Consider the following 55940-nt stretch of genomic DNA (forward strand, 5'->3'; position numbering starts at 1 on the left):
CTGCCGACCGGCACTGCTCTGGACCGTCCAGCCGCCGACACTGCAGGCCTCCCGCTCGGTGAAGACGAACTCGGTCTCCGAATCGATTTTCGAGCCCCCAGCGACCGACTCGACACGGAGGTCGACATCCATCGCGCTGCCACAGCACCCGACCCCGACGAACTCCGACCAGTGATCACCGACGGTTGCCCGGTCGTGTGCCTTGGTCAGGTAGTTCCGAAACGGGCGGTCCTCGACGATCTCTCGTCCCCAGACCGAGAGGTCAGCCGGGTACGAGACTGTGATTTTCGTCGCCGTCTCCATACTTCATTCTACGCGCTTGCGGGTAATAGGTTGCCCGACGCCAGCAGAGAGAAACACCCGACAGCAGCCGCAAATACCACCTGAGGACCGATAGGTCGTAGAAGAAAGGCTTATTCAATGGGCTCTCGGAGGCAAGTTACATGGGACGTATCGACGTCGAAAAAATGCCCTACCAGGAGTATACGAACCGCCAGTTGCTACTGATTCCGCTGGTGGTTCTCGGTGTCGCACTCCTCATCTTAGTCGGGGCATACTTCCTGACAGGAACACCCGTCGAACTCGGAATGGAGTTTACCGGCGGGACAGAGATCAGGTTAGATGCACAGGGCGCCTCAGGTGACGAAGTGCGGGCGACGTTTTCCTCACTGGAGACGGAAAGTATCCAGGGGGTCGGAAGTGACAGTTCCTATCTCCTCTCGACGCAGGAAACTGATACGAATCAGTTCGAACAGTTAGCCGAAGATGCAGGGTACGAGGTCCAGTCGGTGGAGAGTACCTCTGCTTCCTTCGGATCCGACTCACAGCGTGAGGCGTTGATCGGGATGGTCGCAGCCTTCGTCGGGATGAGCCTGCTCGTGGCGCTGGCTTTCCGGACGTTCATTCCGAGTCTGGCCGTCGTCGCATCGGCATTCTCTGACATCGTTATTCCAGTTGCCCTCATGAACCTGTTCGGGATCGAACTCGGACTCGGGGCAGTTGCGGCCTTGCTGATGATTATCGGTTACAGCGTGGACTCGGACATTTTGCTGAACAACCACATCCTGCGCCGGCACGGCTCGTTCTACGAGAGTACCTACCGTGCGATGCGGACCGGTGTCTCGATGACGCTGACCTCGATCGCAGCGATGACCACGATGTTCGTCGTGGCCACGCTGCTCGGGATTCCGCTGCTGGATAGTATCGCACTCATACTGGTCTTCGGACTCACAGCAGATCTGATGAACACCTACCTGCTGAACGTGAGTCTGCTTCGCTGGTACAAATACGAGGGTGTAAAATAATGATCGACGTACGCGACAACTGGCGGATTCTGATGCTCGTCGTGCTCTGTCTCGTCGCCGCGCTGGCCCTATTCGGCCCGCTCGGTGCCGGCGACGGCGAGACAGGACTGGCCGACAACCAGACGATCAGCGATCCAACCAACCTGGAGTACGGTCTCCAGCTGTCCGGCGGTGCCCGCATCCGCGGCTCACTGGTCGGACAGACGGCCGAAGGTATCGAATTCACGACCGGTGACACCGGGAGCATCGAACGGACGGTTGCCGACGAACTCGGCGTCGACGCGATCGATGTTACGGCGAGAGCTGGAGATGGACAGACGGGAACGATCGAACTGTTCGCAAGCAGTGACAACGTCTCACAAGCAGAGTTTGCATCCGCCCTGAGCAGCGCCGGACTCGATGCATCGGCAGACGATATTCGCGATGGTGTGACGGACGCGACGCGGGACCGGGCGACGGATATTCTCCAGAGCCGAGTCGACCAAACCGGGCTGTCCGGAGCCAGTGTGACGACAGTCAGTGCAGCGACTGGCGGGAGCTTCATCATCGTCGAAGCACCCGGCGAGGACCGCGAGTCGCTCAGAGAGTTGATCGGCTCGGCCGGCCGTGTCCAGGTCATCGCCAGCTATCCCGATCCGAACAACGACACTGCCCCGCAGATGGACCCGATCCTCAACCAGGAGGACTTCGCGAGCATCCAGGGAGCGACGCAGACTGATGATGGTGGATCTGTCGGCGTCACACTAACCGAAGAAGCCGCGGAACCGTTCGCCGAGAAGATGATCGACGCCGGCTTCACACGGGAGGGGGTCGGAAACTGTAATTACGACGCCGAAACCGACGACGACCCCTCGCCCAACCAGCACTGCCTGTTGACAGTCGTCGACGGTGAGATCGTCTACGGCGCGTCGATGGGTAACCTCGCGGACACGATCGACCCCGGCCAGTCCGGCGATTACTCCGGCTTCGTCGCGGATCCGGGTTTCCGGCTCAACACGAACAGCTACGAGGAGGCCCAGCGCCTCTCGATCAACCTCGAAGCAGGCTCACTCCCGACCCGACTGGAGATCGAATCCTCCGAGTTCCTCTCACCGAGTTACGCGCAGGCGTTCAAGCCACTCGCACTGGTGACGGGGCTGCTCGCGTGGCTCGCTGTCTCGGCAGTCGTCTACTTCTGGTACCGTGACGTTCGCGTCGCGATTCCGATGCTCGTGACGGCGACCAGCGAGGTGTTCCTCCTGCTTGGCTTCGCCGCTGCAGTCGGCCTCGCACTCGATCTCTCTCACATCGCCGGGCTGATCGCCGTCATCGGGACCGGGTTAGACGACCTGATAATCATGGCCGACGAGATCTTACAACGGAAAGAGGAGGTGAAAACTGGACGCGTCTTCCAGAGCCGCTTCAGGAAGGCGTTCTGGGTCATCGGGATCGCCGCCGCGACGACGATCATCGCGATGAGCCCGCTCGCTGTGTTGAGCCTCGGTGATCTCCAGGGCTTCGCCATCATCACGATCGTCGGTGTGATCATCGGCGTGGCCGTCACACGACCGGCCTACGGTGACGTCCTCCGGAAGCTGATGCTCGACGACGTCAAACGGAAATAATCGCGCCAGTCTCGTTTTTCTACATGTACATCCGATCCGCGTAGAACTCCCGTTCTGCCCGTGCTTCGTCACTTTCTGACACTGCCTGCATCCGTTCGGCGAGCGCCTCGTAGTGCTTTTTGATGTTCTCCGAGAGCTCTTCGAGTTCCTTCCGGTCGACAGTAAGTTCGTATGCCTCCTCGATCGCATCGAGAAAGAGCAACGCGCCGTCGACATCCGGTCCTGGTGGATGCGCGGGTGTGACGAACACACCGGCGGGAGTGCCATCGCCGTCGAGTCCTCTGGTGACGATTTCGGCCGGCAGCCCGTCGAGAAAGCCGCCACTGAGTGTCGGCATCTCGGTCCCTTTCAGGCGCGTCTCACGGTACTCCTCCGTTGCGACGTAGAAGACGTCGTGTTCCTCCGGTCCGTGTGGGTAGGGCACACTGTGAAACATCGCGATCTCCTCGATGTCGACTTTCTCGACCCACGCGGTGAGATGGTCCGCGAACGACCGTGCCGCCCAGACCGGGAGCAGTAGTTCGCTGACGAGGACGATAAAATCAGACTCTGTGAGGTTGTACAGTCGGGTGTGATGGCGTGGGACACCATTTTCGAAGGGTGTCACGGTCGGCAGGTCCGCCGGCGAGATGTGTCCGATCTGTTCGGACTCCTGCTGGCGGACGAGATGGTCGACGACAGTGAGCGCCCCCATACCGGGTGAGGCCAGCCCGACCAGCAGCGTCTGGTCGGGGGCAACCGCAGTGCTGAGTTCGATCTCGAAACTAGTCTCGGGTGACATGTCTAGAGTGTCGGTCGGTATGTATATCAACTGTGGGCCTGACTCGTGGCACGCTTCTTGCAGGATGGCAGAACAGCACAGTCTCCCTCGCTCTTTTGCCGCCCGGTGCCCTACAGGCAGACGTGTGTACGATAACGCTCGCCTGGCAACTCTTCGAAGCTGCCCCGGTCATCGTCGCGGCCAACCGTGACGAGGCGCTTGGCCGTCCCTCGGAGCCACCCGCGAAACGGGAGTGGGAGCAGACGGTTGTCGCGCCGAAAGACGCCGAGGCAGCGGGAACCTGGATCGGTTACAACGAACACGGCGTACTCGTTGCGCTCACGAACCGCTGGACCGGCGAAAAGAAAGATGGCGATCGATCACGGGGACTGCTAGTTCGGGACGCACTCGGCTACGAGAGCGCAGAGGACGCAATCAGATACGTCGAGCGGGATCTCGATACTCGAACCTACGAGGGGTTCAATCTCCTGGCTGTCGATCGAACCAGTGCGTTGCTCGTCGAGTACGACGGTATCCAACGGGTGCGCAATCTCGACCCCGGCGTCCACGTGATCGTCAACGTCGGCGCTGATGGCAACTACGAGATCCCTGCCCGACGTGAGGATGCCGGAATCGAACAGGCCGAGAACGCCTCACGACTGCGAGAAGCACTCACCCCCGAGCCCGGAGAGACAGGGACGGAGTGGCTGGATCGGGCGAGTGCGGCGATCTCCGACCACGAGTACGGCGTCTGTCTGCACCGTGACGGCTTCGGGACGCGTTCCTCCTCTCTACTGTTTCTGGGTGACGACGACGTCTCCTACCAGTACGCCGACGGCCCGCCGTGTCGAACGCCCTACGAACCGGTTCACGCCGATCTAGTTCTGGATCGCCAGTAACCGAGGGAGCCGCCGAAAGTCAGATTTATCCGGGATACACTCCCCAGTCTATGTATGAGCACGACAGCTGCCGAAGAGGAACTCTCCGAGGACGAGCTGCGGGGGCTGGAACTTATCCGCGAGACTGGTGGGATCCACCAGAGCAACTTCTGGAAGGAACTCGACGTCTCCTCCCGAAAGGGGAGCCGGATCGTCGAGAAACTGGCCGATAAAGAGCTAATCAACCGGGAGGAGACGGTCTACGACGGACACAACACCTACCTGCTGTCGCCGACTGCAGCGGATCTGGACTTCTCGCTGCTAATGGCCGGCGACCAGCTCTCGCCGTTTATCGGCGACGAGGAGGTCGACCCACAGAGCGACGCCTTCTCGCAGTTCGTGATGAATCTCGCCTACGAGGAATAAGTAAAAAAACGCCGTTCTTTTCTATTCGTCTTCGAGAGCGTCGGCGATACGATCCAGCGTGCGCCGGACATCGTGGACCTCGTCGCGGAGTTTGCGGACCTCGCGGACGAGTTCCTCGTTGCCTGCGTCGCTTTCTTCACCGCGTGGACCGCCCGGGCCGCCACCCATGCCGCCAGGGCCGCCGCCCATCATCCCGCCCATCATCTGTGCGAACGGGTTGCCACCGCCGCCCATGCCACCACCGCCGCCCATGCCGCCCATCATCTCTTCGGGTGGGCCGCGCTCGCCTTCCTCACCTTCGCCTTCCTCGGCGCGGCGCTGGCGGATCTCCTCGACTCGCTCGCGGAACGATTTCTCCTCTCCCTCCTCGCTGTCTGCCTCTGCCTCTGTCTCTGCCTCTTCTTCAGGTTCGTCGGACATACAGATCCTTTCTGCTGCGTGCCAGAAAAGGGTTCCGTCACCCGGAACAGAACAGTTCAGGGCCACCCGACCGGGTTCGACGCATCGAACTGTTTTTGTCCGCCCCCGGGTTAGCAACGCCCGATGGAGACACTCGTCGTCGGTGCCGGCGCGATGGGGCGCTGGTTCGGCACAGTTTTGCAGGAAAACGGCCCGGAGTCCGCTCATCTCTCCTTCTGTGACACCGAGCGGGCCAGGGCAGTCGCGGCGGCCGACGCTGTCGGCGGGGAGGCTGTCACACCCGAGACAGCCACTGCCGCCGATCTCGTCTGTATTGCAGTCCCGATTCCGGCGGCACCAGACGCAATCGAGAGCTACGCGGAGTGTGCAACGCAGGCAATTGTCGATCTCACAGGCACGATGGAACAGCCACTCGCGGCGATGCAGTCGGCCACGCCGGCGTGTGAACGTGCGAGTTTCCACCCACTCTTTGCCCCCGAAAACGAACCGGGCAACATCCCAACGGTCGTCGACGAAGGCGGCCCGACAGTAGACGCGGTGCTGACTGCGCTCCGGGACCGGGGAAACGACGTCTTCGAGACGACGGCGAGTCGCCACGACGAACTGATGGAGACCGTCCAGGCCCGGACACACACCGCAGTGCTCGCCTTCGCGCTGACTGGCGAGGCGGTCCCCGAGCAGTACCACACCCCGATTTCGGCCGGGCTGGCCGATCTCGCCGATCAGGTGGTCGACGGGGAGGGCCGCGTCTACGCCGATATTCAGACGGCATTCGAGGGAGCCGACGACATCGCAGACGCGGCAGCGGAGATCGCAGCTGCTGACAGAGCGACGTTCGAACAGCTGTACGATCAGGCGAAAACGGCCCGCACTGGGGGAGACGAGGAGTCGTAATCTGATGAAAAAAACACAACGCAACCAGGTCGTCGACAACGCGAGGTATCTCAGAGAGGTCAGACCGATCGATCCCGAGGAGATCCACGAGTACATCGAGGGACAGCCACACCCGGCTGCTGTCCGACAGGTGCTCCGTGAGCAGGCGGCCGATCTGGGGCTGATCGAACGCGAGGATGGGCGGTTCGAACCCGCGAATGACGATCCCGTGTCGGTCGCGTTCGACGGCGTCGAGCGACTCCCCGAACCGATCGCCCACGCGCTCGAAGCACAGCTCGTCGACAGACTGGGGCCGGGTTGGCCGGATGGCACTTCGGGCGATCGACTCCGGGCGAAGATCCGGGATTTCAAGCGGCGGTATCTTCGCGGGGAGACAGTTACCTACGACGAGGTAACCGCGCTCGGCTACGCGATCTATCACCTCCCGTCGTACTTCGCTGCGACACAGTACGTCCTCGCGGAACTGATCGAGGACGAACTGCTCGGGGGACATCTCCGCGTGCTCGATGTCGGTGCCGGCGTCGGTGGGCCGGCGCTCGCTGTCGACGACTTGCTCGGAGCAGAGACACTCGTCGATTATCACGCGGTCGAGCCGAGCGCGGCAGCCGATATACTGTCGGGGATGCTCGACGAGACTGGTCGGAACTTCCACCCGACCGTTCACCGCGAGCCGATCGAAGCTGTCGACTTCGACGGCCAGTTCGATCTGATCGTCTGTGCGAACGTCTTCTCGGAACTGGACGACCCCACCTCGGTGCTCACATCGTTGCTCGATACGCTGGCCGACGATGGAACGGTCTGTGCGCTCGCGCCGGCAGACCGCAACACTGCGATAGGGCTCCGGCAGATCGAGCGTGCAGTCGAGCGCGAGGCGGGCGCGAACGTCTACAGCCCGACCGTCAGGCTCTGGCCGAATGCACAGCCCGAAAGTACCTCCTGGTCGTTCGACCGTAAACCGGATCTCGAAGTACCGGCTTTTCAGCGCCGACTCGACGAGGGCGAGCGGAGCGGGGATAGCTACAGAGCCACGGAAGACGAGGACCGTGCGCCGGGTGACGACGAGTTCGTAAACGTCGACGTCCAGTACGCCTACTCACTCCTGCGAACGGATGGCAAGCGTGCGATCGAGTTCCAGCCCGACAGAGGCCGGGTGGCGAAGATGGCCGAGACGGAGAAACACGTCACCGACCGGATCGACTACGTGGCGATCAAACTGAGCAACGACCTCTCCGAGGACGGAAACCCGCTCTTTCTGGTCGGGGACGGCAGCGAGCTCGTCGATCACTTCGCCGTCCTCACGAAGGAATCGACGCTCAACCGCGACCTGACCGACGCGGCGTACGGCGACCTGCTGCAGTTCGAGAACGTGCTCGTGCTGTGGAACGACGACGAAGGGGCGTACAACCTCGTCGTCGACGGCGAGACCATCGTCGACCGATTCGCGCTGTGAGAAGCGGCACCTTCTTGCTGCTACCAGTTCGAAAAGAGGCATGGACGGGCTGGATATCCTGGTCACCAACGACGACGGGGTCGACGCTGTCGGATTTCAGGCGCTCTACGAGGAGCTCTCGACGATCGGAAACGTGACGGCCGTCGCGCCGGACGACGATCAAAGCGCAGTCGGACGCACCGTCTCGGAGTCGGTGTCTGCCCACAGTCACGAACTCGGCTACGTCGTCGAGGGCACGCCGGCCGACTGTGTGATCGCGGGCCTTTCCTCGCTGTTACCGGAGACAGATCTCGTCGTCGCTGGCTGTAACCACGGTGCGAACCTCGGGGCTGGTGTGCTAGGACGGTCGGGGACAGTAAGTGCGGCAGTCGAAGCTGCCTTTCTCGGGGTGCCTGCACTGTCGACCTCGATGTACGTTCCGAACCCACACTGGGAGAAAACCGACGGGCTCTCGATCGAGCAGTTCGACACTGCAGTTCGGGCGACAGCCTATCTCGCCGAGCGGGCGCTACAGGACGACGTCTTCCAGACTATCGACTATCTGAACGTCAATTCCCCACTTGCCGACCGGGCCACCGGGGAGATGCGTCTCACCTACCCCTCCGAGGTGTACGAACTGTACTCCGAACAGGACGAATCGGAGATACGAATCCAGAACTCGATCTGGGAGAAGCTGGATCGTGGATCCATCCCCGATCCGGAAGGGACCGACCGACGGGCGATCCTCGAAAACTGTATCAGTGTCTCTCCACTGACCGTCACACAGGCAATCGAAGAGAATTCGGCTCTCGACGGTCTCGTCGCGGAATTTTCGAACCTGAGCCACCAGTGACATCCGACGCGTCACTCATAGCGATTCTTGCCAGTCTGTACTGCCGGGTATAGAGATACTTACGCTTTCAGGGTCGAAGCAGCCTGGTCGGGGCCGTATCGAAAATTATTGCGATAATCACTATCACAGATCCCGGGATCTCCCGAGATTGAGCAGTTCCCCTCCACAGGCGGTACACAGCTGCGTCTCTGGCTCACTGACGCGCTCGCCACAGCTAAAACATTCGTACAGTTCTGTCTGTTGTTCAGTTACATGTGGTCTCATATATCATAATAGGTGCCAGCTCTATATCATCTCTCCCCTAGGAGTCCTAGTATTGTTCAAAGATATATCGATCCTACGGTGGACAAACGTCCAGAAACGGAAGAACTTGTGCCAGCGGCTCTTCCGTGTCGACCTCCCAGCTCGCCCGGTGTTTTCACAACGAGAAGTCAATGGTTGGTTTTTATACTAAATTCCTGCATAGCAGTGAGTGGAGGGCGAAACGGTCGGTCAGAGACAGGGTGGCCTCAGACCCTCCAGAGGCAGACCGGGACAGACGAAGCGGACAATTCGGGACGAGGGATCCACAGACGGCTGGTTTTCACCACCAAGTGGATTAGTGTTACACCTGTCAGAGGCGCCCGGCCACGTGGGCCCCACGTCCCAGCTTTCTCGTATACCCTAATACTGGTGGCTGTAAGAAATGAACGAATTTCGACCCGACGTGGTGTTGAATATTTTGACGAATTTACAGCCACCAGTATAAACAATATTTCATGGATTGATCAATAAAGAATAAGCTCTGTCGTGGTGTATGTTCACGTATGTCGACACAGAGTCAGCGAAAACGGTGTCACGGCTGTCAGTTCGAAGCAGCCGCCGGCGACGACGAGTGGGAACGGATCGCCCACCCGTCTCTGGGGGAACTCACGCAGTGTCCGGAGTGTGGGAGTACAGACATCAGAAATTTCGGGTGACCCGTCGGCCTGACGTCACAACCGACCAGTCGCAGCCGTCAGCGTCGCCGCGAGGCCGACCAGTACCAGAGCGCCCGACGCGATGGCGTTGATTAGAGTATCGGAGTGCAGGGTGGGGACCGAGCTGATATCGGCCGCAAAACCGAAAACGACGCCGACAGCGACGAGCGCAGCGCCGATTAGCCCGAGTGCGACACCGCCGGCGATGCTCAGGGGGGTCGTCTCCTCCTGATTTTCGAAGGCCGTCGAGACCTCGGTCTGGATGTTGTCGGCCACCTCGTCTTCGAGTGCGGCGATCCGGTCGCCGACGACTCTCTCGATCCGGTCGATTCGGCCATCGAGCGATTCGCCGACCCGATCGTCGACGTAGTTTTCCAGAATTGCTTCGTGCTCGTCGAGTTTCTCGGCACGTTCGGCGAGTGTCTGTTCCTGCGCCTCGATGGCAGCCTCACGTTCGTCGAACTCCGTGGTCCGCTCCTCGAGAGTGGCCTCCCAGTCGTCTAGCTCGGCTTCGCGGGAGTTGAGTTCCTGACGTTTTGCCCGGATCTGCTCGTCGCGTTCGTCCAACTCCTCCGCACGACTGTCGAGTTCGGCACGGATCTGCTGGAGCCCGCGTTCGCGCTCGTCGAGTGTCTGTTCCCACTCGTCGAGTTCTTCCTCGCGGCTCATACCTTCGGTATCCGGTCGCCCCGTTTCTTCGTCCTCGACTGTTTTGTCTTCCCAGGAGTCGTCAGAGCCCTGATGCTCCGTTTCACCTGCGTCATCGGGATCAGCTGTCTCGACGGTTTCCGATGTGTCTCCTGGCTCCGAGTCGGTTTGCGTCCCAGTTTCGGCGACTTCTCTGGTTGGTTCCGCTATATCAACAGGGCCTGTTTCCGGCGAGTCGGACGCTGTCTCGTCTGTTTGCTCCTCGTCCGACGACTCCGTCTCTGTCGGATCGTCAGCTGGAGGGTCAGGGTCGTTACTCATCGTTGCTCATCATGTTCGCACCCCGTCACCTAACCCTTTGTGCTTACCGGCAGGACGAACTAATTTAAAAGGCCGTCGTACCGCGGGACAGTTCTCATACGACCCGTTCCCCAATTATCTAGTACCGGGCGAATACTAGGGGACGCCCGGTATGCTGGGGACTCACGTCTGGCCACTTGCCACCAACCGTCTGGGTTCCGCGCATCCGCGCGGCTGTATACCCTCTTTCCTGCTTCATACTGGTGGCGATACGAAACTGAAGAATTTCGACCCGAAGAACCGTCAGTACTCCCTATTGTCGCCCGAATAGTCGCTTGAGAAGCGGCCGGCGGTACGGCGTCTCGGCGAGGAGAACACAGCAGTCGACTGTGTTCACCACGTCGAGATGAAGCGAGTTCGAGGCGAGGCGAGCGAGCATTCCACGCTCGGAAGCGCCGATCATCACGAGCGTACGGTTGGCGGCCTCACGTCCGATTACCCTCTCGACGTCACCGGAATCGTCGACGATGATTTCAGCATCTTCGAGTCCGTGTTCGGCCGCCCACTCTGTGAGGAACTGCTCACCATCGTCGCGCTCTTCGGGTCCGTCGACGACGTGCAGGAGACTGATGTTCGAATCGGCAGCGTCACGGAGCGCGCGTGCGACGTCGGCGCTGAGATCGGAGTCCGGACCGCCCGCTGTTGCAAGCAGCACGTCCGAGACGTCGAGACCACGATCTTTGAGGACCAGGAATTTGCACGGAAGCGTTCCGGTGAGCTCCTCGATCGGGTGTGCGCGTTTGACCGTATCCCACGGTTTGCCCTCGTCCCAACCCATCACGACGAGATCTGCCGCGTCGCGTTTGCCCTGATGGAAGATCTCTTCGAATGCGTCGTGGGTCACCACTGTCGAAATTTCCGGCTCGATATCGAAGGCTCTTGCCTGTCTGCGATACCGTTCCATCTGGCGTTCAGACGACTGGATGATCCGCTCACGGCTGTCTGCGTTGGACTGGAAGCCCTTGTTTGTGGGTTGCTGGACGATGTGGACGAGATGGACCGACGCGTTGTCCTGCTGTGCTGCGTAGGTGTAGGCTAGTTCGACGAGTCCGCTCTCGGTTCGTGGATTCGAGATCGGAACCAGAATCCGTTCACCCTCTGCTTCCCGGTTGATTTCGGCCTCGTGGGTATCCAGCAGCGGGACGTACGACCGACCAACCCATCGGCCGAACAGCCACTCGGGTGCCGTGAGTCGGCTAATTCGCCTGGGGCCGCCCACCTGACCGAGCCGGTGTTCACTGGTCTGGTAGTAGTTGACGACAGTCACCAGGATCACGCCGCCGGCTGTATTCCCCAGAAACACGGGCACGACGAAATCGAACAGACCCACAGCCAACCCCACGTTGCCGTGCAGATACAGGTAGACCATCTCGGTAAAGGAGACGACGGAGTGGTACAGATTTCCGAGTGGGATACAGAGAAAGGCCAGATAGATCACGGCCAGCCGGGAGATCGTATCGCGTGCGGCGTACTCGACCCAGACGACGCCCGCGACGATCAGCCCGGCGAAAGCACCCTTCACGAAGAGGTTCCAGAACGTCTCGTCGACACCCTTCTGTGAGATGGTGATCGCCGCGTCAGCGGCTTCGGGGGAGAGCACGCCCGTGTAGGCGAGGGCGACAGCACCGAGTGCGCCACCGGTGAAATTCCCCAGTGCGACGACTCCCCAGTTGCGAAAGAGTGCCGGGATGCTGGCGAGTCGTTCGAGGGTGAGTGCGACCGGAGGAAGTGTGTTCTCGGTGTACAGCTGGTAGCCACCGAGAATGATGTAGATAAATCCGATCGGGTAGAGGATAGACGAGAGGATCGGATCGCCGCCGGTCGTCCCGTACAGCGAGGCGTAGACCAGAAACGTGATGGTAATCGCCATACCACCTGCCAGCGCACTGAAAAACAGTTCTCGGCGGCCCTCCCGGATCTCCTCTTCGGCAGCGGCGATTATCCGCTGGAAGATCTCGTCCGAAGAGAACCGATCGCTGACGACTGCACCCTCGGACGGGACGCCGTGTTCGGATCGGTCGGCCGCTCTCTGGGGTCGCTGTCCGGACTCGTGATCGTCACCATTGTCGGTCTCTGTCCCGTTCACTGGGGCATCTGGCTTGGCCATTCAACTGATCGAAGATAATACGGGTCAGGTAAAAACCTCTTTTGAATACCCGTCGCTCTCTGAGCCAGAGTCGCACGGGTCTCCGCATCGGAGTGAGACCGCGCGAACGCACGATTCGTGCCCGGCACAGACCGAACTCGTCCGGTCAGGGATCGATATCGGTCACGGTTCCGACACCTTTGCTCTGGCCTTCTCGGAAGACGAAGCGCTGTCCGTCTTCGATCAGATAGGATCGGAATTTGAACCGGACGCGTGCGCTGCCACCGTCCCCGGGGAGCAGATGGCCATCGTCGGGATGAATCGTGGCCGCCTCACTGATCGTTTCGAGGTGGATCACCGGTTCGTAGCCATCTCCGATGTGTGTCGGATGGTTGAGCACCATGATTTCGGCCTCGAACTCCCGGACTGGTCGGGGATCGCTGGCTCGCGGGACCAGTACCATCCCACGGTCGATCTCGCTCTCGTCGACGCCTTTCAGTGCGATACCGACGATCCGACCAGCCTGGGCAGATTCGACGCGATGGTAGTGCATCTCGATACTCCGGACCTCGACCGCCCGGAACCGACCGTCTGGCATCGGCCCGAGCAGGAGTTCGTCACCCTGTTCGACCGTCCCCGACCGGATCGTCCCCGAGGCGACAGCACCGACACCCGTGACGTTGTACGTCCGGTCGATGTACATCTGGAAGGACTCCTGACTGTCCGTCCGTCCGGTCTTGGGGAGTCGCTCGAACAGCGTATCCAGCGTGTCGAGTCCTTTCTCTGCGACGGCGCTCGTGGTTACGATCGGCACCACCGTTTCGCTGATCTCGTCGAGTGCGGCCTCGACGCCGTGTCGTTCGATCCGTAGCGGCGAGCGCTCGGCATCCCGGAGTAGCCGTTCGATCTCGCGTTCGACCTCGGCGATGCGCTCCTCGTCCACGATATCGGCTTTCGTGATCGCGACGATCGTCGGCAGTTCGGTCGCGAGCAAGATTCCCAGATGCTCCCGTGTCGTCTGTGTCGGCCCGTCGTCGGCCGCGACTGTCAGGAGTCCGTAATCTAGTTTCTGGCCGACGAGTCCCCGGATCGTCGTCCGTAGCCAGGGCTCGTGGCCGACGGTATCGACGAAGGAGACCAGCCGGTCTGCCTCCTCGACGATGCTCGCCCGGTCACCTTTCCGGTGGGGGTTGTCCATCCGGATCGCCCCGTCCTCGTCGAAGCCGTAGACGCCGTAGGAGAGATCGGCGGAGAGCCCCCGCTCGATTTCGTGGGGCCGGACGTCCAGATAGCTCCGCGTGCCACCCTGTCCGTCGTCGGCTTTGCCAGTCACGAGCGAACCCACGAGCGTGGATTTCCCGTGATCGACGTGGCCAGCCGTACCGACGACGATGTGGTCGTCGTCCTGCATGACGGGACCTTCCTTGACCGTCGCCAGCCCGACGAGATTACCCTCCACGTCGGCGTCGCGCCAGTCGACACCCCAGGTCTCGACGTCAGCGATGTGGGCATCCGCTTCCTCTGCCAGAAGCGAGAGCACGTCCATCGACTCCGAGAACTCCTCCTGTGGGATGCCCGTGATCTGGCCGTCGTCGGTCACACCGATCACGTAGGTTGCGGTGCCATCACCGGAGAGCACTCTGTGGCGAAGCTGTGCAACCAGGCTTTCGAGGCGTTCGTCCGCCAGATGGAGATCTTTCGTGAGCCGTTCTTTGAATTCGACACTGCCACCCTCCTGTTCACCGTGTTCGACGGCACGTTCCAGGGCGGCTGGTTCCGGGCCCATGGCGTGGGGTTACATGCCACTGCCAATAAGCGTTCCCCGGCCGTGTTAATCGATAGCACACTAACTTCTCCCGAATTATTAGAACACGGACGCCTATCAGGCCCGCTTCTGGATCTCCTCTCGCAGCACGTCACTGACGACGTCGCCGTCTGCCTTCCCGCGCAGCGCACCCATACACTCGCCCATCAGCGCGGAGAAGGCACCCATCCCCTCCGCTTCGACCTGCCCTTCGTTCCGTTCGACGACCTCGACGATCGCCTCCCGGACCTCGTCTTCGCCGGCACTGCCGAGTCCTTCCTGCTCTGCTGCCTCCGCGACAGAGAGTTCTGGATGTTCGGCAACGGCCGTCAGAAGGTCCGGAACCCCCTCTTTTGCCAGTTCACCGTCTGCGAGCAATTCGAACAGCTCCTCGAAGTGGCTGTCTGTGAGCTGGTCGACGGGGACATCTTCACGGCGCAGTTCCGTGACGGTCGATTCGAGTGTCTGTGCAGCGAGCGTGGCATCGACGCCCATCGCCACCGCCTGCTCGAAGAGATCCATTCTGCGCCCGTAGGCGACCTGCTCGGCCAGTGACTCGCCGAGACCGAACTCCTCCTGATACCGGGTGACGCGCTCGGTCAGCAGTTCGGGCGTGTCGACCTCGGTCGGGTCGGGTTCGACCGGTGGTACGTCCGTCTCGGGGTACATCCGTGCTGCGCCGGGGAGCGGACGGAGATACCGCGTCGTCCCGTCCTCGTTCGCACCGCGGGTCTCCTCTGGCACGCCGTCGAGCGCTGTCTCGGCACGCTCCTGGACGGCCTCGATCGCGAGCTGTGCGGTCTCCGGATCGTCCGCGACGAGCGCGACAGCATCATCCGGCCCGGCACCCACAGCCTCCCGCAGTGTCTCGACTTCGTCCTCGGTGACGCCGTATGCGGGTAGTTCGTCGGTGTGGAAGATCCCGCCGGCACCGTGTCGTTTCGCGTGATCGGCGAACTCGGTGCCGAGTCGTCGGTCGGGCTGGATCTCCCGGCCGACGATGTCATCGAACCCGAACAGTGGGACGGCCATCGCCGTCCCACCGCCGGAGAGGGCACCGCCGATAACGCCGCTGTCGGTCCCTTCGAAGACCCCGGAGACGTCCTGGATTTCGCCGACACTGCCCTCGCGCTCGGCGAGGTCGTCGGCGATCGTGAGCAGTTCGTCCTGGCGTCGGACCTCGTTGCGGACGATGTCGTCGATATCGTCGAGGCTCTGGACACCTTTGATTTCCACGCGCGCTCCGTTTGCAATCGAGACGTTGACGTCCTGCCGGATCGTTCCCAGTCCGCGTTTGACCTGGCCCGTCGAGCGCAGCAGCATCCCGATCTGTTCGGCGGCCTCGTAGGCCTGTTGGGGTGTCGAGATATCCGGCCGCGTTCCGATCTCGACGAGCGGAATTCCCAGTCGGTCGAGGCTGTACCGGACGCCACTGTCGGTCTCCTCGACTCGCTGGGCGCTCTCCTCTTCTAACATCAGATCCTCGATGCCAACAGGGCCATTTTCGGTTTCGATAACGCCGTCGGTCGCGGCGAGCATCGTGCGCTGGAAGCCGGTCGTATTCGAGCCGTCGACGACGATCTTGCGCATGACGTGTGCCTGGTCGACGGGGTCCATATCCAGCAGCTGTGCGATTTCGAGTGTGACCTCCATCGCTTCTTCGTCGACGCGCGCGGGCGGTTCGTCGTCCTCTTCGACGAGACAGGTCGAATCGTAGGCGAGATACTCGAACTCGCGGTCGACACGACTCTCCTCGACGGCAGCCTGGTCGAGTTCGCCGAGTTCGCTTTTCGTCGGATGCAGATACCGCGTAAACGACCGTGTCGACGCCTCCGGGTCACGGAGTTTCGTCGGACACGCACAGAACAGCTTCGTCTCGGTGTCGAGTTGCTGGTGGATCTCCAGCCCCGCGACGAGACCGAGTTCTTCGTAGTCGTACTCGCTCATTAACTTGCGGTGGGTGACCCAGCGCCAAAAAACGTACTATACCGCCGGCTGATCCGAAACGACGCCCATAATGACAGAATACTATAACGAACGGCCAGAGAGGGGGAAACCACGGTACATCGGTAGAATTCCACCAAACAGAGCAGATTTTCGGTGACGTACATTTATAAGCATCATTCTTAGCACTGAGAACAACCAGACGGATTTACAAGTCCCGAGTTTATTGTGGAGAGCATGGGAGCGGTGGAGCAATCGAGCGGGGTAGTGGAGTCGTACCTGTCGACACTCGAGGAGTCTTACGGCTCGTTTTCGATCAACCAGCGGACTGTCGCTCTCTCGGCCGAACAGTACACCGAGGAAGACGATCGGGAGGCGACCGTCGAGCTACAGATACAAGTCGAGAACGAAGACGCGGAGGTGTTATACGTCGAAGAAGGCGGAACGCTCACGTTGCCGTCGACGACAGTGTCGATGGACGAGTCACTCGAGCCGACAGTGAAATCGACGGTCGCAGAGAAAGCCGGGATCGAATGCCGGATCCAGGAACTAGACACTGTCACGATTCTCGGCTTGCACAATGCGGACGATGGCGAGTCTGAGACACTGTATCGCCTCGCAGTGATCTTCGAAGCGACACACGAGAGCGGGGCAGTAGACGAACAGGCGATCTGGAAGGAGGAGAACACCGAGCGCAATCCTGTCTTTGTCTGATAGTGTTTGTTGCGGTAATTTTTGTGACCACGTCACAGATATCGGTGTTTCACGCCGTGTAACCGATATCTTGTTGCACCGTCGCGGTAAAGACTCGCAACAAGCACTATGAGAGGCAGCTGCCTGGATCACTAGATGACGCCAGTGCGGACAGCAGCCTCGCGTGCGGCTGCTTCCCTGATGCCATCACCGAGGATCGTGTACCGATCCCGGATCTCGTGGGCGGTGGTCAGTGCTTCGATCACGGTCTCTTCGTCGATACCGAGCCCCTCCGCAGTCGTCGGTGCACCGATCCCCTCGAGTGCGTCCCGGACGTCACGCCAGTCCTTCTGATCGCTACCCTGGAGATAGGCCGTGATGATAGAGCCGACGCCGACCTGATGGCCGTGCAGGGCGGTATCGGGCGCGAGCTGATCGAGTTTGTGGCTGAAGAGGTGCTCGGCGCCGCTTGCTGGCCGCGACGAGCCAGCGATGCTCATCGCCACCCCGGAGGAGACCAGCGCCTTCACGACGATCCAGGCGGACTCTTCGAGCCCGGGTCTGATCGAATCGGAGTTCTCGACGAGCATCTCTGCGGTCATCTGTGAGAGCGCTCCGGAGTATTCGGAGTACTCGACGTTTTTCAGGCGGTGGGCGAGTTTCCAGTCACGGACGGCCGTATAGTTGGAGATAATATCGGCACAGCCTGCGGTGGTCAACCGCCAGGGTGAGTCTGCGAGAATCTCCGTATCGGCGATGACGGCGAGTGGCGGGTCGGCGGCGACGCTGTGGCGGGTGTCGCCCTCGGGGACAGAGCCACGGCCGGAGACGATGCCGTCGTGGCTGGCCGCCGTCGGGACCGAGACGAAGCCGAGTTCGCCGTCTGCGGCCGCCATCTTGGCAATATCGATCGCTTTCCCGCCGCCGACGCCGACGAGATAGCCGGGTTCGACTTCCCGCGCGCGATTCCGGACTTTCTCGATCGCGTCGAAACTCGCCTTCTCGACGACGACCACTTCGGGTTCGGGCCCGATCTGAGCCAGCTGGTCGACAACCTGGTCGCCAGCGACCTTCTTCGGGGTTGGACTGGTGACTACCAGCGGTTGCCCCGTCAGGTGGCTCCGCGAGACGACGTCGGCTGTCTGTGCCAGCACACCGTGGCCGACGACGACGCTGCGGGGCAGCCGGATCCACTTCGATTTTTCGAACATAGCTGGATATCTGGGGCGACGAACATAAGAACTGAGGATTGTCGCTTTTCGGACCACCGGCATGCATCGGTGGGTTCAACTCGCTCGGGCTCTTGAGATAGCGTAACAGAGTCGTCGACAGGTATACGGAATGGACTCGACCCCGCCACAGCCCGACCTCGACTGGTGTCACGACGCGGTCCAGGGAGTCTCGCGTACGTTTGCCGTCACCGTCGACGTACTGGAAGAGCCCATGTCCTCCCAGATCTGTCTGGGGTATCTCCTCTGCCGTGTCGCCGACACCGTGGAGGACGCCGGCCACATTCCACCACCTGCGCAGGTAGAGTTGCTGGAGCAGTACGACGCCGCACTCGATCCAGAACGTGCCAGGACGATGGCTGATTTCCGCGAGGCGGTCGACGAGTGGTTGCCAGCGCCGGACAGCCGTAGCGACGACTGGCAGGTCGTTGGAAACGCCGAAACCGTCTGGGCCACCTTTCGGGAACAGCCCGAGCCGGTACAGACGGCGATACTCCCGCCGGTCAGGGAGATGATCGACGGGATGGCGTTGTTCATCGACCGGTACGCGACACGGGGCGGGCTCAGAATCCAGGATCGTGCGGAACTCGACGAGTACTGCTACTATGCCGCGGGGACGGTCGGAATCCTCATCACGAACCTGCTGACACGCGGTGAAATTTCCGAAGCCCGCGAAAAAACCCTGTACAACTCGGCCGAAGAGTTCGGGCTTCTCTTGCAGCTCGTCAACGTCTCGAAGGACGTCTACGACGATTTCACCGAAGAGAACAACGTCTACCTCCCGGCAGCGTGGCTCACCGAGGAGGGTGTCGAACAGAACGCCGTGATCGCGCAACGAAACAGGGGGGCAGTGGCGAAAGTCATCCGTCGGACGGCAGCCCACGCCCGGAGCTATCTCGACGAGGCAGGGCGGTATCTGGAGGCGATGCCGCTCGTCCACGGAAACACGGTCGCGGCCTGGCTGGTTCCGTATCTTCTCTGTGTCGGGACCCTCCGGGAGGTCGAGCAGCGACCGGCAGATGCAGTCACAGACAGGGACCTCAAGGTGTCGAGAGCCGAGGTCTTCGCCGTGATAGATGCCGCCAGGGGCGCGAATCAGGACTCCATCTCGGAGCTGCGCCAGCGGATCGCACAGGAGCCGTATCACAAGGTCGTCCAGCAGTAGCAGCCCCAACCAACGGCATCGAAAAGCCGTTACGCTCAAGCCTGCAGACTGGTAAAAGCCGGATATGTCTGTCACAGTCGAACTCGTCGGTGAGGAGAGCCACGAGGTCGATGTCAGTGGCAAGACGTATGCGGATCTCCTCGCGCCGTTCGAGGTGAGCAAACACGAGGTATCGATGCTGGTCGACGGACGACCGGTACCGGAGGATCAGCCAGTCGACACCGGGGTCGAACGGGTCCGGATCATCCGGCTCATCCAGGGCGGCTAGATGGAGATCCACAACGCCGATGCTGCCGATCTATCCGAGATTGCGGGTATTCTCGACGCGGCCTATCTCCAGATCGATATCGACTCACTCCGGGATCGCATCTCTGTCGGGACTGTACTCGTCGCAGAAGCGACTCGAAACAGTGCCGCCGACGCTGAACACACAGGGGCGGTACTCGGTGTGCTCGTCCTCGACGGCGAGACGATCACTGCAATCGCCGTACGTCCGGGTCGACGTGGACAGGGGATCGGCTCGGCGCTCGTCGGCGAAGCGAAAACACGTCAGGAGCGCCTGATCGCCGAGTTCGATCCGACGGTTCGGCCATTCTGGAAATCGGTCGGATTCGTGGTGAGCGAACAATCCGGTTCGGAGCGACTCCGAGGTATCAGTCGCTGACGGACACTGTTCGTCGAAAAAGGCGAAGGGGGATTGGGGCCGCACCTCGCGAGGGATTGGCGCCGTAGAGTTCCCGTATCGGGTTGCGGGATCAGCCAGGAGTAGGGGTCCGCGGAATTGATACGGAGACTGCTCGTGGACCACCGGCATAGCGTCGGCGGTTACGGTGACTCCGCATGCAGTCTATCAGACTTCCTGTGCGCGCTGTTTCGCGACTTCGGCGATGCCCGCGTTCGCAGAACAGCCCGGGCACGCGCGGATGCGCCCGTACTCGTCTGCGAAGACGCGAGCAAACCGGTCTGAAACGTGCGCGCCGCAATGGTTACACTGTGGCATCGTATATTGACCGGCCTCACTCTGCCGGCGATATACTGTAGTGGCTGTACATAAATAGGAGTGGTACCTTACATGGAAGGTAGTTTCTGCGGCCGCCAGAACAGTCACCGAGATTCACTCACAGCGCCGTCAGCGCGGGCCGAATCGAGTTGCCGGGCGATCAGTCCGGCCTGTGCGCCGGCCGTGAAGCCAGCATCGACGTTGACGACTGTGAGTGCAGTACAGGACTGTAGCATACCGCTCAGCGCTGCCTCACCCTCGCCACCGTGGCCGTATCCCGTCGAAACCGGAACGGCGATGATCGGAACGTCGACGAGACCAGCGAGCACCGTCGGGAGCGCGCCCTCACGGCCGGCTGCAACGACCAGCACGTCTTGCTCGCGGAGGCGTGGCAGTTGATCCAGCATCCGGTCGAGTGACGCGACGCCGATGTCGTCCACACGCTGGACCTCGGCCCCCATCTCGACGGCGATGGCGGCTGCCTCGCCTGCCGGAACAGCGTCGGAGGTTCCCGCAGTCACGATCCCGACCGATGCATCGAGATCCGGCTGCTCGAAGGACGGTCCGTGCACGATCAACGTCCCCGAACGGTCGTCGAACTGGAGACTCGCGTCCGGGTGTGAGTCAGCCAACTGCTGGCGGATGGCGCTAGCTGCCTGCTGGTCGACTCGCGTTGCAATCGCCCGATCCGTCGTCTCGACACTCGCCTCGACGAGTGTTACCAACTCCTCGATTGTCTTGCCACTCGCGAGTATTGCCTCGGGGACGCCACTTCGCTGTGTCCGGGCAGCATCGAACCGTCCGGCGTCGCTGGTCACGTAGCCACGGAGTTTCGCTTCCGCGGCCGCGGGTGAGAGTTCCCCGTCTGCGAGGGCTTCGAGCACGTCGCGCATAGTGGATTCTCGGCTGGCAGCCACTCCTGTGTGTCGATCCAGGGCCGAAATCTGTCCGTTTTCGCGAACAGCCGGCAGAAACCGCCGGCGAAACCCCGTCAGACCGCCTCAGACCGGGTATGAACGGGAAAGCTTATAAACGATCCTCGAAAAGGGGCGCCTGTATGGCAGACCTAATTGTCAAAGCCGCCGTCAAAGAAGAGCTCGACGACATGAACGTTGCATCCGACTTCTACGCCGCTCTCGACGAAGAAGTCCAGGAGCTGCTCGAAGACGCTGCAGCACGAGCAGACGCAAACGACCGAAAGACCGTCCAGCCGCGCGACCTCTAAGGCTGACGGCTTCTCCACGCGATATTTTTTATGGTGTGACGACACGAACTCCGTTAGCTGTGCCGACGTGAATCTCGGCTGCGAGTCCGACGAACAGGCCGTGCTCGACGACACCGGGGATCTGTGAGAGGGTGGTCGCCAGTTCCGCGGGCACATCGATCGTTCCGAAGTCACAGTCTACGACGAGGTTGCCGTTGTCGGTCACCACAGGACCGTCTTTGTGGGCTGCAGCGCGCAGCGTTGGCTCGCCACCGGCGGCTTCGAGCGCGTCCGTGACGGGCTGGCGCGCAGCGGGGAGCAGTTCGATCGGGACGGGATGTTCGAGTGTCTCCGCTTCTTTCGTGGGATCTACGACGACGAGCAGGCGGTCTGCTGCGCTGTCGACGATTTTCTCGCGGGCGTGGGCTGCGCCGCCGCCTTTGATCAGGTTTCCGTCGGCAAACTGATCAGCGCCGTCGATCGCGATGTCGGGCGTGGCCTCGTCGAGTGTCGTGAGCGGGATGCCGGCTTCGCGGGCGTTCGCCCGCGCCTGGAAGGATGTCGGGATGCCCTGGATATCGAGCCCGGCGTCGACCTGCTGGCCGAGTTTGTCGATGGCGTGTGCTGCCGTGCTCCCAGTCCCGAGGCCCACGATCATGCCATCCTCGACCTGCTCGGCTGCGCTTTCACCAGCACGTCGTTTCGCTTCGTCGGAGCCGCCGCGTTTCATACCTGGTTGCTCTCGGTGGATCTTCAAAAGGGTTCCCACGTAGTCGGCGACGCCTGTCGGGTGAGTTCGAAACGTATATTTGTACCACTGGGCAAGCAAAGAATGCGTGTCCGGGCTGGGGTAATGGTATCCTTTGGGCTTGTGGTGCCCAAGACGCGGGTTCGATTCCCGCGCCTGGACCTTCTGACGACGAGTGTATACGAGGAGTCGAAGGTCCACCGCAAGGGAAGCGAACCCTGGAAGTCGCAGCTCGCGCAGTGAGCAAAGCGAACGAGCAAGACCGTCTTCGAACGGTTCGATTCCCGCGCCTGGACTTTCTGGCGAGGAACGGACGTGACGAGCCGAAAGTCCAGCGTAAGCGGATCGAACCCCGAGAGTCACAGCCCGCGCAGGGAGTGAAACGATCGAGCAGGAATGTCTCTCTCCGGTTCGATTCCCGCGCCTGGACCTTCTTGCGAAGAACGAATGTGATGAGCAGAAGGTCCACCGCAAGGGGAGCGAACTCTGGAAGTCGCAGCTCGCGCAGTGAGCGAAGCGAACGAGCAATACCGTCTTCGAACGGCTCGATTCCCGCGCCTGGACTTTTTCCGAGGAGCAAAGCGACGAGCGGGAGCTCCACCGTGAGAGAGTGATGTCCCAGAGTCGTAGTGGATCGAAAACCTCTCAGAGTCCGTTTAGCAGCACGGTAGTCGCGACGGGACGGTTACACTGTGATTATCGTATAGTATTCAGTGTATACCTTTGCCCATACCGCAGAGCCGTATGCTACATGTCCAGTAGCGATTATACCGTCTGCGTGACCGGCGGTGCAGGGTTTATCGGCTCACATATCTCCGAGGCATTGCTCGAAGACGGCCACGAGGTCGTGGTCATCGATCCGCTCGATCCGTACTACGATCCACGGATCAAAGAACACAATCTGTCCATCTGCCGGGACGCTGGCGGTGATCGGTTCACCCACATCGAGGATACGATCACGGACGAGGAACTCGTCGATCGCGTGTTCGGGGAACACGAGTTCGATTTCGTCTATCACCAGGCAGCGCAGGCTGGTGTGCGAACGAGCGTCGAGAACCCGAAAAAGCCCCACGAAATCAACACGACGGGGTTGCTTAACGTGTTGCTGGCTGCTGATGAACACGACGTCGAACGTGTTATCAACGCCTCCTCGTCCTCCGTGTACGGGAAACCAGATTATCTCCCCTACGACGAAGAGCATCCGAACTACCCCCAGAGCCCGTACGGTGTGACGAAACTCACAGCCGAACACTACTGCAAAGTCTGGAACAACGTCTACGATGTGCCGACGGTGAGTCTCCGGTATTTCACCGTCTACGGGCCCCGGATGCGCCCCAATATGGCAATTTCGAATTTTGTTTCTCGCTGTGTAAATGGTGAGCCGCCGATCATCTACGGCGACGGCGAGCAAACGCGAGACTTCACGTATATCGACAATGTTGTCGAGGCCAACCTGGCACTGTTGGAGACCGATGTGGCCGATGGTGAAATTCTGAATATCGGGTCGACGGACAATATTACGATCAACGAGCTCGCCGATCATATTATCGAGGAGACTGGTGCTGATGTCGAACGCGTCCACGAGAGCGGTCGCCAGGCGGACGCTCGGCACACGCACGCTGACGTCTCGAAGAGCAGGGAATTGTTGGAGTATGAACCAACTGTTTCGATCCGGGATGGTGTGTCAGATTTCCTGGACTGGTATGAAGCGAATCGGGACTGGTACGAGCCGTTAGTGCGATCCTCCTGAGAGTAGCTACGACTATCAGACGAGCGATGCCCACGAATTTAGCCGATCTGTACCAGATTATGTGATATGGATGCTGTAGTGCTCGCTGCAGGCGAAGGGACCAGATGACGCCCGCTGACCGAATACAAACCGAAAGGAATGGTCGAAGTCGCAGGGAAACCGATTCTTCCACGCTGTTTCGAACAACTGGTCGAATTAGGTGCGGAACAGATAGTTGTTGTCGTTGGCTATCTAAAAAAATAATCCAGTACTACGGTGATGAATTCGAGGGAATACCAAATACGTACACTCATCAGGGTGAACAAAACGGGTTAGCACACGCGCTCTTGACGGCTGAAGAGCAGATCGACGACGATTTCATGTTCATGTTTGGAGACAATATCTTTCAGGCAAATCTCGAAGATGTTGTTCGTCGCCATCGTGAGGCCCGTGCCGACGCAGCCTTCCTCGTCAAGGAAGTTCCCTGTGAGGAAGCAAGTCAATACGGTGTGCGTAAACCCAAGTACGGTAAAATAACAGATGTTATGCAAAAGCCGGAAGAGCCACCCTCGAATCTCGTGATGATCGGATTCTACACATTGACGACTGCGATTTTCCACGCCTATTATCTGGTCCCACCGTCCAATCGTGGGGAGTACGAGATCAGCGAGGCAATCGATCTATTGATCCAGAGCGGTCGAACGATCGATACAATCGGACTGGACGGCTGGCGCATTGGCGTCGGTTATCCGGAAGTTCGTGATGAAGCCGAACGGCGGCTGGAATCGGGTGTCGAAGCAGAGAGTGGCAACTCGAGTAGTTGAAATCGAGAACCTCGACAGCTCATTCTCATACGCAGGAGTACAATGGGATGAGTCCTATCAGCCCCCCGTTCTCCAGATAGCAGTTGATGTTGTACTTCTTTGCTGGTATCTGTCAGCAAACCACACCGCAGGAGGTGGTTCGCTAAAGAAACAGTATAAATATATGTTCTAAAGTCTCCAAGCCAGTTCCGATACGTACCACCTTTTCCGTACCCTTTTGAACTATCGCACGTAATCCCGATTCGATGAAAGTCTCGGTGGTGGTATGCACCTACTCCGAGGATCGTTACGAAGACTTCGTTGGAGCAGTAGATAGTATACGGCGCCAAACGTACGATGATATCGAGATTGTCATCGTAGTAGACGGAAATAAAATTGTGTACGAACGCGTCCAAACTAACTATGACGCCGAAGGTGTTCTCACCCACTGCAACGACAACAATATCGGGTTGCTGGAAAGTCGAAACAAAGGGGCCGAACTTGCAAATGGTGATATCGTTGCGTTCATTGACGATGATGCAATCGCAAATAAACAGTGGGTCGAGAAACTGGTATCCGTCTATGAGCAACGAAATGTCGAAGCTGTCGGTGGAAGAATGACACCCATATGGGTCGCCGGGAAACCCTCCTATCTCCCGGAAGAATTCTACTGGCTCGTCGGTGTGACACACCGAGGATTCGGCGATGAAGGCGAGGTTCGAAATACTTTCGGTTCGAACATCTCGTTTCGTCGAAATGTGTTTCTTGATCTTGGAGGATTCGATCCACATATCGGTGGCCGACAGGGCGACAAAAACCTGCAAGGCGGCGAAACAGAACTTGCCGCACGGCTGCGAACAGAACTAAACGGGACACTCTACTACAAACCGGGTGCAGAAGTAGGCCACAAGGTATTCGAGTATCGAACCGAGCTCGGATGGCTCCTTCGCAGGGCCTTCTGGCAAGGATATTCAAAGCGAGGTATGGAAGTGCTCGTTCCAGACTCCGGTGATGAAGAGACAGCATTTCTCCGTGATTTACTGTTGAAATTCATACCAGATCGTCTCGAAAAAACCCTAACAGGTCCTTCATTCACTGAAGCACAGAAGTGCGTGATGCTCGTCGTTTTTACTGGATGTGTGGGGCTTGGGTACCTGTATGGGTGCACAAAATGGCGGTAAGACTGTCCCATTTCAAGATTCTTCGTTCACAGTGTCGTTATGATATGGAACCTACTTGTACAAGTCGTATAGTACGAGCGAACCGGAAAGCTGATAACCCGTTCACTCTATGAATTATGACCACAAAAGCCCAACTATAGAGCTAAAACACAACCGTGGGCGTACCGGTCAGCCGTCAATTTAAAACAATACTACAACTGGGGTCTGCTCGCGAGGTCAGTTAGATCTAGCAACGGCTTCCTTCACCTCCATTTTTCGTTTTGAATTACTTAGTATACGCCTGAGAGTGCCATAGAACTCTTTACACACCATAGTCCGACTGATTACAATTATAATAGACTATTAGCTCAAAAGTACGTGCACTCGGTGTACGGTGTTTAAAATCAATTAGAGAGTGCCCTTTCGTTTCCGAATAATGATTTCTCGCACCTGTTCAACGTGGTTCGTCTCGAATTGAATGAATGCTGTGAGGATGGCTTCGATGATCTCGGAGCGGTTGACTCCGAGATCGTCACACTCAGCGAACAATTCATTCGCCTGTCGCACGATTTCCTGGTCAACAGCGATTCCGAATCTCTCTTTCGCCATAGCTAAAGTAAGCTGAGAACAGTGTGCACTAAGTACACGACGATTCCAATTTGTCTGAGCTGATTCAGCTATCCATATGAACTCTTCTACGACACGCTGATACTCCTTGTAAAGTACTGCATTTTTATGTGATGATAGCCCTACCAACGCCTTGATTACGATCGGACAGAGAAATCTGGTATGACGAAACGTAACGTGAGTGTCGCAGAACCGATTCTCGGCAAACAAGAGTACGAAAACATCGAGCAAGTTCTCGATTCTGGACGTTTTCTCCAGGGACCAATGGTCGAGAAGTTTGAACAGAAGTGGGCTGAATTCGTAGATGTCGAGCACGCAGTAGCTGTCAGCAATGGTACGGTCGCGATCCAACTCGCACTCAACGCCATTGGTTTAGAACCCGGGGACGAGGTGATCGTCCCCTCACTCACGTTTGGATCGACCGCCACGGCCGTCGTCCATCAAGCGGGTGTCCCAGTCTTTGCCGACATTGATCGAGACCTGTACACGCTCGACCACACCGACCTAGAGCGGTGTCTCACCGACCGAACCGAAGCGATCATGCCTGTTCACTTGTATGGACATCCTGCCGAGATGGACGAAATTTGCGCGTTCGCCGATGAGCATGACCTCGCAGTAATTGAGGATGCCGCACAGGCACACGGTGCACGATACCGGGGAGAACAGGTCGGTTCAATCGGTGACGTGGGGTGTTTCTCCTTCTACGCGACAAAAAATATCACCTCCGGTGAGGGTGGAATGGTAACTACTGATCATGACGATATCGCAGAACAGATCCGCCTACTCCGGAGTCACGCCATGCCTGACCGCGACAATCACGTCGACCTCGGGTACAACTACCGGATGTCCGAACTCCAGGGTGCGATCGGGTCGGCCCAAGTCGATCGACTTGCCGAGTTCAACGACCGCCGACGCGAGATATCCGAACGTCTTCTCAAGGAACTTTCGGATATCGACTGGCTCGAACCCGCTACCGTCCGTGACTACGTCGATCACGCGTATTTCTGGGCACCGATCGAAGTGGATCCAGACGTCGCTGGTATGACCGGCAAGGAAATCTGGGAAGAACTACAGGAGCGTGGTGTCGAGACTCGCCACCGCTACGTTGATCCGTTGTACGAGCAGCCGGTTTTTCGGGAACACCGCGGATTCAACTCCGAGTTCCCATGGAGCGTGAACGAAAACGACCACGACTACGATCTCACCCTACCGAACGTCGAGGCGGTGGCAGGTAACACGCTTGGACTCCCGAATCACCCCGGTCTCGACGATGCGGATGTCGATTATGTCATCGACACCGTCCAGGAGTTCTCCGAGACACTCGAGTGACTCGACATTTTTCGGTTCCAATACCTCACGGAGACCGACGGATTCATAACTGGTGTGTTGCATCATTGGCTTAATGCGAGTACTCATCACCGGCGGTGCAGGCTATATCGGTAACTATGTCGTCGAGGAGGTTCTCGAGAACGGGCACGAGGTTCGCGTGCTTGATTCGATGCTCTGGGGTGACGACGCACTCGATCCATACAGTGGGCACGAGCGACTCGAAGTTCGGGAGGGTGACATTCGCCACATTGAGGATCTATCCTACGCGATGGAGGACGTCGACGCTGTCATCCACCTCGCTGGCATCGTAGGCGATCCGGCATGTGACGTTAACGAACAGGCCACGCAAGCGGTCAACATCGAAGCGACAAAGTCACTCGTCGAAGTCTGCAAACTTCACGACATCGAACGGCTTGTATTTGCCTCGACCTGCTCGGTCTACGGCGCGAGCGAGCTGATGGAGCTAAACGAGGGATCGTACCTGAATCCTCTCTCGCTGTACGCCGAGTCCAAAATCGACTCGGAGGAAATCATCCTCCACGAGACCCACGACATGTTCAGGGGCAACGACATCACACCCACTATCCTGCGCCTGGGTACGATCTTCGGCTGGTCGCGCCGGATGCGCTTCGACCTGGTGGTCAATCTTCTCACTGCAAAGGCAGTGCTCGAAGACGACATTCCCGTCTACGGCGGCGAGCAGTACCGCCCACTCGTCCACGTCCACGACGCGGCACGCGCGTTCGCGGCGGTACTGGAAGCGCCCGATGAGAAGGTCAACCATCAGATCTTCAATGTCGGCGACAACGACCTCAACTACCAGATCAAGGAAGTCGGGCGTATCGTTGAAGAGAACGTCGAGGGCGCGGAGGTCCGTTTTGTCGAACACAAAGAGGACGACCGGACGTATCGCGTGAGCTTCGACAAAATTAATTATATTCTCGGATGGGAGGCTGAATACGATATTGCAGATGGGGTACAGGAGATCAAAGAGTGGATGGCCGAAGAAGGGATTACGGATTACGAGCGAGATAACTTCAGGAACTCAGAATATCCTTATATGTAAAAATGGAGGTCATACATCTAACCCCCGAAGATACTGAAAAGTGGTGGAGGTACTACGAAAGTGTTGGAAGGCCTGGCCCATATCACCAACCAGACTATCTCCGGATACTTGAGGGAGACTTCGAACACGACGACGAACGCGCCGAAGCCTTCGTTCTCATCAACGGTGATGATTTGGTCTACTATCCGTACATACGCCGTTCGCTCGAATCCGTTCCGTTCGCTAGCGAAGCCGAAACCAACCTTTCGGAGTACGATGACATAGTCTCATCGTGGTACTACGGCGGACCGTTTACGTCGAGAGACGATAGTGAACTCTGCGAAGCTTTTACCGAGGAGTTCAATGAACACTGCCGGTCAGAGAACATCGTCGCCGAGTTCGTCCGCTTTGACCCTAATGAGGGTAATCATGAGCGGTTCGATTGCCTCGGACCTGAATTTAACAGGAAGACTGTTTTTGTTGATCTGACCAAGGCTAAGGAAACACTCTGGAAGGAATTCGAGAAGCGGAACAGGAACGCCATCCGACAGGCACAGGAGACGGAAATCGAAGTTGAACCGACCGAAGATCATGAGGACTACGAAGCCTTCTACGATATTTATACCAACGCAATGGACGCGAAGGACGCCACCGATCACTACCGTTTCGACTACCGTTTTTTTCTTGATATGCTAGAAACAAACCTGTCGACACTTCTCGTTGCCACGTACCACGACGAGGTTGTTGGGGGTGCAATGGTAGTACACAACGAAGAGGTAGCACACGACTACCTCCGTGCTTCCGATCCCGATTACTGGGATATGCGTGTGAACAATCTAATTTGCTACGAAGCTCTGATGCATATGCGTAACACCGGAAGGAAAGTATTTGATTTCCAAGGAGGTCGCCCCGGTGTCTTCAACTTCAAGAAGTCGTTTTCACCCGACCGTGCAAAGCTATACCTCGGTAGGTCAGTACATATGCCCGAGGTCTATAGCGATCTGACGGATGAGGCTCAGAGAGCGGGTATCAATACCGACGGGGAATACTTCCCCGAGTACCGTGTAGAGCAGAGCAATTAAACCACAAAAGTATAACCGTACGACGACCTCCCTTACTTCTATGAACATTGTATTGGCTTCAGTGGATTGTTTACGCCATGATACGTTTGATCATCGATTCTACGATAGCCTGAAGACGTCGGGTAGCCATTACGACACCTGTATCACGCAAGCTGCTTTTACAAGTCCGTCGCATACCTCGATGCTTTCCGGACTCAACCCGTTCAACCATGACGTCCGTTGGCTCATCGACTACGAGACGGATGCAACGCTTCTGCCAGAAATTCTCTCTGAAGAGGGATTCAACACCGTGGGATTTACCGGCGGATACCCGCTTCCAACGGGAAATATACCCGATGCGTTCGACGAATTCTACCACATAACACCGATGGAAGATCGTATGGAAGGTCGCGGCGATGAGTTCGGACCCGCAAACCTTCTCGTGAACCGTGCGGTAAACTGGCTCGACGACCACGAGGGCGAGAACAACTTCGTATTCATACACTTGTTCGACCTACACCTGACGCTACGCTCGGAGTTCGGCAAACGCGACGAACCTGACTTCGACGAGAACCACGTCTACAAGAACGTCGAACAGTACATAGGACGTTACCAGCGTAGATACCGTGAGGAAGCGGACTTCGTTGCCAGACAACTCGAAAACTTACACGAGCTCGTCGATATCGATATTTCGGTCGTAACTGGAGACCACGGCTCCAAGATGCCTGGCGAGCACGGCTATCCTTGGGTCTATGACAGCGAAGGTAACCGTGTCGGATCGCAAGTTCGTGGTGTCGAATTGTACGAAAACATAATACGGGTACCTCTCGTCTTCAGCGGTGACCCCTTCCCTGACGAGACGGTACACGAGCAGGTACGTAGCATAGACATAGTTCCGACACTCCTTGATGCGCTCGACATAGACGTTCCTGAGACAGACGGCATGACATTGCTCGACAATGAACACCCGGAATTCGCCTACTCCGAGACGTACCACGGACAATTAACGAAAGAGAACAAGCTGACACACAAAATGAACAAACAGTACGACTTTGGCTGGAACGATCTCGACTCACTTGTCTGTCTACGCTCCAACGAGTGGAAGCTCATCTGCACGGCGAACGGCGAACTCGAACCTGTTGAACTTTACCATATTGCACAGGACCCCGGCGAAGAGCGCAACTTACTTCACGACGAGGGTGAGGTGGCCCAAGAGTACTTCGACGACTTAGAAACTATACTTGACAATGACGAACAGATGTACGTGACCGCTGATGAAGTTAACCAAGCGACGAAGGACCGTCTTGAGGATCTCGGATATCTTTAATGGATGAAAAAAGTCCTACTTATTTCTAACGTTGGGCTTGGAAATAAAGGTGGGCGATCAGAGAAGTTCACCACCCGTAAACGGATGCTACAGGATCGTGGATGGGAGGTAGTAGTCGGACGTGTTCCCGAACCGTATCTTCCACTGTTTCCTTACGCGATTCTAAAGTGTCTGTATATCGGGCTAAAGCACGACGTTGATGTAGTAAACTCGGTTAGCAATCCCTTCAATCTCCAATTAATAGGTTACGTCGTAAGTCGTCTTCTGCATCTTCCGTGGCTCGTTGAGTTCCGCGATCCGATGGTCGACAACCCAGACCGTGATCCCAATGCGTTCCTCACGAAAGTAGCAGCGTGGGTTGAGAGTCTGGCAGTTCGGAGCGCCGATCAGGTCGTCTGGGGTGACGGAATTCAGATGGAAGATGAGCATCTCGAAAACAAGTATCCAGATGTATCATCAGAGAAATTCTATAAACTCCCTTTTCTTGGCTTTGAGTCACAAAAATTCGAGTCTGCGCCGACAGAAACATACGACGCTCTCACCATCACGTACGCCGGTTCTTTCTACGATGGCTGGATAGAACCGTACGCGCTCCTCGAAGGCTTCTCGGAGTACGTAGAGAAGAACGAACCGGAAGAGAACGAACTAACCCTACAGTTCTACGGCGACTGGAACGAGGAGTATCAGGAGAAAGTCGAAGACCTCGAACTCACTGGCTTCGTCGAAACCCACGACTTCGTACCACACGATGAAATCATACCGGTTCTCAAAGGCTCCGATCTCGTCGTCTACGTCGGCGGCGACGACCCGGAGAACCGTCTCAGCATTCCGTCGAAAATATGGGACTATATGGGTGCGAAGACGCCGATACTCGCCGTTGTAGACCCGTCGTTCCGTGTCGCCCGACTGATCAAAGAGAACAACTTTGGTATCGCGGTCCATCCCGACGATACGGAAGGCATAGCAGACGCGATCAAGGCGATACTTTCGGGTGAGTTTGACTACACGTCTGACAAAGAGATCTTCGACGAGTTCAGCAGGGCACACAAGATGGACGTGTTAGCACGGGTTCTCGATTCTGTATCTTCGTACGAGGATCCATTCTGGTGAATTACGATATCTTACCGTTAATTAGGTGTACCCCAGACTGCGTAACTGATCTTCCACATCTGCGTCAATTCGGCGTTCATCTGGATCATCTGATTCACCTGTGACTGCCCACGGAACCTTCCGGAGGTCAGGGTGGTGTATGTACGGTGGATGCCCGTAGAGCCGTACACGCAGAGGTGATACGCGTTCACCGAGAAGATTCCCATGATCTGAGGTTACTACCGTCTTTCCCTCTTCAGCTCCAATAAGCTCCTCGGCACTTTCCATGACTAACTTGAGATTTTCAGCATATGCTCTCCATACGGTTTCTCTGTCGACGGGCCCTTTTCCCAGAGCATCCCATATATCGCTGGCTCCAGTCTTGGCAGACTCTACTTCCATTTCATCGGTTCCTCTGAAGATCGTGTAGCGTAACTCTGGATACCCAATTAAAAGGATAATGTGGTTGAAGGTAATGAACTATCAGACGTTTGTTTGGATACTCCTTCCGTGCTTCTATTGCGGCCTCCGTCACCGGTTCTGGAGGTACTGTACCGTAGGTCTCGTCAAACCCATCTCGCCATACCTCGATAAAAGCGTGAAATGCCGTTTGGACCTGGCGTGGGACCACAGGGTTTCCTGTCACATAGACCGTGTCCGTAAGAGCCTGTCCAGCGAAGTTTTTATTTGTCCATCCGTTGGTAGCACTCCCCGCGCTCGTACGTGTTTCATAGCTATTGAATCGGGAGATGTCCACTACCTCTCGGAACAAGTCCTCACGACAGCCATCGAGCAGGATGAGTGTATCCCAATCTTCGTTGATCACCCCTAACTCTGATTCGTACCATCTGTTCTGAATGGGGCCGATTACCCTTTGTGCGATACGGTTTCTCCACCACATAGGCTGACTGTAGTGCTTGTGTAGTTCCCTGAGCGGATACAGAATATCCATATTATACCCGTCTGTACATTTCCAGATGTGATTTGACTTACGCTTGGTCGGTCCGGGACTAACTAATATCTGACTTATATATTATTTACTTTTCAAAATCGCGTTAAGTATATTTGCGTACTCGTCCATAGCTCCCCTGCTGTCGAACCTGCCTTTGAGACTGTCTGCCGGGTCGTACTCGAAATTACCCGTATAAACTGTCTTAATCGCGTCCGCTATCGAATCTGCCCTTTTCGGATGAGCGGAGATTCCGATATTCTCATTCTGAATAAACTCCCCGGCACGGAAGGACGGGTCAATTACACCTAGTATAGGTGATTCAGCAGCGACGTAGTCCGCCATCTTCAAAGAAATATTACGCTCGTTGCGAGTATCATCGCCGCCGACATACAGAAGCAGGTGAGACTTCTTCAAAACTTGGATGATCTCGTCGTGCGGTACTGGGTCATACGTAGTTACTACATCCTCTAAATTTTCTTTACTTACTTTTTGCTGGTATTCGTTGTTCCAATCACCGTAGAACCTCGCCTGTATACCCTTACTACCGTGGCGGTTCACGAACTCGCTCAGACCTTCCAAGAACTTGTACGGCTCTATCCAGCCCTCGTAGAAGGAGCCTGCGTACGTGATCGTAAACTCGTTATACGGTTCGGCATTAACCCTGTTGAACTTGTCAAAATCAACGCCCCCAACTCCGAGATACGGTATTTTATAGAAACTTGACTTCGGTATCTCTGGATATATAGTCGTGAAGTAGTCTTCTTCCATTTGTATGTTTTCCCACCAAGCTATCTGATCTGCCGAGCGGACAACTCTTTTTTCCAACATGCGTCGCTGGAACTGTGAAAATGAACCGGGTTCCACATCTGGTGTTGTTACAAGAGGATCACGGAACTCTGCCAACCATGGCTCTCCAGTAATTTTCTTCAAAATGTAACCAATAGCGTGTAATTCGGGCGGGCTACAGTGAGTTACCATCACGTCGATATCATCCGAACGCAGCCGACGAGTCAGCTTAGGTACTTCTTTTAGAACCCCAGGAATCGACGGATTGGAAACATATCCTATTTCGACTTCCCAGCCACGCTCACGTAGGAGTTCTTTGTTCGCCTCTTTCTCTGGTCCACCCCCCATCTTGCGTGTGCGGTTATTAGAAATCATTAACACTCGATTCATGACGTGATTGTCTGTTCTTGTCCCGACTGGAAAACGTTGTCTTTCCCGCCAGTAGCAGGCGGGGCTGTTTGGGTGGCAGTAGACCTATCGAAACTTGTAATACCTCAGATACGGTGAGGACATATAATGGCTGATGTCGTCTTAATTACTGTCGACTCATTACGTTCCGATCATATAGGATGCTATAGTCACAAAAGAGAGACTTCACCAAATATAGACCAACTGGCAGAGGAGTCTCACCGGTTTACAAATGCTTTCTCACATGCGGGGATGACGCGAGCTTCTTTTCCCACGATCCTCACCTCGTCGTACACCAACATGTACGGTGGCTACGAAAGGATTACACAGGGGCGGACACTCATTTCAGAGGTACTGAAGCGGGAGGGTTACGCCACCGCTGGTTTCCACTCAAATCTGTTCCTCTGTGCCGACTTCGGGTATCAGCGCGGCTTCGATACGTTCTACGACTCCAAGACAGACCCCGGTTTCACAGCGAAGCTCAGACAGTTCGTCAAGACGAACCTCGACCAGGATAGCTTTCTCTACAAAATTTTGCAGAATCTCTACGACGCTACGGAAAAAAATGCAGGTGTCAACGTCGGCTCCACCTACGTGAAGGCGGACGAGATCACTGATTTATCGATCGAATGGGTGAACGAGGTGGATTCCGAGGACCGGTTCCTCTGGACACACTACATGGACGTCCATCACCCGTACGTGCCGCCGGAGGAGTACCAGCTCGAGTTCCGGGACTCACCGATAAGCAACAGACGGTCGATCAAGCTCAGGAGGAAGATGCTCGAGTCTCCCGACGACGTCACCCCCGAAGAACGGCAGGAGCTAATCGACCTTTACGACGCCGAGATACGGTTTACCGACCACGAAATCGGACGTCTCGTTGACGAGGTGAAGGAGTCATGGGGTGAGGATGCCGTCGTGTTGATAACTTCAGACCACGGCGAGGAGTTCTACGAGCACGGACAGTACAGCCACAATACCGTCCACGATGAGGGAATCCATATCCCTCTAATAATCGACGCCGAGGGGTCTGGCGAGTACGACGAGATGGTGGGTCTGATCGACATCTCGCCGACTGTAGCTGACTACGCCGGCTGCAACATCCCTGATAATTTCTACGGCGCCAGTCTCCGAAAGTTGGTCGAAGGCGGAAACTGGGACCGCGACCACGTTATCGGTGATTGGGGTGGTTCTGAAGGGGAACCTGATAGATTCTTCTACCGCGACAAAGAATGGAAATACATTAACAGACAAGGAGAAGAGGAGCTTTATGCTCTCGCGGACGACCCGGAAGAGAACGAAAATATTGTTCCAAGTAATCCGCCCGCTCTATCCGAAATACGGTCGACAATAGAGGATCACCGGGAGATCGTTACCGGAACCTCGATGGATATCGACGAGGTGGAGATGGACGAGGTTGTCGAGGACCGTTTGGAGAAACTCGGTTACAAGTTCTGACCACATGAAACTCGGCCAAACTTCCTTTATCCACTTTATATCCAAAATCGGGTCGACCCTCGCGGGATTCGTCGCCACAATCTATTTTGCGCGGGTTCTCGGCGCAGACATACTCGGAACCTACTTCCTGGTGATTGCCGTCCTGACGTGGCTAAAGTTGTTCTCTACGATGGGGATATCTAGGTCTGTGATGAAGCGTATCAGCGAAACTGACGACGGAGACGAATTCTTCACCGCTGGGCTGGTTCTGCAGGTTGTCAGTCTGGTGATTGTTTCCTCTCTAATCCTGGCGTTTCAAAACCACGTTCAGGACTATACAGGGTTCGGGAGAGTGGACGTTCTGCTGGCTCTCCTGTTCGCGGGGTCGTTTTTCTCCTTCGTAACGTCTGTTCTAGTCGGAGAGCGCCTGGTACATATCTCCGGTATACTCGATCCTCTCGACAGAATATCACGCTCGGTAGCTCAGATTGCTCTGGTTATGTTGGGTTTCAACCTGCTGGGTATGTTTATCGGATACGTCGTTGCCAGCATAGTGTCGGCAACCGTCGGCATCTACTTTATATCCGCTCGGCTTAAATACCCGAAAAAAAAGTACTTCGTCTCTCTGTGGTCGTATGCCAAGTTTTCGTGGCTAGGAAACTTCAGCAATCGCACCCTCGCGTCGATGGACACAATCATTCTCGGCTTATTCGTTAGTTCCAGCCTGATCGGGATCTACGAGATTGCGTGGAACTTGGCTTCCGTCCTCGCCATCTTCGGTGTCTCTATTAGCCAGACATTGTTTCCTGAAATAAGCAACCTCAGTTCTGAAGATTCCGAAGAGGTTACAGAACTCGCTCAGACCGGCGTGAGTTACGCAGGCCTGTTTCTCATACCGGGTCTAGTAGGGGGATTCGTCCTCGGCGATGTGATCCTGTCGGTGTATGGTCAAGAGTTCCGACAAGGATCACTAATATTAGTGATTCTAATACTCGCGCGATTGATCTCAACCTACAAGAATCAGTTCGTAAACATCATTGATGCTGTCAACAGGCCAGATGTGAGTTTCAAAATTAATGGAATATTCGTCATTACGAATATCTCGCTCAACTTCGTTTTCGTCTACTTGTACGGATGGATCGGTGCCGCTGTAGCAACAGTGGTTTCGGCAGCGGTGGGTTGTGTGCTCGGTTACATTTCCCTGATCCGCTTACTAGAGTTTAGATTCCCATCGGCCGAAATAAGTAAGCAGCTGTTTTCGGCACTCGTTATGGGAGCAGTTGTCTATATCGGGGTAGAGTACCTGGCATATAGTATGAGTATGATTTCCAGTTTGTTATTGATCCCTGTTGGCGCGGGGATTTATTTTGGAGTGTTAGCAACCGTTTCCTCGGAATTCAAATCTACAGTTCGTTCCAATATTACACTTGAGTAATTCTGCTGGTAAAGTAGAGCTGAGGTTCATAAAGAGGAATCGAACTCCCACACCAGATCAAAATACCGCTTCATCCCGGCCACGAACGACCCGTTCCCGGTCAACGCTGCCTTCCGTTTGTGATCCGGAACCTCAGGTTCCTCCACTAAAAAAATCGCCTCACCGGAGTCGTAGTCCATGCTGGGATCGACAAACGTCCCACGCCACGGCAGTACTTCCTCACTGAACCGAAATTCGATCGACGGATACTCATCCGACAGTCGCTCTACGACCGCTTCCTGTACTGCGGCCTTCTCGGCGGGAAGATGCGTCGGATCGAGGAACAACACCGAAATCTCCACACCTCGATCCAGCGCATCTGCCACCGCTGGCTCGACGTCCCCAAAGTACGCGAAGCTGTTTGTAATAACGTACACCGCTGTATTCGCGTCGTGATACAGCCGTCGCGTTTCCGTCTCGCTGGGTTCCCCAACGTCGACGACGTGGAACAGTTCAGCAGTCGGCGTCAGATCCTCGTCAGCCCGCTCGTACATGGGCCCGAAGGTATCAATAAACGACTCACGGAGTTCGGCCACATCTGATCGATAGTCTTCGTACTCCTGGCGGCGGTTCTCCATCGCACGCTTTAGGACCTGCTCCGGTGACTTGGGCTGGTACTTCTTCGGGCGGCCAGGAATGACCTTGATAAATCCGAGATTAGCCAGCGAGTCCAGCACGCCGTAGATCCGGGCCTGGGGAATGCCAGTCCCATCGGAGATATCGGGTGCAGTCGTCCGCCCTGACTCGAACAGAAATGCGAGTGCTGTCCGCTGGTACTCCGTGAGATCGAGCCGCTGGAGGAGGTCGTCGGGATCTGTCGGCGCGTCCATCAGTACCCTCTTTGTGAGCGGCCGTTGTAAAAACCAGTCTTCAGCAGTGACGGAAGATACATCTGGAGTCTATTTCTGGCGTCGGAGTAGTTCTCGAATCGACTCCTCGACCGTGTGAGTTGGCTCCCAGCCCAACTCATCGTGGGTTCTGGAGGTATCGACAGCAAACTCCTCGACCATTGTCTCACCAGCACGCGGGTTTTCAACCAATTTTACCTCGGGATCGATACCAAGCTCCTCGTCGGCGAGTCTGGCAACCGTCTCGGCGACGGACATCACCGAGGGGTCCTCGTCGCTGGCCACCTCGTAGGCAGTCGAACCGGTCTTCCCGGCCCGCAGATCGGCCAGTAGTTTTTCGGCACTGTCGAGATAGACACGGGCAACGTCTTTGACGTGAACGAAGTTTCGCGACTGTGTGCCAGGCTCGTACACCGTCAGAGGCTCGCCGGCGACCGCCCTGCTGACGAAGAAGTTGATCACCGTCGGCTTCGTCACGACAGTACCGTCGAGAACGTGATCACCGTAGAGATTCGATTTCATGAACAGGTGTGCCGGGAAGGCACCGTCAGCGAAGCTCTCGATCGCCCGCTCTCCGAGCAGTTTCGTGCGGCCGTACCAGTTCAGCGGATCCCGTGGGAGGTCAGCAGTGATCGGGAACGTCCCCGGATCGCCGATGACGGCCATACTGAACGGGAAGGCGAGTGCAGCACCGGTCTTCCGACAGAACCAGGCGACGTTGTTCGTTCCTGTAACGTTGACCTCGTAGGCGAGATCTGCATTCTCCTCACAGTCGTCGACACCGCTGACCGCCGCCAGATGGAAGACGATATCAGCGCCGTCGAGTGCATCTGTGAGTCTGGCACGATCCCGGATATCGACGTGGGCAATTTCGAGTCCACCGACGGAGTCGACCTGACCGCGGTACTGATTGTCGAGTGCGATCAGGTTCCACTCTGGGTAAACCGACTGCAACTGATCGATAACACGGCTCCCGATGTAGCCGGCAGCACCAGTCACTGCGACTGTCGGTTCGGCCTCGATCTCACGGCCGGTATCCCTGGTCATGCTGCGGACACCTCCGTCGCGGGCTGACGCATGCGCTCTGCCAGATCGCGCACCCCGTCACGGAGATCCCAGTCGAGATCGAAGCCAGTCTCCGAGAGTCGATCGAAGTTCACGTGATAGGAGGGGCCCGGATGTTCGTCTTCGAGATACGTGATATCCAGATCGCGGTCCAGCTCCTCGCGAACAATCTCCGCGATCTCCGAAATGCGGTAGTTTTCTGCACCGCCGCCGACGTTGTAGACCATCCGGGACCAGGCGTCGGGTTCGAGTGCTGCGTGGGCGTAGGCCCGTGCAGCGTCTTCGACGTGGATGAACGGACGCCAGTTGCTGCCGTCCCCATAGACTGTGAGTGGCCGATCCGTCAGCGCTCGGAAGACGAAATGATTCACCACCAGATTGAACCGAATGCCGGGTGACCAGCCGTAGTTCGTACTCATGCGGAGTGCAGTTCCGTCGATACCGTATCGATCCATCGCCGTTTCGAGCAGCTCCTCGGCGGCGACCTTCGACTCCGCGTAGGGGTTGAGTGGATTCTGGGCCGTCTCCTCGTCGATGTCGGTCGTGGCCGCCCTACCATAGTTGTTACACGAGGACGCGAGGACGACGTTCTCGACGTCGAATTTGCCTGCAGCAGTCAGGACGTTTTCCGTCCCGTCACGGTTGACCGCGAAAGTCTCGTCACGCCGATCGTGCGTACTCGCGGCACCCGTGATCGCTGCGAGATGGATCACCGTATCGACACCGCGGATCGCGCTCTCGACGTCACCGTACTCTCTGATATCACCGCGCCGGAAACTCAGGCCCGAGCCGACCGAGCCGGCAAGGTTCGCAGGAGAGCCAGAGGTAAGCGAGTCGAAGACGACGACGTCGTTGACCCGGCTATCGTCGAGGAGCTGTGGAACGAGGGCGCTCCCGATGTACCCGCAGCCGCCGGTGACGAGGACGTTCGTCTCACTCATCGTCAGTCAGCACACCAGGCAGGAAGCGATCTTCGTGGGCGGTAATCGTTTCGTCGTGTTCGACGAGCGTGCCGAGAATATCGCGAACCCCCTCCTCGAAGGTAACTGACTGCCCTCCGATCAGGTCGGCATACCGCTCGTTTTCGATCTCCATCTTGTGCGTTTCGTCCTCGTCGCGTGGGTTCTCGAAGTGTTCCACTGCGACGTCGAGGTCGAACTCCTCGGACACGTCTGCAATCGTCTCTGCAACCTCGACAATGCTAATCGGGCGGGTTACCTGATTGTAGACCGCGTACTCGTCAGATCGTTCGTCGGGATCGATCAGCGCCAGGTTCGCGAGTCCCTCGACAGCGTCTTCAAGTGCGATGAACGGTTTGCGCTGTTCGCCCTTGCCGTAGACAGTCATCGGATAGCCAGCCACAGCCTGCGCACAGAAGCGGTGAGCAACAACGCCGAAGTAGTAATCGAAGTCGAACCGGGTTGCCAGTCGTGGATCGGCTGCAGTTTCCTCGGTTCCGGTACCGTACGTGATCGCGGTCCGGACGTCCGAAATCGGGATATCGAACTGGTCGTGCGCGAGGCGCATGTTGGCTGCGTCGTGACTTTTCGTCATGTGATACCAGCTGCCCGCCATCGCCGGGAACGGAACGTCGTCACGCTCGCCCTGGTTCTCCATCACTGCGCCCCCTTCGGGGATCGGGAACTCCGGCGCTCCGTAGACACCCGTTGTCGTCGTCTCGACGAAGTGTGTATCACCGAGGTCGTTCTCGTGCAGTCCCCACAGAAGGTTCCGCGTCGCCTGCATGTTGTTGTGCTGGGTGAAATTCGCCCGCTCACCGTTGATCTGGGAGTACGGTGCTGACGGCTGGGCCGCCGTGTGTACCACTGTTGACGGCTCGTGGACCGACAGAATCTGATCGACTGTCGCTCTATCTGTGAGATCTCCCTCGACGAAAGAGAGATTCGAGAGCCCGTGGACCTCCTCGGCCGCCTCGATTCGCTCGTTCATCTCCTTGACCGGCACTGCACTCGTCGATCCGACCGACTCGACCCACTCCCGTCGACCGAAGTTATCGACGAGAACGACGCGTTCGTCTGTTCGATCTGCAACCCGCAGTGCCGTTGGCCAGCCGAGGTATCCGTCGCCACCTGTGATCAGTATGGACATAGTTACTCAAATTATGAGTAAGTATGGGTAAAAGTCTTCTTATTACTGCGAGATCAGGAGAGGAATCCGTCGTGGACCAGTCCGATCACCCTCGCCAGCAGCCGTGCATACAACAAGATCGGTACTGCGGTTCGTACAGCCGACCCCGCGAATCGGCAGTAACATTTAATAGGATACAAAGTTACTCAGAAAATGAGTAACTATGGAACAGAGTGAGGAGGCACCAGAGCAGGAGACGCGAGACGCAGAGTCACACTTTTCAGACTTGGACGACGGCTGTGGCTGTACTGGGATCTGGGAGTATCTGTCCGAGCAGCGTTCGGCAGACTAAACTGGCTATTCAATGTGTAGAGATCGGAATTAGCCAAGAGGTGTCTCGATTCGATCAAGCTCGGTAGGTGTGTTCACGTTGCAACACCAGCCATCTAGCTGGACCGTCTCGATCCGTCGGTCGGCCAGGAGGAGCAACTCGATCGCGTCGGTCAGTTCGTACTCCCCTGTCTCGTTCGGCGTAACGAGTCGGCAGGCTGGGAATATCTCTCGGGAGAACGCGTAGAAGCCCCGGGGAACGGTTCGCGACGGTGGCTCAGCCGGCTTCTCGACGACACCCGCCACTTCACCGTCCTCGAACTCGAAGACTGCGCCTTTGCCGGCGAGGTCCTGCGAAACCTCTTCTGTCAGTGTCGTCACGGCTGCATCAGTCTCTTGGTGCCTCTCGACGACAGCGTCGGTATTCGCACGGAGTACGTTGTCCCCGTGTAGCCAGAGAAAGTCCTCATCGATGTGCGGTTCGACCTGCAACAGCGCACGCGCAAGCCCGTCCCGCGTCTCCTGTCGCTCATAAGTAACCGGAACGCCCGCGAATTGCTCACCGTAGTACTCGCGGATCTGCTCGCCCCTGTAGCCGGTTATCACGACAAGCTCAGTCACGTCCAGATCTACCAACGTCTCGAAGACGTATGTCAGCAGTGGCTTGCCAGCCACCTCGACTAACCCCTTCGGCTTCTCTTCTGTCAGCGGACGCATCCGCGTGCCCTCGCCAGCAGCCGGAACGACGCCCTTCATCAGCTGGCCTGCTGGAGCAACCCTTCGAGTGTCGAGCGATCCTGCGCGCCGACGACACGCTCGACTGGCTCACCATCGGAAAACACGAGCAACGTCGGAATACTCCGGGCGCCGAGTTGCTGTGCCAGACCCTGGTGTGCATCCACATCGACTTTCACCACGAGCGCGTCAGTTTCGGCGGCGAGGGATTCGATCGTCGGCTCCATCATCTTACATGGGCCACACCAGTCGGCGTAGCAGTCGACGAGCACCAGCTCGTGTTCGCTGGTGAGTTCCTCGAAGTGGGCCTGACTCTCGATTTCGACTGGCTCCGTCGGCGTGCCAGTCCCCTCGTCTCCCCCGACAGTCTCGTCGCTGTGTTCCTCGATCAGTTCCTTGCGTTTCTGCTCCCGGATGCGTTCGCGCTCGTCACTGTCGGACATGACCGAAAGTAGAAGTCGCAGAATGACGAACGTTTCGGAAACGGGCGTCAGCCGATGTAGCGCAGATCTTCGTCCGACGGCGTCGGCGTGCCCTGCTCCATCTCCTGAATCTTCCGGACGACATCCTCCATCTCGTCGGCGCGGTCCTCCAGTGAGCTGAAATCGACCTCGAAGCCGAGAGTGTCCTGCAGAATCTCCAGCACAGCCTGTGCGCTTTTCGGATCGACGAGGTAGCCGCTCGTCTCACCCATCAGGCAGGCTGCGGGCAAGTCCCGACGCCCCCCGAGACCGAGCAGCAGACCGCTGACGCCGACGATGCCGCCGGCGGGCTCGTCCTCACGGAACTCGACGCCAGCCTCCTCGAGCCCCTCTCGCTGGCTCTCGTCGTTGATGGCACCGATCACGTCGTACTCTTCGATGAGTTCGCCGGTCGGGACGCCACCGAGTGCGAAGATCCGTTCGGCACCGAACTCGTCTGCGACGTCGAGAACGGCGTCAGTCAGCCCGTAGTGGCCGACAGTGTCCTGGGCCTGGTGATTCCCCGTCAACACGAGAAGGTCCACGTCCTCGGCCTCGACGGCGTGTATCTCGATGCTCGCAAGCTGGGTCACTCCATCTTCGACACTGACCTGTGGTGGGAGATGCGTCGAGTAGATGCGGCTGACCAGTTCGCTCTCCAGTTCTTCGACGAGATGCTCCGCAACGAGTTTCCCGACGTGACCGACACCCGGCAGACCCTCGACGAACACTGGCTCCTGTAGCTCCGGCTCTTCGAGCTGCTCGATTTCGAACTCGTCCATACCCTAAGAGCGGTTGCGCCGCTTAAGAGCGCGTCGATACTCGCCGTAGGGATCGTCGGGAGAAAAGGGCGCAGGAGCGCTGTTGACCGCCGGATTGCCACACGCCGGACACTCCGTCCCGAGCGTATACACCGGCCTGTCGTGGTTCGCTCTCCACGCCGAACAGACGTGAATATCGGATTTCATCCTACTCGTCGTCGGAGCGCCGTTCGCGGTGGAACTCGCCGCTCCCGCCGTCTTCGGCGATCTGCTCCGTCGCGCGCTGGGCGCTCGCTTCGAGATGATCCTCTGCAGTCTTGTAGTTCGGCGCCTGCACCTCGATGCGGTACTCCGGCGAGCCGACGTAGGTGACCTTCAGCGATATCTCCTCTGGAATCTCGCCGTTCCCCTCGGCGGCCTGGAGTGCTTCCTTGATGACGTCGACGCCATCTGGTTCTGGTGACTCCAGATCGACGTAGCCCGTGACAGTCACGTACGGAACGGAGACGTTCTTGCGGGCAGTCTCGACCAGTGCGTCGATGCGTTCCTCGGAGAGATCGACGTTTTCGAGACCCTCGTGGCCGTGAATCGCCGCCTCCTCGAACCCGTCGTACAGCGAGCCGAACTTCGAGAGCAAGGCGTTTGCGATCTCCGTATAGTCGTCGTCTTCGATGTCCTCGCCGAAGGCGATCTCCATCCAGTTGTCGGCCTTCTGCTCGTTTTTCCACTCCTGGATCTTGTCCTTGCGCTGGTGATCGTTGACGTCTTTCAGCGAGAGATCGATCTGCTGGGCGCTCTTGTCGACGTCGAGCACCTTGGCGACGACGCGCTGGTCGGTGTTGACGTGATCGCGAACGTTCTTGATCCACCCGGAGGCGACCTCGCTGATGTGACAGAGGCCGCGTTTGTCCTCGTATTCGAGGAGATCGACGAAGACACCGAAATCCTCGATCTCGTCGACGCGGCCGACGACGAGTTCGCCGGGTTCGGGCCAGCCGCTAAATTTCATCGGGCCTCGACAGTTTCGGTGACCTCACCCTCGAGAATCGCCTCGCCACCGGTCGGCTGTGCGAGCTGGTGCCCGCAGACAGCGCAGTTGACCGTGGTCGCGGCTTTCCCGAAGACGATCTGTTCGTTCTCACAGTCCGGACATTCGACGCGGTAGAAGCTTCCTGCCATCGTTATTCCTGGAAGATGAGTCGGCCAGCTCGCCAGCCCTCGCGCTGGTGTGCTTTGCCACACTCGCTGCAGCGGTAGCTGAGCTGTGTTTTCTTGGTCGGCTTGTCGCCACCGGGCACCTTGGAGAACTTCCCGTCGTTCCCGATTCCCGACTGGCGCTCTCGCTGGCGGTCGTTGACCTTTTTCATTCCCGACGAGCGACCGGTTCGAACCTTCTCGACCTCGTGCTCGTGGTGTTCGTTACAGTGCGGACAGTACGTATTCATCCGTCGTGGCATCTCCATAGATATCGACCTTGCGGTGATTTCGACATCAGTGCTTAAAATCCCCTCGTTTTCGCCGTCACAGCGGCCCCTGTCTGGGTCTGTGTCCCGTTGGCGTGGAGCAGACAGGCAGTCTCCTTACTCGAAGACGACCTGCACGGTTCGCTCGCGCGGTCCGTCACACTCGACGAAGAGGACCGACTGCCAGGTACCGAGTTGCAGTGATCCATCGACGACTGGAATCGTCGTCCCGGGGCCGACCAGGAGCGACCGAATGTGTGAATCCGCGTTGTCGTCGATCTGATCGTGTTGCCACCCCGAATCCGCAACCAGTTCGTCGAGTGCGCTCTCGAAATCGGAGAGGAGCCGTGATTCCGCCTCGTTGACTGTGATGCCCGCTGTCGTATGCTGGACGAACACCGTCACGGTGCCAGTCGCGTCTGTCGGAATCTGTTCCTCGACGCGGTCGGTGATATCGAACACGGACAGCCGCTCGGATGTCGAAACGTCGAACGTCTCCATACGTGTAGTTTAGCAGTCAGTACAAAGAATCCCTCGCCCCCACACCAAAGTCGGAGGGCGGAGAATGGACAGTATGGCCGCAATCGAGATCGACGGACTCAGCAAGGATTACGGCTCGGTCCTCGCGAACGACAGTCTGGAACTCAGAGTCGAGGATGGCGAAATTTTCGGCTATCTGGGCCCCAACGGTGCGGGCAAGACCACGACGATCCGGATGCTGCTGGGATTTATCAAACCCACGTCGGGAACCGCACGGGTACTCGGCCACGACATCCGCGATGAGAAGGCGCTGATCGAAGCCAAGCGCGAGATTGGCTACCTTTCGGACGAACCCGGCTTCGACGAGCAGGCGACCGGGACCGAGATACTCGATCTCCACGCCTCAGTCAAGGGAGACTCCCGGAGCGACGAACTGCTGGAGTTGTTCGATCCGCCGCTGGATCGGACGATCCGTGAGTACTCCCGCGGGAACGTCCAGAAACTCGGCCTCGTGACGACGTTTATGCACGATCCCGAGCTGGTGATCCTCGACGAACCGACCAGCGGCCTCGACCCGCTGATGAAACAGCGCTTCGCCGAGTTCCTCCGCAGCGAGCGCGACAGCGGCGTCACGATCTTCTTCTCGTCGCACATCCTGAGCGAGGTTCGCCGGCTCTGTGACCGCGTCGGGATCATCCGGCAGGGCAGGCTCGTGACCGTCGAACCGATCGAGACGTTGCTGATGAAAAGCGGCAAGACGGTTCGGCTGAGCAGCCGAACGCCGATTCCGGACGACCTGCTGGCGATCGACGGCATCTCGGATCTCGAAACGAGTTCGCCAGGTGGCACGGAGTCTGGGGCTGCAGGGTCGGACGACGGATTCACCGAATGCGCCTTCACATTCACCGGCGATATCAACGAACTCGTTCGAACACTCCCGGAGCAGGATCTACTCGACTGCTCGATCGAGGAAGCACCGCTAGAAGACGTCTTTATGCAGTTTTACGGAGGAGAGAGCGATGCTTGAGTTTTTCAGCTACGATCTCCGCAAACGGCTCAAGGGGAGTGTGTATCTCACGGTGGGGATGAGCCTGCTGACCACGATGATGATCTGGGTGTATCCCTCTTTCGGCGATACCTTCGAGGGTGACGAACTGCTCGAGGCGTACCCGCCGGAACTGGTCCAGCTGTTCGATATCCGGACGATCGGTTCGCTGGAAGGCTTTCTCGCCTTCGAACTGTACGTCTTCGGCTGGGTGATCTTGCTCGGGCTGTATTTCGCCTACAGCGCAGCCAGCATCATCGCGGAGGATATCGACCGCGGGCGAATGGACGCGCTGCTCGCGATGCCCGTCTCTCGTGCTCGACTCCTCGGCGAGAAGTTCGCCGCCCTCCTCTTGCCGATCGGACTAGTGAACGTCGTCGTTCCGCCAGTCGTGATCGTCGGTGCCCGGCTGATCGACGAACCGATCTCGGTGGCAGATGTCGTCGCTGTCCACCTGCTTTCTATTCCATACCTGTTTGCCTGTGCGGGCATCGGTATTCTCGCCTCTGTCCTCTTCGACCGGGTCAGTGTCGCACAGCGAGTCGCACTTGGCGTTACCTTCGCGCTCTTTCTTTCCGAGTCGGTACTCACGGGCACAGCGTACGAGGCGGTCGGTGCAATCGCACCGATGCGATACTACGATCCGAACGCGGTACTCCTCGATAGTAGCTGGGACGTCATCGGGGCAGGGATCTTGATCGGGCTGACGGCTGGGCTCCTGCTGGCGAGCGGAGCCTGGTTCCGCCGGAAAGATCTGTGATTAGGCCAGCCACTCTTCCGGTTTAGTGTCGTAGTCGATATCGGTCGCCGCCAGGTGGGAGACCTTCGACCACTCGACGTCGTGTTCGGTGAACTCCCGGCCGTCGAAGCGGATTTCGAGCCCTGTCTCCTCGGGTTCGGGTTCGCTGTCGCGTCGTCGGGCGACCTCGATATCGTGTTCGTCGTACCGCTTCTCGATAGTCCGGAGCGCGACCGGGCGACCCCAGAGTTCGAACACCCGTTCGAGGGTGTTTTTCGCCTGTTCGAGATCCAGCGCGACGCCGTTGTACTGGTGTTCGAGCAGGAGTTCGTTCCGATTTCGGTAGTTGCCATCGGAGACGACGATCGTCGGCTTCCCGAAGTTGGTGAACTGCAGCATGAGCTTCTTTTTCACGTCGCGGTAGTCCGTCGACGTGGCGCGGTAATCACCCGAGGACTGCATGTACTCGTAAGTGAAGTAGTTGTGCTCGTCGACGAACTCCTGGGTGAGGAACTCGTCGAGGAAGGTCACGTCGTTGTGACTCTCCCGGATCTCGCGCATCCGGTCCCAGCCCACGGTGTAGTCGATCTCCGACAGGGCCTCCTCGATGGAGTCGTACTTACTGTCGTCGAACATGTACCGCGAGATGCGTTCGAGTTCTTCCATCGAGATGCGGTTGAGGAAGCCGAGGTTGGCTGGCTTCGTCAGCGAGTAGTGGCGTTCTGCCATCCCCTCGTAGGTGAAGATCTTCCAGGGGTACTTCTCCAGGTCGATCTCACCGTTCTGTGCGGCTTCGAGGGCCTCGGCATCGATCCGTGGATCGTCCGGATCGATCGAGTCGAGGTTCTCTGGATCGACTGACGAAACGAGATCGGCCGGTTCCAGCAGTTCGAGGACGTGCTGGAAATCCAGCGTGTCGTGGAAGTTCCGCCAGGTGATGCCGTCGACACAGAGCAGCTCCTCGACGACGTGACGCCGGTTCGCCGTGTTCTCGACGAACTTCCAGAGCTGCAGGCCCAGACTGTAGGGGTTGAGCCCGCCGGAGCCGAGTACTTTCGACATGTGATCCGCGTAGGTGACGAACTCGTCGGCAGCCGCAAAGTTCTCGTCGGCCATCATCAGCGACTCCCAGTAGGAGGCCCAGCCCTCGTTCATCACCTTCGTCATCTTCTGCGGGGCGAAGTAGTACGCCTCTGCACGCAGGATTTCGAGGATCTCCTTTTGCCAGTCTTCCATCTCTTGGGCTTTCCCGGCGTCGGGATCGTATCGCATTCCGTGCTGTCTGAGGAAGGCGAGGATGTCGTGTTCCGGCTCGGCCGGGAAGCTAGTGGTATCTTCGTCCTCGCGCTGGGCTTCGAGCCACTCCTCGTCGAAGACCTGCTGGCGGACCTCCTCCGAGAGTTCCAGATCGCCGAGCTGATCGACGACCTCCTCCGGATCGACCTCGGGCACCTCCTCGTCACCCGAGAGGGGCTGGAAGGGCTGGTGCTGGTCGATGTTGTCCTCCAGACAGAGGATGTGGTCGATCCACTTCTCGACCTCTGCGCGCTCGATCTCCGGATCCTGCATGTACTCGCGGATCGTCTCGCCGTGACGGGCGAGTCGTGCGGCAGCGTCGGGATCCTTGCTGAACATGCCGAACCACTCGTTGTTCGAGAAGAAATCCGAGTGGGCCTCGACGTGTGTGATGACGGCCTTCTGGTCGGCGAGGCTGTTCGAGATCTGCAGGAAGGCGTGTGCCGGGTTGTCGTTGTTGACGATCTCGAAGGCCTTCCCGCCGAGGAACTGGCCCTGTTTCTGCTGGCGGTCGTACTGCATGCCCCACCGCCAGTGCGGATATCGCTGCTGGAAGCCGCCGTAGGCGATCAGTTCGTTCATCTCGTCGTAGTCGACGATCCAGTAGTTGACCGGGTACGGCTCCAGTCCTAGCTTCGTCGCGAGGGCTGCGGCCTCCCTGACTGGCTCTTCGAGTCGCTCTGCCTCGCGTTGCATCTGGACGTCCTCGGGTGCGGTGATTGGTGTCTCTGAGTCGCTCATTGCTCTTCCTCCGTGCTGAGGATGTCGTAGATCGCATCCGTCACGTCCTCGGGACTGGTGACGTACGCGACGGCGACGTTGTCGCTGTCTTTGAAGTACTGCTGGACCTCCTCGGCGTGTGTCGCGTTGATCGCGTTGCCCGAGGGCTGGGTTTCGACGTATGCGTGGAGGTTCGCGTCGATCTCCTCCATCAGCGGAATGACCCTGTCCTCGGTGTCGTTCGAGGAGTTCTCGGAGTCACCGGCCGCGAACACGTAGCGGTTCCAGTCGCTCCAGGGGTACTCCTCGTCGAGTCGCTCTTTAGCGATTTCGTACGCGCTGGAGATGCGCGTCCCGCCGCCCGAGCGGATGCCGAAGAACTCGTCGCGTTCGACCTCCCAGGCGTCCGCGTCGTGGGCGATGTAGACGAACTCGGCGTTGTCGTACTTGCCCTGCAGATACCAGTCGAGGGGGGTGAACGTCCGCTCGACGAGTTCGCGTTTCTTCTGGCGCATACTGCCCGACACGTCCCGGATGTTGACCACGACGACGTTCTTCTCGCGTTCTTCGATGATCTCGGGGTAGCGGTACCGTTCGTCTTCGCGCCGGTAGGGGATCTGGTCGATCCCTTCCCGGCGGATGCGCTGGGCCGTATCTGTCTTTTCGACCTCGCTTTGCATCGCTTCGAGGTCTGCGTAGATGCCCCGTTCCTCGCGTGGCATCTCCTCGTACTCGTTTTCGACCCACGCTTTCGAGACGGGGACGTTCTCTTCAGTGCGTGCCCACTCGAAGACTTTCGCCGGCCCCCAGCCGTCGATCTGCAGGGCCGCACGGATGTAGTCGCGGTCGAAATCCATCGCCAGCTTGCGCTTGAGCCCCTGTTTGAACAGCCGCTCGAAATCGAGTGTGCCCGTGGGGCCGGTCCGGGTGATATCGGTGAAGTCACCCTCTTTCTCTTCGATGACGCGCTTGCCCTTCGGATCGAGATCGAGCCCGAGCCGTTCGTCGAGTTCTTCGGCGAACTCCTCTGGGTCCATCTCGTAGTACTCGTGTTCGCCGCCCTCTTCTCCGGGGTCGCCATCCTCGCCGTCGTCGTCCGGCTGGGGCTCACCGACTGGATCCCCGGGCTGGGGGGTACCATCTTCGCCCTGGCCGACGCCGCCCATATCCCGCTGATCGTAGGCGAACTCGGGCAGGTCGATGATCTTGATCGGGATCTGGACGGAGTCGCGCCTGCTGCGCCCCAGATCACCGTACTGGATGAACTCCGCGAGATCCTGTCGGCGGTTCTCGCCGACCTGCTTGTACCGTTCGATGTCGTCTTTTAGTCCCATCTGTTGTGCCTCAGTTGTTCCACTTGTAGCTCACCTGGCTCATGACGTGGCGGCTCGTCAGCTCCGCCGACGCCTCGCTGTACTCGAACAGCTCCTGCATATTCCGGATCGTCTCGGCTTTGAGCTGGGCCGTCTCGGTGCCCTCCGGCGGGTTGTCCCACTGCCGCGGGTCGAAGTCCTCGAAGGTCCGCTTGATATCCTCCCAGTCGTGGGTGCCCAGCACCGACTTGATGACGGGGATCTCCTTCGGGTTGACGTCGCCGACCCGGAACTCGTCGTCACGGTGGCGCCAGGCGTGGCGGTTCAGCGCCGTGATGATCTTCTCCTTGCGGAACGTCCGGACCTCCTCGTGGGGTTTGTCACCCTTGTAGTCGGCCTCGTTGAACCGGCCGAGATGCTCGATCTCGAAGACCTTCATCCGGAGGAGATCCGGCTCCTCGCGTTCGCCGCGCTCGTTTTCGATCTTCTGGCCTTCCGACCAGGCGTAGACGTGTTCGACGTACTCCTCGACAGTCCGTTCGTCGACGCGTTTCTCCCGCATCATCGCGTCCAGCACGTCCTCCTCCTGCTGGTTGAAGATGTAGTTTTTCACCGACGCGACGCGCTCCTCGAACTCTGCGGCCTCGGTGTTCGAGAACATCGGCGCGTCGCCGAGCCGTTCGGCCATCGCGTTGATGACATCACGGGGCATGATCACCCGCTCGACGGGCAGCTCCTCGTCGAAGCGCTCTGACGACTCGTGGAGGAGATCTGCAATCGTATCCCTGGTGTGTGTCACCGGGATGCCGTGTTCGCCGTCCGCCGCGTTGTCTCTGAAATCGAACTCGTCGATGTCGATCCGCTCGTCGCCCTCCTGCAGGTAGCCGCGGTCGAAGAGTAGTGCTTTGTCGGTCAGTGTGCGGTTCTCCGGCAGATCGGAGACGTCGAGCCGGGAGACGACGGCGTATAGCGCCGCCCCTTCGAGCGCGTGGGGTGCGAGTTCGCGCTCGGTGACGGTCCCCGAACTGTCCCGGACGCTGATCGACAGCGGCTCGCGGATCCACTCTTCGAGCTGATCCCAGCTGTTCGCGTCCCAGACGGTCGTCTGGTCGGTCAGCTCACGGCGCAGCAGTTCTGCCTCCAGCGAGAGGTTCGTCAGATAGGTGAACTGTCGTTTGTCCAGCCGGCGTTTCAGCGCTTTCAGCGGATCGGCACCGTTTCGCTCGGTGTGCTGGTTCAGCTGATCCTCCAGATCCGGGTTCGAGATGATGATCAGCTGCGTATCGACATCCATCCCGATCCCCTTGTCCAGTTTGACGTGGCCCTCGTCGGGGACGTTCAGCAGTTTCTGGAGCAGGTCGGCGTGCTGGGCTGCGTCCTCGACGATGGTCACGAGCCCGTTGCCCTGTGAGAGCACACCGTCGTAGGAAAACGCCTGCGGATTTTTTCGCCCGCGTGAGTCGAGTTCGCGCAGCATGCCGGCCATCCACGACCCCACGAGACGTTCTTTGGGCGAGCCCTCGTCTTCCGAGTGGAGGACACCGATACCGCGGCCGACGTCGACGACGAAGTTCTTGATCCGGAGATGCTTCTGGCTCGTCACCGCGGAGAAGAGGTCAGCGATCCCTTCACGACGGTACTCCTCTTCGAGATAGTCGTAGGCCTCCCGGCAGAACGGATCCATCTCGCTCTCGATCCGCACCGGGATGTGATCGTCGAGTCGTTCGTTGAGTTCCGCGAGCAGGTCTGCCCGCACCTCGTCCGGGAACACCGTCAGTGGGTGTGACTGGACGGGGCTCTCGTACCAGTCGTCCTCGTCGCTGACCGTCTGGCCGCCGTAGGTCATCGCCGACCCATCGCTCACGCCTGCAACGTTCCACTCCATCGTGTATCGGCGACCTTCGTCGGTCTTCGAGTACTCCCGAAGTCCGTTGATCAGACAGCGCTTGAGCTCGGATTTACCGGTCGCTGTCGGGCCGTCGAGCCAGAGAATCTTCTCTTCCTTGCCTCGCCCGGCCGCGATCGAGCGCAGATCGTCGACGAAGTGGTTGAGCACCTCGGTGTTGCCGAGGATCGCATGTTCGCCGTCGTTCCACGGATCGTCGAAGAAGCGGTATCGCTCCTTCTCCTCGCCCTCTTCGATGACCGTCCGCGTGCCGGCGTGTTCGATCGCGTTGAGCAGATACTTCGGCGCGTGGGCGGCCTGATTCGGGTTCGAGAGGAGATACTCGACGTACTCCCCGAGGCTCATCGGCTCCTGATACGTCTGATCGAGGGTGCGATCGGCCGACTTGATGTAATCGTTTCCGCTCATGCGTTGGTTCGGCCTCGGCTATCAGTCACGTTAGTCCTCCATCTCGCTTTTTGCGACCTCTGCACCGGCGAATTCGAGCACCTCCTTGGCCCCTTCCTGGGAGTAGCCCTGTTCCATCAGCGCGTCGATCCACTGGTTTCGCTCGTCGTCGTCCATCTCGCCGCTGGAGACCAGCGCCGAGAAGTTGATGTTGTGTTTCTTGTCCTCCCAGAGTTTCCGTTCGAGGGCGCGGCGCAGGCGGTCGTTGTCCTGCGGATCGAACGTCTCGCCCTCGCGTGCGCGCCTCGAAACCCAGTTTGCGACCTCCTGGCGGAAGTCGTCTTTCCGGTCCTCGGGCAAGTCGAGTTTCTCCTCGACGCTGCGGAGGAAGGTCTCGTCGGGCTCTTGCTCTCTGCCGGTGATATCGTCTTCGACGGTGTCGTCGTCGATGTAGGCCATCACGTGGTCCATGTACTTCTCGCCCTGGCGCTGGATCTCGTCGACGTCGTAGGCCAGCGCGTGGCGGACGTCCTCGATTGCGCGCTCTTTGTACTCCTCGCGGACCAGTTCGAGGTAGCGGTAGTAGGTCTCGAACAGCTCCTCGGAGATCGAGCCGTGGTTTTCGAGGTTGCCCTCCAGGTGGTTGAACGTGATAAGCGGCGAGAGGAACATCCGGCTGCGGTGCATCGAATCCATGATCGCCTCGGCGATCTCGTCGCCGATAAACCGGGGTGAGACACCGGTCATCCCTTCACCGATTTCTGCCTTTTCGTTTGCCTCCTCGCGGAGCTTCTTGATGTCGATATCCTCGGTTTCGTCGATCTCGCCGTTGTAGGCTTTGGCCTTCTGGACGAGGCTGATACTGGAGGCATCGGGCTCTTCGATCCGCGTGAGCACACCGAAGAGGCCGGCCATCTCCAGCGTGTGGGGTTCGACCTGGATATCCGGTAGATCCGCGTTACGCAGCATCTTTCGGTAGATGTCGGCCTCGTTCTCGTAGGAGAGCACGTACGGGAAGTCGATCCGTTTGGTCCGGTCGTTGAACGCTTCCATCTTCTCGTCGCCTTTCTTGTCGCGGTACTCCGGCATGTTCGTCCGGCCGACGATCACCTGATCGATGTCGATCCGTGGGTTGCTTTTCGGCTTGATCGTCTGCTCCTGGGTGGCGTGCAGGAAGTCGTAGAGGAACTCCCGCTGGAGTTTGAGCAACTCCTCACCGGAGAAGATCCCGCGGTTCGCGTTACAGAACGCGCCCGCGTAGTCGAACGCACGCGGGTCAGATTCGCCGTAGATCGCGATCTTCGAGTAGTTGACGTCGCCAGTCAGTTCGGTCTCGTCCTGGTTTTTCTTGTCTTTCGGCTCGAAGGTTTCGATGGACTGGCGTTTGTTCTCGTCGGCGACCAGTCGGACGATCTCGACGTGGTTGTCGAGGACTGCTTCGAGGTCGTCGTCGTAGTGTGCCAGCAGCTTGTCCATGTAGAACTCGCTTGCCGGATCGAGCGCCTGCTCGTTGCGGATCGTGTACGGGGCGTCCAGCGTCTCGTTCATCTTCTCGATGACCGACCGTCGCTGTTTCTCCGGGAGCAACACGATCGGATCCTGATTCATCGGCGACCGCACCACGTCGTCGGCAGGGTCCTGATCCGGAATTACGTCACAGAGATTCGTCCAGCGGAAGGTGTACATCCGTCCTTCGTCGCGGCTGGTGTAATCCTCGAAGTACGTCCGGACCTGTGAATCGAAGTCCGACTTCCCCGAGCCGACCGGACCGAGCATGAGCAAGATACGCCGCTCCGGCCCGAGTCCGCGTGCACCCGATTTCACCTTGTTGACGAAGCCGTGGATCGCCTCGTGGACGACCCGGCCGTAGAAGGTGTTCTCACCGTCTTCGAGTGGATCTTCGGAGGCGAGTTTGTACTCGACGACGCCGTCTTCTTCGTCGTACTCCGTCCCGTAGAAATCGAACATGTCTGCGACGCGCTGGTGGGCGCTTCGGGCGATTTTCGGGTACTCCTGTAGCTCTTCGAGATACCAGTCGAACGAACGCGTCCGGCGCAAGTCACTCGGTATGGTGTCCCGGTACTCCTGGCTTAGCGATTCGAGTGTCGTTTCGTTGTTACTCATGATTGTGGGTTCTGTTTGCGAAGCTATTCTGAACTGGGTCGATTCCGCCTGCGAGTGGGTCCGTTTCTATCGGTGGGCGCCGACGGCTCCGGGCCGCGTTGGACCTCGTCGGCTCACCGACACTATTTAATGCCATGTGCATGCATACCATATGGAAGCCAGCTACCAGCCAGTCCTGAGTGTGTAACTGTCTGTCACCGACTTACCGATACTATTTAATTAAGAAGCTCTTCAGACTTATAAATCTGTATACCGTGAGGTAATTTTCGTCCAGATCATGGAAAACACTGTAAAAAAGTACGGGACAGAAGCGAGGTGTTCTAAAACGAATCGGGGGTTGGATTTCTGTTTTTAAAGCTAGCTCGGTGTGAAACAGTCTTGGCCGGCCAGGTCGTACCGGCGCGTATGGATACCGACCGAGTGCCCGATGGCTGGCAACTCTGGACCGAGGAGGAGTACAAACTCGTCTTTACCTACCGACCGGACGTGTTCAACAGCACCGACTTTCCCGCACCGTGTCTGCCGACAATCCACGTCACGAAGG

Annotated in this window: 57 protein-coding genes, 1 tRNA gene and 1 pseudogene (2 of these 59 cut by a window edge); 28 read left to right on the forward strand and 31 right to left on the reverse strand. The window is 58.2% G+C overall.

The window, feature by feature from the left end; genetic code table 11:
• Nucleotides 1-303: the 5' portion of a DUF7968 family protein gene (locus tag EOW68_RS03880; protein ID WP_128223875.1), read on the reverse strand. The gene continues 3 nt to the left of window position 1, outside the view; only the first 303 of its 306 coding nucleotides appear in the window; its start codon is at nucleotides 301-303; the stop codon falls past the left edge of the window.
• A 140-nt stretch (nucleotides 304-443) separates the two neighbouring features.
• Between EOW68_RS03880 and secF the strand changes: the two genes are divergently transcribed.
• Both secF and EOW68_RS03890 read left to right on the forward strand, forming a co-directional pair.
• Nucleotides 444-1304: a protein translocase subunit SecF gene (gene secF / locus EOW68_RS03885; protein WP_128223876.1), complete on the forward strand. Its 861-nt coding sequence runs from the start codon at nucleotides 444-446 to the stop codon at nucleotides 1302-1304.
• Nucleotides 1304-2908: a preprotein translocase subunit SecD family protein gene (locus EOW68_RS03890; RefSeq protein WP_128223877.1), complete on the forward strand. Its 1605-nt coding sequence runs from the start codon at nucleotides 1304-1306 to the stop codon at nucleotides 2906-2908. Before secF ends, EOW68_RS03890 begins: the two co-directional genes overlap by 1 nt.
• A gap of 19 nt (nucleotides 2909-2927) precedes the next feature.
• On the opposite strand, the gene EOW68_RS03895 is transcribed toward EOW68_RS03890, so the two are convergent.
• A complete protein-coding gene (locus EOW68_RS03895) occupies nucleotides 2928-3689 on the reverse strand; it encodes a proteasome assembly chaperone family protein (RefSeq protein WP_128223878.1) in 762 nt (253 codons plus the stop codon).
• A 122-nt stretch (nucleotides 3690-3811) separates the two neighbouring features.
• Here EOW68_RS03895 and EOW68_RS03900 point away from each other — a divergent pair, with 122 nt between their 5' ends.
• A complete protein-coding gene (locus tag EOW68_RS03900; RefSeq protein ID WP_128223879.1) occupies nucleotides 3812-4567 on the forward strand; it encodes an NRDE family protein in 756 nt (251 codons plus the stop codon).
• A 54-nt stretch (nucleotides 4568-4621) separates the two neighbouring features.
• Nucleotides 4622-4972: a helix-turn-helix transcriptional regulator gene (locus EOW68_RS03905; protein WP_128223880.1), complete on the forward strand. Its 351-nt coding sequence runs from the start codon at nucleotides 4622-4624 to the stop codon at nucleotides 4970-4972.
• Between the two features lie 21 nt (nucleotides 4973-4993).
• Here EOW68_RS03905 and EOW68_RS03910 read toward each other — a convergent pair whose 3' ends face one another.
• Nucleotides 4994-5392 (reverse strand): hypothetical protein, encoded by a 399-nt coding sequence (locus EOW68_RS03910; protein WP_128223881.1) that lies wholly within the window; start codon nucleotides 5390-5392, stop codon nucleotides 4994-4996.
• A gap of 123 nt (nucleotides 5393-5515) precedes the next feature.
• On the opposite strand from EOW68_RS03910, the gene EOW68_RS03915 reads away from it, so the two are divergent.
• Genes EOW68_RS03915 through surE form a run of 3 tightly spaced genes read left to right on the forward strand, consistent with a single transcriptional unit; the run spans nucleotide 5516 to nucleotide 8568 of the window.
• Complete coding sequence (locus EOW68_RS03915) at nucleotides 5516-6286, forward strand: NAD(P)-binding domain-containing protein (protein WP_128223882.1); 771 nt, start codon at nucleotides 5516-5518, stop codon at nucleotides 6284-6286.
• Nucleotides 6287-6290: 4 nt separating this feature from the next.
• The gene (locus tag EOW68_RS03920) at nucleotides 6291-7736 is read left to right on the forward strand and encodes a small ribosomal subunit Rsm22 family protein (RefSeq protein ID WP_128223883.1); all 1446 of its coding nucleotides are present in this window, start codon (nucleotides 6291-6293) and stop codon (nucleotides 7734-7736) included.
• 40 nt (nucleotides 7737-7776) lie between these two features.
• Entirely contained in the window at nucleotides 7777-8568 is a 792-nt protein-coding gene (gene surE / locus EOW68_RS03925) for a 5'/3'-nucleotidase SurE (protein WP_128223884.1), read from the forward strand.
• Between the two features lie 123 nt (nucleotides 8569-8691).
• On the opposite strand, the gene EOW68_RS03930 is transcribed toward surE, so the two are convergent.
• Entirely contained in the window at nucleotides 8692-8832 is a 141-nt protein-coding gene (locus EOW68_RS03930; protein WP_128223885.1) for a rubrerythrin-like domain-containing protein, read from the reverse strand.
• A 542-nt stretch (nucleotides 8833-9374) separates the two neighbouring features.
• Between EOW68_RS03930 and EOW68_RS18440 the strand changes: the two genes are divergently transcribed.
• Nucleotides 9375-9527 (forward strand): hypothetical protein, encoded by a 153-nt coding sequence (locus EOW68_RS18440; RefSeq protein WP_431358732.1) that lies wholly within the window; start codon nucleotides 9375-9377, stop codon nucleotides 9525-9527.
• Between the two features lie 15 nt (nucleotides 9528-9542).
• Here EOW68_RS18440 and EOW68_RS03935 read toward each other — a convergent pair whose 3' ends face one another.
• The 4 genes from EOW68_RS03935 to gatE all read right to left on the reverse strand — a co-directional run bounded on the left by EOW68_RS03935 (nucleotide 9543) and on the right by gatE (nucleotide 16372).
• A complete protein-coding gene (locus tag EOW68_RS03935) occupies nucleotides 9543-10496 on the reverse strand; it encodes a hypothetical protein (RefSeq protein ID WP_128223886.1) in 954 nt (317 codons plus the stop codon).
• A gap of 292 nt (nucleotides 10497-10788) precedes the next feature.
• Nucleotides 10789-12642 carry a formate/nitrite transporter family protein gene (locus EOW68_RS03940; protein ID WP_128223887.1) on the reverse strand — a complete coding sequence of 618 codons (1854 nt, stop codon included), beginning with the start codon at nucleotides 12640-12642 and terminating at the stop codon, nucleotides 10789-10791.
• A 145-nt stretch (nucleotides 12643-12787) separates the two neighbouring features.
• Entirely contained in the window at nucleotides 12788-14407 is a 1620-nt protein-coding gene (locus tag EOW68_RS03945; protein WP_128223888.1) for a GTPBP1 family GTP-binding protein, read from the reverse strand.
• A 96-nt stretch (nucleotides 14408-14503) separates the two neighbouring features.
• Nucleotides 14504-16372, reverse strand: a complete 1869-nt coding sequence (gene gatE / locus EOW68_RS03950) for a Glu-tRNA(Gln) amidotransferase subunit GatE (protein ID WP_128223889.1) — start codon at nucleotides 16370-16372, stop codon at nucleotides 14504-14506.
• Between the two features lie 264 nt (nucleotides 16373-16636).
• Here gatE and EOW68_RS03955 point away from each other — a divergent pair, with 264 nt between their 5' ends.
• Nucleotides 16637-17083, forward strand: a complete 447-nt coding sequence (locus tag EOW68_RS03955) for a hypothetical protein (protein WP_152035115.1) — start codon at nucleotides 16637-16639, stop codon at nucleotides 17081-17083.
• Between the two features lie 131 nt (nucleotides 17084-17214).
• Here the strand turns inward: EOW68_RS03955 and EOW68_RS03960 are convergent, their stop codons facing one another.
• Nucleotides 17215-18273 (reverse strand): NAD(P)-dependent glycerol-1-phosphate dehydrogenase, encoded by a 1059-nt coding sequence (locus EOW68_RS03960; RefSeq protein WP_128223891.1) that lies wholly within the window; start codon nucleotides 18271-18273, stop codon nucleotides 17215-17217.
• 130 nt (nucleotides 18274-18403) lie between these two features.
• On the opposite strand from EOW68_RS03960, the gene EOW68_RS03965 reads away from it, so the two are divergent.
• From EOW68_RS03965 to EOW68_RS03975, 3 genes are all read left to right on the forward strand, one after another.
• The gene (locus EOW68_RS03965; RefSeq protein ID WP_128223892.1) at nucleotides 18404-19456 is read left to right on the forward strand and encodes a phytoene/squalene synthase family protein; all 1053 of its coding nucleotides are present in this window, start codon (nucleotides 18404-18406) and stop codon (nucleotides 19454-19456) included.
• A gap of 64 nt (nucleotides 19457-19520) precedes the next feature.
• Nucleotides 19521-19724, forward strand: a complete 204-nt coding sequence (gene samp2, locus EOW68_RS03970) for a ubiquitin-like small modifier protein SAMP2 (RefSeq protein WP_128223893.1) — start codon at nucleotides 19521-19523, stop codon at nucleotides 19722-19724.
• Nucleotides 19725-20120 (forward strand): GNAT family N-acetyltransferase, encoded by a 396-nt coding sequence (locus tag EOW68_RS03975; RefSeq protein ID WP_128223894.1) that lies wholly within the window; start codon nucleotides 19725-19727, stop codon nucleotides 20118-20120.
• Nucleotides 20121-20306: 186 nt separating this feature from the next.
• Here EOW68_RS03975 and EOW68_RS18445 read toward each other — a convergent pair whose 3' ends face one another.
• A complete protein-coding gene (locus EOW68_RS18445) occupies nucleotides 20307-20456 on the reverse strand; it encodes a DUF7563 family protein (RefSeq protein ID WP_431358733.1) in 150 nt (49 codons plus the stop codon).
• A gap of 104 nt (nucleotides 20457-20560) precedes the next feature.
• Nucleotides 20561-21349, reverse strand: a complete 789-nt coding sequence (gene larB, locus EOW68_RS03980; protein ID WP_128223895.1) for a nickel pincer cofactor biosynthesis protein LarB — start codon at nucleotides 21347-21349, stop codon at nucleotides 20561-20563.
• Nucleotides 21350-21513: 164 nt separating this feature from the next.
• Here larB and EOW68_RS03985 point away from each other — a divergent pair, with 164 nt between their 5' ends.
• Entirely contained in the window at nucleotides 21514-21681 is a 168-nt protein-coding gene (locus EOW68_RS03985) for a DUF1931 domain-containing protein (protein ID WP_128223896.1), read from the forward strand.
• A 28-nt stretch (nucleotides 21682-21709) separates the two neighbouring features.
• On the opposite strand, the gene rpiA is transcribed toward EOW68_RS03985, so the two are convergent.
• Nucleotides 21710-22390 carry a ribose-5-phosphate isomerase RpiA gene (gene rpiA, locus EOW68_RS03990; RefSeq protein ID WP_128223897.1) on the reverse strand — a complete coding sequence of 227 codons (681 nt, stop codon included), beginning with the start codon at nucleotides 22388-22390 and terminating at the stop codon, nucleotides 21710-21712.
• 109 nt (nucleotides 22391-22499) lie between these two features.
• On the opposite strand from rpiA, the gene EOW68_RS03995 reads away from it, so the two are divergent.
• The 9 genes and pseudogenes from EOW68_RS03995 (at nucleotide 22500) to EOW68_RS04035 (ending at nucleotide 32599) form a co-directional block, all read left to right on the forward strand.
• Nucleotides 22500-22570, forward strand: a tRNA-His gene (locus EOW68_RS03995).
• Nucleotides 22571-23159: 589 nt separating this feature from the next.
• A complete protein-coding gene (locus tag EOW68_RS04000; protein WP_128223898.1) occupies nucleotides 23160-24158 on the forward strand; it encodes an SDR family oxidoreductase in 999 nt (332 codons plus the stop codon).
• A 114-nt stretch (nucleotides 24159-24272) separates the two neighbouring features.
• A pseudogene (locus EOW68_RS04005) lies at nucleotides 24273-24961 on the forward strand (sugar phosphate nucleotidyltransferase).
• Between the two features lie 245 nt (nucleotides 24962-25206).
• Nucleotides 25207-26121 (forward strand): glucosyl-dolichyl phosphate glucuronosyltransferase, encoded by a 915-nt coding sequence (aglG, locus tag EOW68_RS04010; protein WP_128223899.1) that lies wholly within the window; start codon nucleotides 25207-25209, stop codon nucleotides 26119-26121.
• A 768-nt stretch (nucleotides 26122-26889) separates the two neighbouring features.
• Nucleotides 26890-28056 (forward strand): DegT/DnrJ/EryC1/StrS family aminotransferase, encoded by a 1167-nt coding sequence (locus EOW68_RS04015; RefSeq protein ID WP_128223900.1) that lies wholly within the window; start codon nucleotides 26890-26892, stop codon nucleotides 28054-28056.
• A gap of 73 nt (nucleotides 28057-28129) precedes the next feature.
• Complete coding sequence (locus EOW68_RS04020; protein ID WP_128223901.1) at nucleotides 28130-29122, forward strand: NAD-dependent epimerase/dehydratase family protein; 993 nt, start codon at nucleotides 28130-28132, stop codon at nucleotides 29120-29122.
• 2 nt (nucleotides 29123-29124) lie between these two features.
• Entirely contained in the window at nucleotides 29125-30183 is a 1059-nt protein-coding gene (locus EOW68_RS04025) for a lipid II:glycine glycyltransferase FemX (RefSeq protein ID WP_128223902.1), read from the forward strand.
• 40 nt (nucleotides 30184-30223) lie between these two features.
• Nucleotides 30224-31489 carry a sulfatase-like hydrolase/transferase gene (locus EOW68_RS04030; RefSeq protein WP_128223903.1) on the forward strand — a complete coding sequence of 422 codons (1266 nt, stop codon included), beginning with the start codon at nucleotides 30224-30226 and terminating at the stop codon, nucleotides 31487-31489.
• Between the two features lie 3 nt (nucleotides 31490-31492).
• The gene (locus EOW68_RS04035; RefSeq protein ID WP_128223904.1) at nucleotides 31493-32599 is read left to right on the forward strand and encodes a glycosyltransferase; all 1107 of its coding nucleotides are present in this window, start codon (nucleotides 31493-31495) and stop codon (nucleotides 32597-32599) included.
• Nucleotides 32600-32620: 21 nt separating this feature from the next.
• Here the strand turns inward: EOW68_RS04035 and EOW68_RS04040 are convergent, their stop codons facing one another.
• The 3 genes from EOW68_RS04040 to EOW68_RS04050 form a co-directional block, all read right to left on the reverse strand.
• A complete protein-coding gene (locus tag EOW68_RS04040; RefSeq protein WP_128223905.1) occupies nucleotides 32621-32980 on the reverse strand; it encodes a hypothetical protein in 360 nt (119 codons plus the stop codon).
• Between the two features lies 1 nt (nucleotide 32981).
• Nucleotides 32982-33530: a hypothetical protein gene (locus EOW68_RS04045; RefSeq protein WP_128223906.1), complete on the reverse strand. Its 549-nt coding sequence runs from the start codon at nucleotides 33528-33530 to the stop codon at nucleotides 32982-32984.
• A gap of 81 nt (nucleotides 33531-33611) precedes the next feature.
• Nucleotides 33612-34664: a glycosyltransferase family protein gene (locus EOW68_RS04050; protein WP_128223907.1), complete on the reverse strand. Its 1053-nt coding sequence runs from the start codon at nucleotides 34662-34664 to the stop codon at nucleotides 33612-33614.
• Between the two features lie 168 nt (nucleotides 34665-34832).
• On the opposite strand from EOW68_RS04050, the gene EOW68_RS04055 reads away from it, so the two are divergent.
• Complete coding sequence (locus EOW68_RS04055) at nucleotides 34833-36182, forward strand: sulfatase (RefSeq protein WP_128223908.1); 1350 nt, start codon at nucleotides 34833-34835, stop codon at nucleotides 36180-36182.
• Between the two features lie 4 nt (nucleotides 36183-36186).
• On the forward strand, nucleotides 36187-37596 hold the full coding sequence (locus tag EOW68_RS04060) for an oligosaccharide flippase family protein (RefSeq protein ID WP_128223909.1): 1410 nt from the start codon (nucleotides 36187-36189) through the stop codon (nucleotides 37594-37596).
• A 26-nt stretch (nucleotides 37597-37622) separates the two neighbouring features.
• On the opposite strand, the gene EOW68_RS04065 is transcribed toward EOW68_RS04060, so the two are convergent.
• From EOW68_RS04065 to EOW68_RS04080, 4 genes are all read right to left on the reverse strand, one after another.
• The gene (locus tag EOW68_RS04065) at nucleotides 37623-38465 is read right to left on the reverse strand and encodes a TrmB family transcriptional regulator (protein WP_128223910.1); all 843 of its coding nucleotides are present in this window, start codon (nucleotides 38463-38465) and stop codon (nucleotides 37623-37625) included.
• Nucleotides 38466-38534: 69 nt separating this feature from the next.
• Nucleotides 38535-39530 carry an NAD-dependent epimerase/dehydratase family protein gene (locus EOW68_RS04070; protein WP_128223911.1) on the reverse strand — a complete coding sequence of 332 codons (996 nt, stop codon included), beginning with the start codon at nucleotides 39528-39530 and terminating at the stop codon, nucleotides 38535-38537.
• Nucleotides 39527-40489 carry an NAD-dependent epimerase/dehydratase family protein gene (locus tag EOW68_RS04075; protein ID WP_128223912.1) on the reverse strand — a complete coding sequence of 321 codons (963 nt, stop codon included), beginning with the start codon at nucleotides 40487-40489 and terminating at the stop codon, nucleotides 39527-39529. The genes EOW68_RS04070 and EOW68_RS04075 overlap by 4 nt, the downstream gene beginning before the upstream one ends.
• Complete coding sequence (locus EOW68_RS04080) at nucleotides 40482-41657, reverse strand: NAD-dependent epimerase/dehydratase family protein (RefSeq protein WP_128223913.1); 1176 nt, start codon at nucleotides 41655-41657, stop codon at nucleotides 40482-40484. Before EOW68_RS04080 ends, EOW68_RS04075 begins: the two co-directional genes overlap by 8 nt.
• Before the next feature lie 202 nt (nucleotides 41658-41859).
• Between EOW68_RS04080 and EOW68_RS18450 the strand changes: the two genes are divergently transcribed.
• Nucleotides 41860-41988, forward strand: a complete 129-nt coding sequence (locus tag EOW68_RS18450; RefSeq protein ID WP_431358734.1) for a DUF8595 family protein — start codon at nucleotides 41860-41862, stop codon at nucleotides 41986-41988.
• A gap of 29 nt (nucleotides 41989-42017) precedes the next feature.
• On the opposite strand, the gene EOW68_RS04085 is transcribed toward EOW68_RS18450, so the two are convergent.
• The 8 genes from EOW68_RS04085 to EOW68_RS04120 form a co-directional block, all read right to left on the reverse strand.
• Nucleotides 42018-42722 carry a sugar phosphate nucleotidyltransferase gene (locus EOW68_RS04085; protein WP_128223914.1) on the reverse strand — a complete coding sequence of 235 codons (705 nt, stop codon included), beginning with the start codon at nucleotides 42720-42722 and terminating at the stop codon, nucleotides 42018-42020.
• Nucleotides 42722-43144 (reverse strand): thioredoxin, encoded by a 423-nt coding sequence (gene trxA / locus EOW68_RS04090; RefSeq protein ID WP_128223915.1) that lies wholly within the window; start codon nucleotides 43142-43144, stop codon nucleotides 42722-42724. The genes EOW68_RS04085 and trxA overlap by 1 nt, the downstream gene beginning before the upstream one ends.
• Nucleotides 43145-43191: 47 nt before the next feature.
• Nucleotides 43192-43944: a proteasome assembly chaperone family protein gene (locus EOW68_RS04095; protein WP_128223916.1), complete on the reverse strand. Its 753-nt coding sequence runs from the start codon at nucleotides 43942-43944 to the stop codon at nucleotides 43192-43194.
• Nucleotides 43945-43947: 3 nt separating this feature from the next.
• The gene (locus EOW68_RS04100; RefSeq protein ID WP_128223917.1) at nucleotides 43948-44130 is read right to left on the reverse strand and encodes an RNA-protein complex protein Nop10; all 183 of its coding nucleotides are present in this window, start codon (nucleotides 44128-44130) and stop codon (nucleotides 43948-43950) included.
• 1 nt (nucleotide 44131) lies between these two features.
• The gene (locus tag EOW68_RS04105; protein ID WP_128223918.1) at nucleotides 44132-44932 is read right to left on the reverse strand and encodes a translation initiation factor IF-2 subunit alpha; all 801 of its coding nucleotides are present in this window, start codon (nucleotides 44930-44932) and stop codon (nucleotides 44132-44134) included.
• Nucleotides 44929-45102, reverse strand: coding sequence for a 30S ribosomal protein S27e (locus EOW68_RS04110; protein WP_128223919.1), 174 nt, complete (start codon nucleotides 45100-45102; stop codon nucleotides 44929-44931). Before EOW68_RS04110 ends, EOW68_RS04105 begins: the two co-directional genes overlap by 4 nt.
• 2 nt (nucleotides 45103-45104) lie before the next feature.
• A complete protein-coding gene (locus EOW68_RS04115; RefSeq protein ID WP_128223920.1) occupies nucleotides 45105-45386 on the reverse strand; it encodes a 50S ribosomal protein L44e in 282 nt (93 codons plus the stop codon).
• A gap of 117 nt (nucleotides 45387-45503) precedes the next feature.
• Entirely contained in the window at nucleotides 45504-45887 is a 384-nt protein-coding gene (locus EOW68_RS04120; protein ID WP_128223921.1) for a secondary thiamine-phosphate synthase enzyme YjbQ, read from the reverse strand.
• A gap of 73 nt (nucleotides 45888-45960) precedes the next feature.
• Here EOW68_RS04120 and EOW68_RS04125 point away from each other — a divergent pair, with 73 nt between their 5' ends.
• Both EOW68_RS04125 and EOW68_RS04130 read left to right on the forward strand, forming a co-directional pair.
• A complete protein-coding gene (locus EOW68_RS04125; RefSeq protein WP_128223922.1) occupies nucleotides 45961-46893 on the forward strand; it encodes an ABC transporter ATP-binding protein in 933 nt (310 codons plus the stop codon).
• Nucleotides 46886-47671, forward strand: a complete 786-nt coding sequence (locus EOW68_RS04130; protein ID WP_128223923.1) for an ABC transporter permease subunit — start codon at nucleotides 46886-46888, stop codon at nucleotides 47669-47671. The genes EOW68_RS04125 and EOW68_RS04130 overlap by 8 nt, the downstream gene beginning before the upstream one ends.
• Here EOW68_RS04130 and EOW68_RS04135 read toward each other — a convergent pair whose 3' ends face one another.
• From EOW68_RS04135 to EOW68_RS04150, 4 genes are read right to left on the reverse strand one after another with little or no spacing between them, the layout of a single operon-like run.
• Complete coding sequence (locus EOW68_RS04135; protein WP_431358735.1) at nucleotides 47672-49687, reverse strand: SpoVR family protein; 2016 nt, start codon at nucleotides 49685-49687, stop codon at nucleotides 47672-47674.
• Nucleotides 49684-51000: a YeaH/YhbH family protein gene (locus EOW68_RS04140; RefSeq protein ID WP_128223924.1), complete on the reverse strand. Its 1317-nt coding sequence runs from the start codon at nucleotides 50998-51000 to the stop codon at nucleotides 49684-49686. The genes EOW68_RS04135 and EOW68_RS04140 overlap by 4 nt, the downstream gene beginning before the upstream one ends.
• A gap of 10 nt (nucleotides 51001-51010) precedes the next feature.
• A complete protein-coding gene (locus EOW68_RS04145; protein ID WP_128223925.1) occupies nucleotides 51011-53293 on the reverse strand; it encodes a PrkA family serine protein kinase in 2283 nt (760 codons plus the stop codon).
• A gap of 30 nt (nucleotides 53294-53323) precedes the next feature.
• A complete protein-coding gene (locus EOW68_RS04150; protein ID WP_128223926.1) occupies nucleotides 53324-55396 on the reverse strand; it encodes a PrkA family serine protein kinase in 2073 nt (690 codons plus the stop codon).
• Between the two features lie 405 nt (nucleotides 55397-55801).
• On the opposite strand from EOW68_RS04150, the gene EOW68_RS04155 reads away from it, so the two are divergent.
• Nucleotides 55802-55940, forward strand: the 5' end (the start) of a protein-coding gene (locus EOW68_RS04155; protein ID WP_128223927.1) for a DUF5820 family protein. 245 nt of this gene lie beyond the right edge of the window; only the first 139 of its 384 coding nucleotides appear in the window; the start codon lies at nucleotides 55802-55804; its stop codon lies beyond the right edge, outside the window.

This window comes from Halovenus amylolytica, from assembly GCA_004015825.1.
Classification (GTDB): domain Archaea; phylum Halobacteriota; class Halobacteria; order Halobacteriales; family Haloarculaceae; genus Halovenus; species Halovenus amylolytica.

Coding starts and splice junctions, on each gene's coding strand:
- EOW68_RS04100 (WP_128223917.1), bottom strand. CDS start 44,130: ATGAAATCCGATATTCACGTCTGTTCGGCGTGGAGAGCGAACCACGAC.
- EOW68_RS03975 (WP_128223894.1), top strand. CDS start 19,725: ATGGAGATCCACAACGCCGATGCTGCCGATCTATCCGAGATTGCGGGT.
- EOW68_RS04145 (WP_128223925.1), bottom strand. CDS start 53,293: ATGAGCGGAAACGATTACATCAAGTCGGCCGATCGCACCCTCGATCAG.
- EOW68_RS04110 (WP_128223919.1), bottom strand. CDS start 45,102: ATGGCAGGAAGCTTCTACCGCGTCGAATGTCCGGACTGTGAGAACGAA.
- EOW68_RS04115 (WP_128223920.1), bottom strand. CDS start 45,386: ATGGAGATGCCACGACGGATGAATACGTACTGTCCGCACTGTAACGAA.
- EOW68_RS04075 (WP_128223912.1), bottom strand. CDS start 40,489: ATGAGTGAGACGAACGTCCTCGTCACCGGCGGCTGCGGGTACATCGGG.
- EOW68_RS04000 (WP_128223898.1), top strand. CDS start 23,160: ATGTCCAGTAGCGATTATACCGTCTGCGTGACCGGCGGTGCAGGGTTT.
- EOW68_RS03910 (WP_128223881.1), bottom strand. CDS start 5,392: ATGTCCGACGAACCTGAAGAAGAGGCAGAGACAGAGGCAGAGGCAGAC.
- EOW68_RS04140 (WP_128223924.1), bottom strand. CDS start 51,000: ATGGGACTAAAAGACGACATCGAACGGTACAAGCAGGTCGGCGAGAAC.
- EOW68_RS03940 (WP_128223887.1), bottom strand. CDS start 12,642: ATGGCCAAGCCAGATGCCCCAGTGAACGGGACAGAGACCGACAATGGT.
- EOW68_RS04135 (WP_431358735.1), bottom strand. CDS start 49,687: ATGAGCGACTCAGAGACACCAATCACCGCACCCGAGGACGTCCAGATG.
- surE (WP_128223884.1), top strand. CDS start 7,777: ATGGACGGGCTGGATATCCTGGTCACCAACGACGACGGGGTCGACGCT.
- EOW68_RS04095 (WP_128223916.1), bottom strand. CDS start 43,944: ATGGACGAGTTCGAAATCGAGCAGCTCGAAGAGCCGGAGCTACAGGAG.
- EOW68_RS03890 (WP_128223877.1), top strand. CDS start 1,304: ATGATCGACGTACGCGACAACTGGCGGATTCTGATGCTCGTCGTGCTC.
- secF (WP_128223876.1), top strand. CDS start 444: ATGGGACGTATCGACGTCGAAAAAATGCCCTACCAGGAGTATACGAAC.
- EOW68_RS03895 (WP_128223878.1), bottom strand. CDS start 3,689: ATGTCACCCGAGACTAGTTTCGAGATCGAACTCAGCACTGCGGTTGCC.
- EOW68_RS04055 (WP_128223908.1), top strand. CDS start 34,833: ATGGCTGATGTCGTCTTAATTACTGTCGACTCATTACGTTCCGATCAT.
- EOW68_RS18440 (WP_431358732.1), top strand. CDS start 9,375: ATGTCGACACAGAGTCAGCGAAAACGGTGTCACGGCTGTCAGTTCGAA.
- EOW68_RS03930 (WP_128223885.1), bottom strand. CDS start 8,832: ATGAGACCACATGTAACTGAACAACAGACAGAACTGTACGAATGTTTT.
- EOW68_RS04050 (WP_128223907.1), bottom strand. CDS start 34,664: ATGGGGGGTGGACCAGAGAAAGAGGCGAACAAAGAACTCCTACGTGAG.
- EOW68_RS04045 (WP_128223906.1), bottom strand. CDS start 33,530: ATGGATATTCTGTATCCGCTCAGGGAACTACACAAGCACTACAGTCAG.
- EOW68_RS03945 (WP_128223888.1), bottom strand. CDS start 14,407: ATGGGCCCGGAACCAGCCGCCCTGGAACGTGCCGTCGAACACGGTGAA.
- gatE (WP_128223889.1), bottom strand. CDS start 16,372: ATGAGCGAGTACGACTACGAAGAACTCGGTCTCGTCGCGGGGCTGGAG.
- EOW68_RS04085 (WP_128223914.1), bottom strand. CDS start 42,722: ATGAAGGGCGTCGTTCCGGCTGCTGGCGAGGGCACGCGGATGCGTCCG.
- EOW68_RS03965 (WP_128223892.1), top strand. CDS start 18,404: ATGGACTCGACCCCGCCACAGCCCGACCTCGACTGGTGTCACGACGCG.
- EOW68_RS04070 (WP_128223911.1), bottom strand. CDS start 39,530: ATGACCAGGGATACCGGCCGTGAGATCGAGGCCGAACCGACAGTCGCA.
- EOW68_RS04120 (WP_128223921.1), bottom strand. CDS start 45,887: ATGGAGACGTTCGACGTTTCGACATCCGAGCGGCTGTCCGTGTTCGAT.
- EOW68_RS04015 (WP_128223900.1), top strand. CDS start 26,890: ATGACGAAACGTAACGTGAGTGTCGCAGAACCGATTCTCGGCAAACAA.
- trxA (WP_128223915.1), bottom strand. CDS start 43,144: ATGTCCGACAGTGACGAGCGCGAACGCATCCGGGAGCAGAAACGCAAG.
- EOW68_RS04130 (WP_128223923.1), top strand. CDS start 46,886: ATGCTTGAGTTTTTCAGCTACGATCTCCGCAAACGGCTCAAGGGGAGT.
- EOW68_RS03935 (WP_128223886.1), bottom strand. CDS start 10,496: ATGAGTAACGACCCTGACCCTCCAGCTGACGATCCGACAGAGACGGAG.
- EOW68_RS04065 (WP_128223910.1), bottom strand. CDS start 38,465: ATGGACGCGCCGACAGATCCCGACGACCTCCTCCAGCGGCTCGATCTC.
- EOW68_RS18445 (WP_431358733.1), bottom strand. CDS start 20,456: ATGCCACAGTGTAACCATTGCGGCGCGCACGTTTCAGACCGGTTTGCT.
- EOW68_RS03920 (WP_128223883.1), top strand. CDS start 6,291: ATGAAAAAAACACAACGCAACCAGGTCGTCGACAACGCGAGGTATCTC.
- EOW68_RS04035 (WP_128223904.1), top strand. CDS start 31,493: ATGAAAAAAGTCCTACTTATTTCTAACGTTGGGCTTGGAAATAAAGGT.
- EOW68_RS04125 (WP_128223922.1), top strand. CDS start 45,961: ATGGCCGCAATCGAGATCGACGGACTCAGCAAGGATTACGGCTCGGTC.
- EOW68_RS04150 (WP_128223926.1), bottom strand. CDS start 55,396: ATGAGTAACAACGAAACGACACTCGAATCGCTAAGCCAGGAGTACCGG.
- EOW68_RS04105 (WP_128223918.1), bottom strand. CDS start 44,932: ATGAAATTTAGCGGCTGGCCCGAACCCGGCGAACTCGTCGTCGGCCGC.
- EOW68_RS04020 (WP_128223901.1), top strand. CDS start 28,130: ATGCGAGTACTCATCACCGGCGGTGCAGGCTATATCGGTAACTATGTC.
- EOW68_RS04040 (WP_128223905.1), bottom strand. CDS start 32,980: ATGGAAGTAGAGTCTGCCAAGACTGGAGCCAGCGATATATGGGATGCT.
- aglG (WP_128223899.1), top strand. CDS start 25,207: ATGAAAGTCTCGGTGGTGGTATGCACCTACTCCGAGGATCGTTACGAA.
- EOW68_RS04060 (WP_128223909.1), top strand. CDS start 36,187: ATGAAACTCGGCCAAACTTCCTTTATCCACTTTATATCCAAAATCGGG.
- larB (WP_128223895.1), bottom strand. CDS start 21,349: ATGCGCGACGTGCTCGAAGCCCTCGCAGACGGGGAACTCTCACCCGCG.
- EOW68_RS04025 (WP_128223902.1), top strand. CDS start 29,125: ATGGAGGTCATACATCTAACCCCCGAAGATACTGAAAAGTGGTGGAGG.
- EOW68_RS04030 (WP_128223903.1), top strand. CDS start 30,224: ATGAACATTGTATTGGCTTCAGTGGATTGTTTACGCCATGATACGTTT.
- EOW68_RS04080 (WP_128223913.1), bottom strand. CDS start 41,657: ATGTCCATACTGATCACAGGTGGCGACGGATACCTCGGCTGGCCAACG.
- EOW68_RS03905 (WP_128223880.1), top strand. CDS start 4,622: ATGAGCACGACAGCTGCCGAAGAGGAACTCTCCGAGGACGAGCTGCGG.
- EOW68_RS03985 (WP_128223896.1), top strand. CDS start 21,514: ATGGCAGACCTAATTGTCAAAGCCGCCGTCAAAGAAGAGCTCGACGAC.
- rpiA (WP_128223897.1), bottom strand. CDS start 22,390: ATGAAACGCGGCGGCTCCGACGAAGCGAAACGACGTGCTGGTGAAAGC.
- EOW68_RS03915 (WP_128223882.1), top strand. CDS start 5,516: ATGGAGACACTCGTCGTCGGTGCCGGCGCGATGGGGCGCTGGTTCGGC.
- EOW68_RS18450 (WP_431358734.1), top strand. CDS start 41,860: ATGGAACAGAGTGAGGAGGCACCAGAGCAGGAGACGCGAGACGCAGAG.
- samp2 (WP_128223893.1), top strand. CDS start 19,521: ATGTCTGTCACAGTCGAACTCGTCGGTGAGGAGAGCCACGAGGTCGAT.
- EOW68_RS03960 (WP_128223891.1), bottom strand. CDS start 18,273: ATGTTCGAAAAATCGAAGTGGATCCGGCTGCCCCGCAGCGTCGTCGTC.